Origin of the sequence: Clavibacter michiganensis (genome assembly GCF_016907085.1) — a bacterium.
Classification (GTDB): Bacteria; Actinomycetota; Actinomycetes; order Actinomycetales; family Microbacteriaceae; genus Clavibacter; species Clavibacter michiganensis_O.
The window spans coordinates 625517-682576 of sequence record NZ_JAFBBJ010000001.1 but is presented as its reverse complement, the minus strand read 5'-3'; the positions used below and the strand labels follow the sequence as shown (position 1 = coordinate 682576).

The window sequence follows — 57060 nt, the reverse complement described above, 5'->3', positions numbered from 1 at the left end:
ATCGCGTCATGCAGGGAAACACCGCACGGGATTGTGCCCGCATCCCCCGCTCGCGCGGTTTCACCCGCTAGGGTTGGTCACAAGTCGTCAGGTCCTCACGATCCGCCCGGTCCGCCGGAGGGGTCACGAGGGGCAGACGACCCGCGGTCCCGGGTCCCGGGATCGATGCATCTCTTTTGAAGGAAATTTCGTCATGGCAACAGGCACCGTCAAGTGGTTCAACGCTGAAAAGGGCTTCGGCTTCATCGCTCCCGACAACGGAACCGCGGATGTGTTCGCTCACTACTCCGCGATCGCGACGGGCGGCTACAAGTCGCTCGACGAGAACCAGAAGGTCGAGTTCGAGGTCGCCCAGGGCCCCAAGGGTCCCCAGGCTGAGAACATCCGCCCGCTCTAATGCCACCCGCTCGCCTCTGGTGAGCGCAGCACGCTGAGCTTCCGAGAACGGCTCCGACCATGTGGTCGGGGCCGTTCTCCATTTAACGCTCACCCGGGCGTGCGGGACCATGGACCGTGCCCTCCTATCGCATCACCATGACCGTCGGCGCGCTGCGACCGGGCGCCGACCCCGCCGCCGTCCTGCCCGCCGCTGCCGCCGAGGCCGCCCGCATCGCCACCCTCGAGGCGAACGACATCCAGGTCGTGCGCGGTGAGCCCCGGCTCACGGTGCGCTTCACCGCGGACGACGACGCGGCGGCGGAGCGCATCGCCGGCGCCGTCCGGGCTCGCGCCGGCGAGCTCGTCGAGATCCCCCGAGCGAGCATCACGCGTCGCGACGGAGGGGCGTGGACCCGCATCTGATCCGGCCAGGCCCCTCCTGTCCCCCGACGGCGTCTCCCCGGACTCCATCGGGCACCTGCCGACGGGCATCGACGACAACGCCTGTAGTGTCGATCCCAAGAGCCGACGACGCCTCAGGGGGACGCAGCATCGGCTTGGGGGGACGATGATCGAACAGAAGACCACGCACGACACGGGAGCACGGGAGACCGGCGCCCGTCGACGGATGACGGACAGGTCCGCGAAGGGGTTGCGCGCGGACGCCGGTCCGCTCACGGAGGCGGACGGCTTGCGGGCGCACGACTGGCGCCGCACCTACGCCGTCGGGCTCGTCGTCACCGACCTCCTCGTCCTCATCTGGGTCGTCTTCGGCGTCCAGATCGCGTGGTTCGGCTTCGAGACCTCCGACGTCGCCTTCAACGGCGACTACGAGGGCGTCGCCGTGAGCTACTCGCTCATCTCCCTCGTGATCATCGCGAGCTGGATGGTCGCCCTCGGGCTGTACGGCACGCGCGGCTATCGCGTCCTCGGCACGGGACCGCAGGAGTACCGGCTGATCCTCGACGCCACCGTGCGCCTTTTCGGGCTGGTCGCCATCGTGGCGTTCCTCGGCCGCATCGACTTCGCGCGCGGGTACATCATCATCGCGCTGCCGCTCGGGCTCGTGACCCTCGTGCTCAGCCGCTGGATGTGGCGGCAGTGGCTGAACGTCCAGCGCGCCAAGGGCCGCTACTCGTCCCGCGTGCTGCTGATCGGATCCGAGGCGTCGACGGGGTTCCTCGCCCGCGAGCTCGCGCGCCAGCCCTACGCCGGCTACCACGTGGTCGGGGCGTGCATCCCGTCCGGCGTGATCGCGGCGACGCTGCCCGGCACCGGGATCCCCGTCCTGGGCAAGCTCGCCGACCTGCAGGCCGCCATGCGCGCGGTCGACGCCGACACCATCGTCATCGCCAGCAACGACGAGCTCTCGCCCGAGCGGATCCGCGAGCTCAGCTGGTCGCTGGAGCCCGGACGCCAGCACCTGGTGGTGGCGCCCAGCCTCACCGACATCGGCGGGCCCCGGATCCACACCCGCCCCGTCGCGGGCCTGCCCCTCATCCACGTGGAGACCCCGCGCTACGAGGGCACCAAGCTCTTCGCGAAGCGGGCGTTCGACATCGTCGCGAGCGCGCTGATTCTCATCCTCGCGTCGCCCCTGTTCCTCGCCATCGCGATCACCATCCGGCTCAGCACGCCGGGACCCGTGCTCTTCCGCCAGGAGCGCGTGGGCATCAACGGGCGCCCGTTCCAGATGCTCAAGTTCCGCACGATGGTGACGGACGCGGAGGCCCGTCTGCTCGAGCTCGAGAAGCAGTCGCGGGATGCGGGCAACTCGGTGCTCTTCAAGATGAAGGACGACCCCCGGGTCACGCCGATCGGGCGATTCCTCCGCCGCTACAGCCTCGACGAGCTGATGCAGCTCGTGAACGTCCTCAACGGCAGCATGTCGCTCGTGGGGCCGCGCCCGCCGCTCGCCCGCGAGGTGGAGGCATACGAGACGAAGGTGCACCGGCGCTTCCTCGTGAAGCCGGGCATCACCGGCCTCTGGCAGGTCAGCGGCCGGTCGAACCTCTCGTGGGAGGACAGCGTGCGGCTCGACCTGTACTACGTCGAGAACTGGTCCATCGTGGGCGATCTCGTCATCCTCTGGAAGACCGCGAAGGCCGTGCTGGCGCGCGAGGGGGCGTACTGACGGGAGCCGCCGCGGTCAGGACGCGCGACGCCGTCGTCGCATGAGGACGACGAAGGCCGCGACCGCGATGAGGCCGCCGATGCCGAGGTCGAGGATCGTCTCCACGAGGCTGGACCGCACGTACTCGCCGACGACGATGCAGACGAGCGCCGTGAGGCCGCCCAAGGCGATCGCCATGGGCAGCAGGCGCCGGAGGAACAGCCGGCGGGGCACCGCGCCCAGCATGCACCATGCGGTGATCGTGATGGCTGGCGAGACGATGAAGGAGTTGATCACGAGCACGCCGGCGAGGCCGCCCGTGAGCGCGCCGACCACGACGCCCGCCAGCACGGTGTAGTTGAGGACGGCGTCCACCGTCAGGGCCTGTGAGTGGTGGCCGGCCACGAGAGCCCAGCGGGCGGGGATCGCGACGATCATCGACGCTGCGAGCCCCCAGGACAGCGGCATGAGCGCGCCGGCCGTCCGCCACTCGTCTCCGAGCAGCACCTGCACGAGGTGCGGGCCGCTGAGCGAGATCGCCAGCGCGGCCGGCACGCCGACGGCGATGACCACGGCGGCGAGGCGCCGGAGCTGGTCGTCGGCGCGACCGGCGAGGCGCGCCACCGCCAGGTCGCGGATGGCCATCGGGTTGAGCGCCTGCTGCGCCTGCTGGAGGGGCCCGATGAGGAACGAGTAGGCCCGGGAGTACTGCGCGAGGGCGACGGGCCCGAGCAGGATGCTGACGAGCAGGTTGTCGCCGTTCCGGGCGGCGAACCCGGCGAGCTGGCTCTGGTAGGTGCCGTGCATCGACGTGTAGAGCTGGCGTGCCGCCGGGCGGACGGGGACGCGGGCGGGCAGGTCGGCCCTCCCCCGGCGGATCCATGCGGCTTCGAACGCCAGCCAGCGGACGGCCGCGATGACGAGCTGGCTACTGGCTGCGGCCCAGAGGCTGTCGGTGAGGACGAGCGCGCCGATCGCGACGACGTTGCCGACCAGCACGCTGGAGAGGTCGACGAGCGAGACGTAGCGGAGCTGACGGGCCGCGATGAGGAAGGCGCGGGGCGTCATGGACGCCATCGTGACGGGCAGCGCGGCGCAGAGGATCACCCACATCACGTCGGCGTCGAGCGAGGTGCCGACGACGAGCGCGACCGCCGCGGTGAGCGACGCAGCACCCGCCGCGACGAGGACGGCCAGGCGGCGCCAGGTGCGCGCCGACTCGAGGTAGCCGGGGGTGTGCGTGAGCACGGCCTGCGGCACGCAGATGTCGAAGAGGACGGCGACGCAGGCCGTGACGGTGAGCGCCAGGAAGTAGACGCCGTAGTCGGACGGACCCAGCAGCCGCGCGGCGAGGGTGGCGGCGACGAGGCCGACCGCCGCGATGATCGCCTGCGCCGCGAGCGGCCACACCGAGGAGTCGCGGCTCCGGGCAGCCCGGGCCGCGTGGTCGTCGGCGCTCATCGCGCGCTCGGACGGGTGGCGCCGTGAGGTGCGGTCACAGCACGCGTCCCGGGACGCCGACCACGGTCGCCCCGGCGGGCACGTCGCGGAGCACCAGGGTCATCGCGCCGATGGTGCTGCCGTCGCCCACGTGGATGGGGCCGAGGATCTGCGCGAAGGCGCCCACCTGCACGTCGTCGCCGATGACCGGCACGTCGTCGCCCTTCTTGGCGCCGATCGTGACCCCGTGGCGCATGGTGAACCGGGCGCCGATGCGCGCCTGCGGGTGCACGATGACCGTGCCGAAGTGGTGGATCATGATGCCCGGCCCGATCTGGACCGACCGCGGGATGTCGATCCCCGTCACCAGCCGCACCACGCTGTAGAGCGCGACGTACAGCACGTGGGCGGGCAGCCGCACGGCCCGCGAGCAGGTGCGCGTCCAGCGCCCGTACCGGTAGACGGACACCGCCCAGAACGACGGCTGCAGGAGCCAGGCCCCGCGGCCGTAGCGTGCCCGGTCGGCGGCCCAGCGGCCGCGCTCGTCGACGGCGCTCACGACGTCTGCACCGTGCGGCGGATGCGGCTCGCCGTGTGCAGCGCCCGGCTCGCCCAGCGGATCGGCAGGGGCGTGCGCAGCGTCTCGGCCTGCACCCGCGCCGCCTCCACGGCGATCTCCTTGGCGCGCACCTGCGACATGCCGCCCGCGGCGAAGACGGCGAGCGGGACGTGCACGACGACCGGGCGGACCCCGGATCGCAGCAGCCGGGCCGTGAGCTCGTAGTCGCCGACGACGCGGAAGCGGAGGTCGTAGCGGGCGCCGCGGATGCGGGATCCCGGATACAGGATGGCCTGGTGGGAGGTGGGCAGGCCGTGGTGGATGTAGAAGGGCGGACGGGCCTTCCGCAGGATCTCGCCGTGTCCGGTGTCGAGCAGGTAGTCGCCGAGGAGGAGCTCGTCGTCGCCCGCCGCGCGCAGGATGCCGGACAGCAGCTCCCAGGACTCGACGTGGGATCGGTCGCCGCCGTTGAGGAACCAGACGAACCTCCCGGTCGAACGGGCGATGCCGGCGTTCATGGCGTCGTAGATGCCGGCGTCGGGGCCGCTCGAGAGGTCGACCGGGACGCCGGAGGAGGTCACGACCTCGTCGAGCCCCTCCCCCGTGCCGCCGTCGACGACGATGACCTCGATCGCGTCGCCCGCGTCATGGACGAGCTGGCGCACCGACCGGAGCGTGCTGCTGAGCCCCGGCAGGTCCCGGAAGGTCACCACGACGACGGACAGGAGCGGTGGGGATACCGGCATGGGGAGCGACCAGGCTTTCGTTGCAGGCGACGAGCGTCGCGATGAGGAGGGCGGTCATGACGGCGTACTCGGGCAGCATGATCCCGCCGGAGAAGAATAGGGTCCCGAAGAGCCACAGCGGCGCCACGGCTCCCCAGGTCGAGCGTCTGCTGCGGAGCATCGCCCGGATCGACAGGATGGCGAGGGCAGCGATGAGCACCAGGCCGATCCACCCGAAGTAGAACACGAGGACGTAGAGGCCGTTGTCGAGCGAGGTGCCGAGCTCCGCGCCGTTGTACAAGTCGTAGCCCAGCAGGATGTTCGACACCGATCCGAGGGCATGGCCGATGGGCGTGTGCAGGAGCGTGTCCCCGAGGACCTGCAGCGGCGCCACGAGCCGGTAGTTGGTGCTGGATCCGGACGTGCTGAAGCTCTCCAGCCGGGTCTGCAGGTACGTGCCGCTCGCGACGCCCACGACCGCGAGGCCGCTGAGGACGACGATGCTCGCGCCCGGCCGCGAGCGGAGGGCCACGACGACGCCGATGATGAGCAGCAGCAGGAGACCCGTCGCGGAGCGGGACATGAGGACGCCGAGGATGCCGACCGCGATGGTGCCGCGGAAGTGGCGGCCGGTGAGCAGCGAGATGAGCGTGAGCGTCCCGATGACGAAGGCGTCGTAGGACGGCTCGAGGAAGAAGCCCTGCGCGCGCGGGATGGGATTGAACTGGAGGTAGGGCTGGTACTCGTACAGGTACTGGAAGCGCCCGAACACGTTGAAGAACGCCTCGCTGCCGAGCGTCCCCGCGGCCACCTGGAGGACGGACAGGCCGACGACCAGCAGGAGCGTGACGGAGATAGCCGTGGAGAAGGCCCGCGAGCCGATGAACCCGGGGTCGAGCCCGGCGGATCCGGCGACGATCACGATGACCGCGAGCACGAACAGCGCGAGCGTGCGGAGGAACGACAGCGGATCGCTGCCCTCCATGCCGGTCACGAGCGCCGCCGACGCCGTGAGCGCCACGACCGCGCAGAGCGCGAGGATGAGGCGGCTCGCGTAGCCGCCGCGCGACAGCAGGAGGATCAGGGGCACGCCCACGACCAGCCCGAGCGTGACGGGGTAGCCGGCCGCCTGGACGATCATGAAGTGCTGGCCGATGATCGCGACGCCCATCAGCCACGCCTCGCGCCGGTAGCTGCGGGTCATGCGGACACCAGCTCCTCGTACACGGCGCGGTACTCGTCGGCCATGCGCCGCGGGTCGAATCGGCGGACGTCGCGCGCGTCGCGATCCGCGCGGGCGCCCGCCCGCTCGTCCGCGAGGAGCGCCGCGGCGAGCTCCGTGCCCGTTCCCACCACCGTGACGTCGGGGTGGTCGCCGAACTCGCGGATCGCCGGCGAGTCGACGGCGAACACGCGCATGCCCGCCGTCAGCGCCTCGGAGACGGTGAGCGGGAAGTAGTCCACCCGCGAGGTGAAGACGAGGCGGTCGTGGCGCCGCATCACGCGCGCCAGCTCGACGCGGTCTCCGGTGGCGGGGAGGCGCGCGGCGCCCGGGGCGTCCTCGGGTGCGTCGTCTCCCATGATCGTGAGCCCTTCGGTCGTGTCCGCGGCGATGGCACGGAGCGCGTCCCAGTCGACCTTGGCCGGATCCCGGAGGTCGCGGCAGATGAACAGGGCACCCGAGCGCGGTGCGTCCGATGGTACCCGTGCCGCGGTCGCCTCCGACCAGAACGCGCGGTCGACGGAGTTCGTGATCGTGCGCACGTCGTCGAAGCCCGCCGTCGCGGCCTCGGCCGCGAGCCAGTGCGCGCAGGCCACGACGGCCGAGGGCACGGCCCGGCGGAGGGCGGCGATGTCCTCGCGCCGACGGGTGAAGACGCGCGCGGCGTTGTCGACGCGGGCCGGCGGGTACGCCTGGAGGTCCGGGCAGCGCGGGCAGCCGTCCTCCCAGAGCCGGCACGTGCCGGGCTGGGCGCAGCGGCCCGTCATGATCCACTGGTCGTGCAGCGTCCACACCACGGGCGTGCCGGCCGCGGCGATCTCGCGGAACAGCCACCGCGGAGGCAGCCAGTAGCTGTGCACGATGTGCAGGTGCACGACGTCGGCGGCCGCGATGGCCGCGCGCAGCTCCTCGCGGCGGTCGGACGCCGGACGGACGACCTCGGTGCCGACGACGAGGTGCGCCGCCATGTTGAGGGCGGCGCGGGGCCGGGACGTGACGCGGAGGGCCGATGGCGCGTCCGCTCCGCCGGAGTCGCCGCCGCCGGGTCCGTAGCCGTACGCGAACGAGCCGTCGACGCCCAGCTCGGCCAGCTCGTGCATCAGCGTGCGGGCGACGCCGGCCGCGCCGCCCTCGCCGAGCCGCACGCTGAGGTGGAGGACGCGCAGGGGCGGGGCGGCGGCACCCGGATCCGCGTCGGGCGCGCCGTTCATCCGGCCACCGGGAGCTGCGCCTTCCAGGCGTGGATCTCGTCGTACGGGAGCCGCACGTCGAGGGGCGCCCGACGCTCGACCGTCGCGCGGATCGCCTCCCGCTCGCCGCGCGCGTGCACGGGGAGCCCGGTGTCGCGGCTGATCTCCAGCGCCCGGTTGTCGACGGCGACGATGACGCCCCACGCCCCCGTCTCGAGCGCGCGGACGCCGCCGTGCAGGCGCGTGCCGATGTAGTCGGAGTCGCCCGCGGCGAGGAGCGCGTCGTAGGCGGCGAGCGTCGGCTCCGCGATCGTGAAGTCGCCCTCCAGGGTGCGCGCGTAGGCCGCGTCGCGGATCGACTGCGGCCAGATCACGACGCGCTCGTAGTGCTCGGCGGCGAGGGCGATGAGCCACTCGTCCTCGGCGACGTCGCGGTTGTAGTCGGTGAGCGTCAGGATCGCCTGCGCGGGGCGCGGGCTCTCGACGCCGTTGTGCCGGTCGAGCCCCCACATGGTCGGGCACGCCGTGTTCACGACGCGGAAGCCCATGCGCTCGAGGCGCACCTTGGTGTACTCGTCGCGGACCGAGTGCACGAGGTCCGGGGAGAGGACCTCGCGGAGCATGTGCGTGGTGTAGCGGTTGGGCTCGTCCTGGTACTGCCACCAGCCGACGCCGAGCAGGACGACCTTGTGCTTGAGGCTGCGGGCCACGATCGGGTCGAGCTTCCACTGGCGGTACCAGGGCATGTTCGAGGAGAGGAGGTTGGTGCCGCCCACGATCGCCAGCTCGGCGTCCGCGGCGGTCCGGCGCTGGTCGCGCGTCAGGCGCGTCTGCGTGGGCAGGCTGCCGGTGATCGGCATGACGCCGTCGAGCGCCCGGAGGACGTTCTCGCGGATGATCTGGTCGCCGATGTTGGCGGACGAGATGGAGGGATCGAGCAGGAGTCCGTTCATGATGGAGCCTTCGTTCGGGGCGGCGACGGCTGGTGCGGTCGCCGGCGGGAAAGGGGATGGCCGCGGTGAGCGGGGTGCGCCGGAGGAGCCGGAGGACGCGCGCGTCAGCGTCCGGAGAAGCGCGAGCCGACCACGGTGCAGTCGGGACCCGACACGATCGCGTCGGCGGGCACGTCGCCCGCGACCACGGTCATCGGCCGGGCGAGCGCCGAGCGGCCCACGTGCGCGCCACCGAGGACCAGGCAGCGCGACGTGATCCACGCGCCCGGCTCGATGACGATGGGGCGCGTGAGGAGGGCCATGTCGCGCCGGTGTGCGTGGCTGCCCGTGGTGAGCATCGTCTCCTGGGAGAGCACGACGTCGTGGCCGACGGTGATGAGGTCCTGGTTGTGGAACCAGACGCCCTCGCCGATCCAGGAGCGGTCCCCGATGCGCAGCTTCCACGGGAACTTGACCCGCGTGCGCGGCCGGAAGACCACCCCGTCGCCGATCTCGGCGCCGAACGCCCGGAGCGCGCGGACCCGGAGCGACGAGCTGATCTGCCACGGGTTCGTGACGAGGATCAGCTCGACCACGGCCCACAGGTAGACGGTGCGCTTCGGGCGGTCCCAGGCCTGGTGCTCGCCGGGCGCGCGCGACAGGTCGATCACCGGGACGTCGGTCGTGGGATCGGGCGCCGCCGTCACGCGGGGACCCCGGCGCCCATGGTGGCCAGCGACTGCGCGAAACGCACGTACCTGGCGTGGGCGCTCACGGGCGAGTAGCGGTTCTGGTACATCCGCTGCGCGGCGGTGGTGAGGGCCGCGGCGCCGTCGCTGTCGCATCGGAGGTCCTGCGCCGCCTGGAGCAGCCGCTCCGGGTCGCCCGGCGGGATGATGGCCGCCGCTCCGTGCTCGCGCACGACGCTCTCGGTGATGCCGCCGTCCTCGACCGCGGCGATGATCGGGCGCTTGCTGCTCGTGTACGAGGTGAGCTTCGACGGCATGCTCATCTCGCGCACGCCCGGCTTCTCGTTGAGCAGGAGCGCGTCGGCCGCGGCCAGGGCGTACGGGTAGTCGTCGCCGTCGAGCGGCGGGACGAATCGGAGCGAGCGGATCCCCGCGCCCTGCGCCTCGAGGGCGGCCCGCTGGTTGCCGTCGCCCACGAGCACGAACTCGATGCCGAGGTCGCGCGCGTCCGAGAGGCGGGCGGCCTCGACGACCGACTCCAGCCCCTGCTTCATGCCCATGTTGCCGGTGTGGACGACGGTGAACGCGTCCCGGGTCCAGCCGAGCCGGGTGCGGGCCGCTGCGGTGGAGACGTCCACCGGCGTGATGTGCGTGAAGTTCGGGAGCCCCGAGATGGACGCGTCGGGCAGGCCCTGCTGGATCAGCAGGTCGCCGAAGCGGGGCGTGATCACGCCGATTCGGTCGGCCCGGCGGAGGAGCGCGTACTCCCCCGACGCGATGAGGCGCGAGGCTCGGCCTCCCGTGGTGCCGGACTCCCCCGCGGCGTTGCCCGTGAGGTCCTGCACCAGGACGCCGAACGGACGGCGGCCGCGGCCGAGCGCGCCGGCGGCGAGGCCGGCGAGCGACGGCGTGACCGCGATGACGATCTCGCTCGTGTCGCGTCGCACCTCGCGGAGCGCTCCGCGCAGGAAGCTCGCCTCGAGCTTCGCCCGGCCCGCGAGGTCCGGCGTCTCCGGGATGGTGTGGCGGACGCGGGTGATGCGGACGCCGTCGCGCATCTCCTCCCAGCGCCTGCCCTCGGCGTACCGCTCGTCCTGCAGCTTCCACTGCGGGTAGTGCGGTATCCCGGTGACCACGTGCACCGACGCCCCCGCGTCGGTGAGCGCCTCGGCCATCGCGGTCGTGTACGGCGCGATGCCCGTGGTCTCCGGCCAGTAGTTGATGCCGACCAGGCAGACCGTGAGGCCCCCCAGGTCCGCCGTCTGCGTGCGCGCAGCGTCGGTCGTGCTCAAATCCCCCATGGCCCCATTCTGGTGCCTGGAGGTTTCGATGTCGTTAACGCAGCGCGCGGCGTCGTACCCCGATTGCCCTCGAGCGACGCCCTCACGTTAGATTCGACCGGACGGACGGCCGCGCCGGGCGACTGCCCCGCCGTCGTCGCGTCGCACCGCATGAGAATCTGGGGGGATCCATGGCCAAGAAGGCTTTCATCACAGGCATCACCGGGCAGGACGGCTCGTACCTGGCGGAGCTGCTGCTCGCCAAGGGCTACGAGGTCCACGGCCTCATCCGCCGCTCGTCGACGTTCAACACGTCGCGCATCGACCACCTGTACCAGGACCCGCACGAGGACGGCGCGAAGCTCTTCCTCCACTACGGCGACCTGAGCGACGGCTCGCGCCTCACGACGCTGATGATGCAGATCCAGCCCGACGAGGTCTACAACCTGGCCGCGCAGTCGCACGTGCGCGTCTCCTTCGACGAGCCGGAGCACACCGCGGACACGACGGGCACCGGCACCATCCGCCTGCTCGAGGCCGTGCGCCTCTCGGGCATCGAGACCCGCTTCTACCAGGCCTCCTCGAGCGAGCTGTACGGGGCCACTCCCCCGCCGCAGAGCGAGACCACGCCGTTCTACCCGCGCTCGCCCTACGGCGCCGCGAAGCTCTACAGCTTCTGGATCACGAAGAACTACCGCGAGGCGTACGACATGTTCGCCGTCAACGGGATCCTGTTCAACCACGAGTCGCCCCGCCGCGGCGAGACGTTCGTGACCCGCAAGATCACGCGCGCGGTCGCCGCCATCAAGGCCGGCAAGCAGGACCACGTCTACCTCGGCAACCTCGACAGCATCCGCGACTGGGGCTACGCCGCCGAGTACGTCGAGGGCATGTGGCGGATGCTGCAGGCCGACGAGCCCGACGACTTCGTGCTCGCGACCGGCGGCAACTTCACCGTGCGCGACTTCCTCGAGACCGCGTTCTCGCACGCGGGCCTCGACTGGTCCGAGCACGTGCGGTTCGACCCGCGGTACCTCCGCCCCACCGAGGTCGACGCCCTGGTGGGCGACGCCACGAAGGCCGAGGAGAAGCTCGGCTGGAAGGCCACGGTCGACACCACGATGCTCGCGCGGATCATGGTCGACGCGGACATCGCCGCGCTCGAGGCCGAGGGGCGTCCGTGGATCGACTCCGTGAAGCTCGCGAGCTGGGGCACGGCCGACACGACCGCGGGCGAGGCGTGAGCGCGGCCCCCGCGGCCGGCGCGTCCGCCGCCGACGAGCGCGACGCCGTCGCCTTCACGCCCGCGCCGCTCGACCGCTCGGCCCGCGTCTACGTGGCCGGCCACCGCGGTCTCGTCGGCTCGGCCATCGTCCGCCGTCTCGAGGCGGAGGGCTTCACCGACGTCATCGGCCGCACGTCCGCCGAGCTCGACCTCAAGGACCGCGACGCGGTCTTCGCGTTCTTCGCCGCCGAGAAGCCCGTGCACGTGGTGCTCGCGGCCGCGAAGGTCGGCGGGATCCTCGCCAACAGCACGTACCCGGTCGACTTCCTCAGCGACAACCTGCGGATCCAGGTCAACGTGCTCGACGCGGCGCTCGCCCACGGCGTGGACCGCCTGCTGTTCCTCGGCTCCTCGTGCATCTACCCGAAGCTCGCGGCGCAGCCGATCACCGAGGACAGCCTCCTCACGGGTCACCTCGAGCCCACCAACGACGCCTACGCGATCGCGAAGATCGCGGGCATCATGCAGATCCAGGCCGTGCGCCGCCAGTACGGCCTGCCGTGGATCTCGGCCATGCCGACGAACCTCTACGGACCCGGCGACAACTTCTCGCCGCAGGGCTCGCACGTGCTGCCCGCGCTCATCCGCCGATACGACGAGGCGCGCGAGTCCGGCGCGGAGTCGGTGACGAACTGGGGCACGGGCACCCCGCGCCGCGAGTTCCTGCACGTCGACGACATGGCCGCCGCGTGCCTCCACCTGCTGGAGCACTACGACGGGCCCGAGCAGGTCAACGTGGGCACGGGCAGCGACGTGACCATCCGGGAGATCGCGGAGACCATCGCGCGCGTCGTCGGCTACGAGGGCCGCACCGAGTGGGACACCTCGAAGCCGGACGGCACGCCGCAGAAGCTGCTGGACGTGTCGAAGCTCGCCGACGCCGGGTGGACCTCCTCCATCGGGCTCGACGAGGGCCTGCGCTCCACGGTCGAGTGGTACCGGGAGCACATCACGACGCTGCGGGAGTAGCCCCCGCTCGACGACGGCCGTCGCGCATCCGCGCGGCGGCCGTCGTCGTGCGCCCGGCCGGACGGTCCCCGCGCGTGCCCGCGGATCAGGCCGGCGCGCCCGCCAGCGCCTCGTCGAGCATCTGCCGGAACGCCGGGGTGATCACGGCCGCGTACTGCGGGGTGGTGTGCACGCTGTCGCGCTTCGTGGGCGTGCTGCCGACGAAGGACGGGCAGCGCTCCTCCCAGCAGAACAGCGACGAGGTGTCGACGTAGGCGATGCCGAGCGCCCGGGCCGCGTCCTCCTGGGAGCGGTCGCCCACCTTCCAGGCGCCGGGGATCGTGGCCTGGCAGTCGGCGGGCGTGGAGACCTTCGTCGCGCACGTCTCGAGCGGCTGGCCGGTCGGCGGGGACGAGACGAGGACGACCTTCCCGACGCTGTCGCGCACCTGGCCGACCGTGCTCTGCACGCCCGCGGACCACTCCGCCACCGCGTCGTCGCCCGTGGCCTTCGACGCGAGCTTGAGGACCTGCCCGTAGCTGTTGCTGACGAACAGGATCTCCGGCTTCTCCTCCTGGATCGCGGCGATCGCCTGCGTGCGGAAGTCCAGGCATCCGCCCTTGGTGGACGCGTCGGGGAAGTCCCACTGGACGTCCATGACGGCGCAGCCGGCGAAGGTGAGCCCGCGGATGTGGTGCGTCGCCTCGAACATGGCGCGCACCGTGGGCAGCAGGGTGATGCCGGTCGAGTCGCCGAGGACCATGATCGTGGGCTTCCGGCTGTCGCCGAAGGAGCAGGAGCGCGGGTTCGCCACGTCGGTGCGGCCGCAGCCCTGGCCGTCCTCGACGGGCACGGCGGACTTCTCCAGGCCGTCGATCGCGGGGTCGAGCGCGGGCCAGCTGGTGGCGGCGAGGGCGTCGCGGATCTGGACCTGCAGCGCGCCGAGGTCGCCGGCCGCGAGCACGGCGGGGTCTCCCGGGTCCTCCTCGCCGGACGCGGCCGGGCCCGGCGCGATGCGCGAGGCCTCCTGGATCTCCTGCTGTCGCACGACGGCGAGGCTGATGAAGGTGACCGTCAGCAGCGCGGCCGTGCCGAGGGCCGCGACCTTCGTGCCCGTCGACGCCCCGAAGCCGGGGCGGCGGCGCGAACGCCTCTTCTTCCGGCGCGCGGCGGCACCGGGCTCGAGCCAGTCCGAGCGGCGGATCGGGTCCTCGAGGCCGTGGTACGAGAGCACCGAGAGGCCGAGGGTGAGCACGAGCACGATGACCGGGTAGCCGAGCCCGGCGGTGTCGGAGACGGCCGCGAGGATCACGATGACCGGGAAGTGCCAGAGGTAGAGCGAGTACGAGATGTCCCCGAGGTAGCGCGAGACGGGGTTCGTGAGCGGCCAGAGGAAGCGCTGCGCGCCGCCCGTGCCGCCGGCGATGACGAGCGCGGCGCCGACGACCGGGATGGCGGATCCGGGCGCGGGGATGGGCGACGCGCTGCTGAGGGCGAAGAGGCCGTAGGCGATGACGGCGAGGCCGGCGTATGCCATGACCGGCCGCACGGCGTCCGGGATGCGGCGCAGCAGCGGCGTGGCGACGGCGAGGAGCGCCCCGACGCCGAGCTCCCACGCGCGGGAGAGCGTGGAGAAGTAGGCGACGGCGGCGTTGCCCGCGGTGTCGGCCATGGCCCACGCGAAGGATCCCGCCGTGATGACGACGAGGATCGCGGTGAGGATCCCGCGGTAGCGGCCGGGCCCACGGAAGCGCAGGGAGAGCGCGAGGCCGAGTGTGAGGAGGATCGGCCAGACGACGTAGAACTGCTCCTCCACGCCGAGCGACCAGTAGTGCTGGACGGGCGAGACGGCGCTGTCGGCGGCCCAGTAGTCGGTGTCGGTCGCGGCGAAGCGCCAGTTGGCGACGAAGAAGAACGCGGCGACGCTGTCCCACGCGAACGCGGACGCGCGGCCGGAGAGGAACACCATCCAGCTGGCGAGCACGGTGACGAGGAGCACGGCGGTCGAGGCCGGCAGGATGCGCTTGACGCGCTTGCGGTAGAACTCGGCGAACGAGATCCGGCCGCGCTTGTCGTGCTGCCGCAGCAGGAGCGACGTGATGATGAAGCCCGAGATCACGAAGAAGACGTCGACGCCGAGGAAGCCGCCGGACGGCCAGGCGAGCAAATGGTCGAGGATGACGGCGACCACGGCGAGGGCGCGGAGGCCCTGGATGTCGCCGCGGAACGAGCGCGTGCGGGATCCCTCCGGCGCGACCGTCGTGGATCGGCTCGTGCGGGTGGGTCGCGTGCTCGTCATCGTGTCCTCGCGGGTGGGCGGCTGGCCCGACGCGCGCTCGCGCGTCTCGTCGGCGGGTGCCGGTGGCGGTCGTCGGTCGCCCTCGGGGCCCCCGCGACCGGGGTGATTTCGGTACCCATGGTAATAGAGCGGACATCGCCGTGGCGGTCGAGGCGGCACCGTGCTAGTGCCGCGACGCACCCCAGTCCGAGGGGGTGCGCGATCGGGGGCACGCCCGGAGGGCGTCGAGCGGGCACGCGGGAGCGCGGCGCGGGAGTAGGGCGGATGGGACTTGAACCCATGACCGACGGATTATGAGTCCGCTGCTCTGACCAGCTGAGCTACCGCCCCGAGGCGGCGGAGCTAGGCGGCGCCTGAGCCGTCCGTCACGCCGCGTGCCTCGTCCGTGACCGGCGCGGCCACGGACTCGCCACGATACAGGCTCTCGAACGTCGAGATCGTGCGCTCGATGTCGTGCGTGGCGACCACCGCGAGGCTCTCGCGCTTCATGCGCTGGAGCTCCTCATCGGGCAGCTCGAGCACCCGCTGCAGCTTCGCGGCGAGGTCGTCGACGTCGCCGGGACGGAAGAGGTAGCCGTTCTCGCCGTCGTGCACGAGGTGCGGGAGGGCCATGGCATCGGCGGCCACGACGGGCAGCGCGGAGGCCATGGCCTCCATCGTCACGATGGACTGCAGCTCGGCGATGCTCGGCATCGCGAGGACGGTCGCGCGCGTGTAGGCGCGGCGCAGCTCCTCGTCGGACACGTAGCCGGTGAACGTTGTGCGGTCGGCGATGCCGAGGTCGGCGGCGAGCTTCTCGAGCGCCGTCTTCTGGTCTCCCCCGCCGACGATCTCGAGCTCCGCGTCGAGCGGCGCGGGCAGGATCGCGAAGGCGCGCAGCAGCACGTCGATCTGCTTCTCCCCCGTCACCCGGCCGACGAACACGATGCGGTTGCGGGTGCGCGGCGTGAAGTCGGGCGTGTAGTTCGCCGCGTCGATGCCGCAGGAGATGGCGATGACGCCCTGGAGCCCCGTGTAGCGCTCGAGGAACTGGGCGGCGCGGCGCGTGGGCGTCGTGACGGCCTCGGCGCGCCCGAAGGTGCGGCGAGCGGCCTTCCACGCCATGGAGATGGCCTTGTCCTGCCACGCCACGGGCAGCAGCGTGTGCTGGAGCATGTTCTCCGGCATGAAGTGGTTGGTCCCGACGATGCGGATCCCGCGCTTCTCGGCCTCGATGCTGAGGCCGCGGCCCGTGACGATGTGCGACTGGAAGTGCACGACGTCGGGCTGCACGGCGTCGAGGATCCGGGCGCTGTTCCGGTTGATGTTCCACGGCAGGGCGAACCGCAGCCAGTCGTGCGGGTACCAGCGCCAGCTGCGCAGACGGTGCGCCGTCATCTCCTGGCCGTCGTGCACCTCGGTCCAGGTGCCGTGCTTGCGGCTCGCCGCCGGCGCGACGATGTGCACCTCGTGGCCGCGGCGGACGAGTCCGCCCGCGAGGCGCTCGGCGAAGCGCGCGGCGCCGTTCACGTCCGGCGGGAACGTGTCCGCGCCGATGAGGATGCGCAGCGGTCGACCGGGGGTCGCCGGCTCGCGCGGGGTCTGCCCTGAGGTGTTCGGCAAGAAGTGTCTCTCCAGTGGTGTCGGCGTCCGGCGCGCGTCACGTGGATCGGGGTGGCGCGGGCCGGGTGTCGCTGAGCAACGTATCGCACGGGTCCCGGGGCGGCCCGACGGCGCACCGCGGTCGCGGCAGCCGCCTCCGGGTGTCCGGCGCCGGGCAGGCGATGCGGCCGGTCGCGGCCTCAGGACGCGTGCGGGTGGTGCTTCGCGAGCTGGAACACCCCGACGACCGCCACGGCGCCCGCGACGAGGAAGGCCACGCCCGCGTAGAACGGCGCGTCCGCGGCCTCGCCGAGGACGGTCACGCCGATGCAGACGGCGACGAGCGGGTCGACCACCGTGAGGCCCGCGATGACGAGGTCCGGCGGTCCCGACGAGTAGGCCGTCTGCACGAAGTACGCGCCGAGCAGCGTCGCGGCGACGAGGGCCACGATGCACACGGCCGTGAGGACGTCGAAGTCGCCCGTCGTGAGGCGGTTGATGACGACCTTGGCGAGCGTCGCGACGAAGCCGTAGAGCACGCCCGCGCTGATGATGTAGAAGATCGCGCGCACGTGGCGGCGGAAGTAGAGGAAGAGGCCGCCGAGCAGCGCGAGCACGACGGCGAGGATCACCAGGATCGTGATGAGCTCGGGCGTGCGGATGGGCGTCTCCTTGGCGAAGACGGCCGCGAAGACCACGAAGAGCCCGACGCCGCCGATGCAGAGCGCGACGGCCCGCTTCGCCTTGAGGTCGAGCCGCTTGCCCGTGGCGCGGGAGTTGAGGACGGCCGTGACCACGAGCGCCACCGCGCCGAGCGGCTGCACGACGATGAGCGGCGCGAGGCGCAGGCTCGCGAGCTGGAACACGATGGCGAGGCCGAGCATCACGGTGCCGGCGACCCACGACGGGCGGCCGAGCAGCGCGCCGAGCTGGCGGAGGCTGAGGCCCGCCGTGCTCTTCTTCCCGCGCGCCTCCATCTTCGCCACGCCCTGCGACTGCAGCTGCGCGCCCAGGGACAGGAACACGGCGCCGACGAGCGCGATCGGGATGCCGAGCGCCTGGTACGGGGTCAACGAGGCGGCCTGGAGAACGGGGCTGGCGTCGAAGGGCACGCCCCGACCCTACCCGGCGGTCCGCCTATCATCGGCAGCATGGCCGTCCTCCCCATCCGGATCACCGGAGACCCCGTCCTGCACGCCCCGGCCCGCGAGGTGGAGGCGTTCGACGACGACCTGCGCGCCCTCGTGGCCGACATGTACGACACCATGGACGAGGCGCCGGGCGTGGGTCTCGCGGCGCCCCAGGTGGGTGTGCCGCTGCGCGTGTTCGTCTACTCGTACGAGACCGACGAGGGCGAGCCGCTGCGGGGCGTCGCCGTCAACCCGGACCTCTTCATCACGCCCGTCGCCGTGCGCGAGGCCGACGAGGACACCGAGGAGGAGGGCTGCCTCTCCTTCCCGGGCGAGCGCTTCCCGCTGGTGCGCGCCGACCGGGCGATCCTCCGCGCGGTCGACCTCGACGGCACGCCCTTCGAGATCGAGGCGGCCGGGTGGTTCGCGCGCATCCTGCAGCACGAGTTCGACCACCTCGACGGCCTGCTGTACACCGACCGGCTCGCGCACGAGCACCGGAAGCCGGTGGCGAAGGTCATCCGCAAGAGCGGCTGGGGCGTGCCCGGGCAGTCGTGGCTCCCGGGGCGCGACCACCTCGAGGACTGAGGGACGCGCCCGGGTCGACACCCGGTGACCGGAGGCGACCGATTTCTTTGCTACGCTTTGCAGGTTGCTCCACGTGATCCTCGATAGCTCAATTGGCAGAGCAGCCGGCTGTTAACCGGCAGGTTGTTGGTTCGAGTCCAACTCGGGGAGCGAAGGCCTCGCGGCTCCACCCGCGGGGCCTTTTACTTTGCCCGCTGGCGCTGGCCCGCGCCGGGTAGCGTCGGGACATGGGGATGTTCCAGGTCGTGGTCGCGCGTCCGAACGACGCGGACCGGCTGTGGCCGCTGCTCGACGCGGACGTCCGCTCGCGCGACGCCGCGCCCGACGACCCGGTCGCCGACGCGATCCTCGTCCGACCGGCCGACGGGCCCGCGGACACGCTGCCCGTCCTCGAGGCCCGGCGCGAGCGCATCGTGCGCCTCGTCTCCGACCCCGTGCGCCCCGTGCTCATCGCGTACTCGGGGATCCGCGCGGTCGGCTTCGCCCTGATGGACCGCAACGGGGTCGACGGCCGGGCGTTCACCGCGTCCGGTTGGCGCGGTCTCGGGGTCGAGGAGGAGATCCGGGCGGCCGCTCCCCTCCTGCTGCGCTGAGCCGCACGCGCCCGGACGTGCGCTCCCGCTAGTCGACGGGGAGCAGGTAGGTCGGGCTCGGCACCGCGATCACGGCGGGCCCGGCGGTGGGCAGCCCCGTCGCCGGGTCGAGCCGGAAGGACGCGACCGTGCCGGATCCCTGGTTCGCCACGTGCAGGCCGTCGTCGACGACGACGTGGTGGCGGGGCGTCGCGCCGCCGCAGTCGAACGCGGCGACGGGGGCGAGCGCGCCGTCGGCGGCGATGCCGACCACCGCGATCCGGTCGGAACCGCGGAGGCCGACGTACGCGAGGCGCTCGTCGGAGGACACCCGCACCTCGGCGGCGGAGTCGCGCGCGTCCGGCTCGGCCGCGCATGCGGTGGATGCGGCGAGGTGCCAGGACGCGCCCCGGCCCTCGAGCGCGTGCAGCGTGCCGTCGAGCTCGCCCACGAGGAGCACGCGGCCCGACGACAGGAGGGCCATGTGCCGCGGCCCCGTGCCGGGCGGGAGGGCCACGGCGCCGATGCGGTCGAGGCGTCCGTCGCGGAGCGCGTGCACGTGGACGGCGTCGGTGCCGAGGTCGGCGCTGAGGACGACGCCGCCGCCGACGTGGAGCGTCGCGTGCGCGTGCGGGCCGTCCTGCTGGGGGCGCGGACCGGATCCCTCGGCGGCGAGCAGCTGCATCGCCTCGCCGAGGGTGCCGTCATGCGAGACGGGGTGGACGGCGACGGTGCCGTCGCCGTAGTGCGAGGTGAGGAGCAGGCCGTCGACGACGTGCAGGTGGCAGGGGCCGGATCCGCCGCTCGGCTGTCCGCCCGCCCACTGCAGCGAGCCGCCCGGCCCCCGGCGGAACGCCTCCACGCGGTCGGCCGCCTCTCCCACCGCGTAGACCATGTCGCCGTGCGCGAGGAGGAACGAGGGCGACGGCGTCTCCACCGCCGTGCCGACGACCGCGAGGTCGCCCGTGATGGGATCGACCGCGAGGGCCGTGATGCCGACGCCCGATCCGCCCGCGTCGGCGGTGTAGCCGCCCGCCCACATCGAGACCTCGGGCACGGCGGCTTCCTCGGGCGTCATCACGCCTGTCACCCTACGGGGCCCGACGCGGCGCGGGCGGCCGTGCCGTCGACGGCACGCGCGTCAGTAGCCGGAGCTCGGCTCGACGATGCCGACGAAGTCCCCCGTGCGGAGGAAGGCCTCGGTGTTGAGGCGGATCCGCTCGGCCAGCAGCGGCCGCACCATGTCCGGGGTGTCGGCGGTGTGCGGCGTGACGATGCAGCGCTGCTCGGAGAACAGCGGGTGGCCGTCGGGCAGCGGCTCGGGCGACGTGACGTCGAGGCCCGCGCCGTGGATGGCGCCCGAGCGCAGCGCGTCGAGCAGAGCGTCGGGGTCGATGAGCGCGCCGCGGGCGATGTTGACGAGCACGGCCGTGTCCTTCATCGCGGCGAGCTGCGCGGCGCCGATGAGCCCGGCGGTGTCGTCGGTGCTGGCCGCGGCGAGCATCACGACGTCGGCGCCGGGGAGCACCTCGTCGAGCCGGTCGGCCGTGACGGTGCGGTCGGCGCCCTCGACGGGGTCACCGCTGCGGCGGACGACCGTCACGGAGCAGTCGAACGGGGCGAGCAGCCGGATGTACTCCAGCGCGATGCCGCCCGCGCCGACCACGACGACCTCGGAGCGGTAGAGCGACAGGCCCGCGGAGGATCCCCACGAGGTCGCCCGGGCGCGCTCCGGCAGCTGCCGCAGGGTCGCGAGGGTCAGCGCGAGGGCGTGCTCCGCGACCGGCTCGGAGTAGGCGCCCTTCGCGCTCGTCCAGACGAGGTCCGGCCGATCGCACTCGCGGAGGGTCGCGGCGAAGGCGTCGACGCCCGCGAACGGCAGCTGCACCCACTGGACCTGAGGGTTGGCGGCGAGCGTGTCGGTGAGCTCGGCGGCGCGGGTGATGGAGAGCCAGACGATGCCGCGGGTCTCCTCCGACAGCTCGACCACCTCGCCGCCGGCCTCGCGGACGGCCTCGAGGTAGGCCTCCTCGGTGCGCGGCAGCATCGCGATCGGGCCGGGGATGGGACGCGCGTCGCCCGTGAGGCGGTGCGGGGTGGCGCCGTCGACCGCGCGATGGACGCGGCGGGGGCCGGGAGCGGGTGCGGTGGTGTCGGTCATGTGCGGGGCCTCCTGGGGTGCGGGACGCGGGCGGGCGGTTCAGGGGATCGCAGGGTGACGACCGGTTCGGCGGGGTCCGGATCCCGTTCCGCGGGCTCCCGGCCGGCGTCCGCCGCGGTGCGCGACTCCGCGAGCCCCTGCACGTACGGGTGCGTGGGATCCGCGAGCACGTCGTCGATCGCGCCGTAGCCGACCAGGGTGCCGCGATGCAGCACGGCGAGGCGGTCGGTGAGGCGCTCGACCACGGCGAGGTCGTGGCTGACCACGAGGGCGGAGAAGCCGCCGCGGGACTGGAGGTCGCGCAGGAGGTCGAGCACGGCGACGCGGCTCATGACGTCGACGCCCGAGGTCGGCTCGTCGGCGATGAGGAGGCGCGGGCCGAGGACGAGCGCGCGGGCGAGCGCGACGCGCTGGCGCTGGCCGCTGGAGAGCTCGTGCGGGTAGCGGTCCTGCGTGCCGGGCGGGAGGTCGAGCGCCGTGAGGAGCGTGACGACGCGGCGGGCGGCCACCTGGCTGTCGAAGCGGCGGTCGCGGGAGAAGATCGGCTCGGCGATGGCCTCGCTGGCGGTGAGCTGCGGGTGCAGCGTGGTGCCGGCGTCCTGCGGCACGTAGCCGATGCCGTAGGTGGTGCGCGTGCGGGCGCGGCGGCCCATGCGGCGGAGGCCCTGGCCGAGCACCGAGGCGTCGCCGCCCGTGATCCGCGGCACGGCGGCCCCCTCGTCGCCCGACGGGATGAGGCCCGCCAGCACGCGCGCGAGCGACGACTTGCCGGATCCGCTCGCGCCCACGACGCCGAGGACCTCGCCGGGCTGGATCCGCAGCGTGATCCCGTCGACGGCCGGCGGCGTCTCGGCCCCGCGGCGCGCGGGGTACGCCAGACGCAGGTCGCGGGCGTCGAGCACGGGCTCGGCGGATGCGCCGTCCGCGCCGGTATCTCGGGGGGTGTGCGTCATTCGCTGCTCCGTCCTCGGCGTGATCGTGCGGCCGGCCGGCGTGACCGGCCGCACGACGGATGCGGGTTCCGACCCATCATGCCCGGGGTCGACCGGGCCCCGCTCGGAGCCGCCTAGCCGGCGGCCCGCTCGGCGGCCCGGAGCGCGTGCAGCCGGGCGCGGCGCTCGGCCTGCTCGCCCGGGTCCGGCACGGGCAGCGACGCCAGCAGACGCTGCGTGTACGGGTGCTGCGGGTTCCCGAGCACCTCGGCGCCCGTCCCCTCTTCCACGAGCTCGCCGCGGTACAGCACGGCGATGCGGTCGGCGAGCAGGTCGACGACGGCGAGATCGTGGCTGATGAACAGCGCCGCGAACCCGAATTCGCGCTGCAGCTCGGCGAAGAGCTCCAGCACGCGCGCCTGCACGGACACGTCGAGCGCGCTCGTGGGCTCGTCCGCGACCAGCAGCGACGGCTCGAGCGCGAGCCCGCGGGCGAGGCTCGCGCGCTGGCGCTGCCCGCCCGAGAGCTCGTGCGGGTACCGGTCGCCGAACGCCTTCGGCAGCTGGACCGCCTCGAGCAGCTCGTCGACGCGGCCGCGCGCGGCCTGCGGCGACTTCGCGCGGCCGTGCACGATGAGCGGCTCGGCCACGCACTCGGCGATCGTGAGGCGCGGGTTGAAGCTCGTCGCCGGGTCCTGGAACACGAACCCGATGTCGGCGCGGAGCTTCCGGAAGTCGCGCTCGCGCACGCCGAGCATCTCGGTGCCGAGGACCTGCAGGGATCCGCCGGTCACGTTGGTGAGTCCCGCGATGGCGCGCCCGATGGTGGTCTTGCCGGAGCCCGACTCCCCCACGAGCCCGAGGACCTCACCCGCCTCGATGCGCAGGTCGACGCCCTTCACGGCGCGGAAGGCGGGCGAGCCGAGGCGCCCCGGGTACTCGATCTCGAGCCCCTTCGCGACGACGACGGGCGCCGCCTCGGTGGCCGACTCCGCGCGCGCCCGGGTGCGCACCGCGGCGCGCTCCACGGTCGCGGCGACGCCCTCGCCGAGCTTCGGGACGGAGGCCAGCAGGTTCCGCGTGTACTCCTCCTTCGGCGACGCGAAGAGCGTGGCGACGTCGGCCTGCTCCACGAGCCGCGAGCGGTACATGACGGCCACGCGGTCGGCGAGGTCGGCCACGACGCCCATGTTGTGCGTGATGAGGATCACGGCGGCGCCGAACTCGTCGCGGCATCGGCGCAGCAGGTCGAGGATCTCGGCCTGCACGGTGACGTCGAGCGCGGTGGTCGGCTCGTCGGCGACGATGAGCCCCGGATCCAGCACGAGCGCCATCGCGATGACGACGCGCTGCTTCTGCCCGCCGGAGAACTGGTGCGGGTAGTGGTCGACGCGGGTCTCGGGGTCGGGGATGCCCACGCGGCGGAGGATGTCGATCGCCTTCGCGCGGCCCTCCTTCTTCGAGACGCGGCCGTGGGCGCGGAGGCCCTCGATGATCTGCCAGCCCACCGTGTGCACGGGGTTGAGCGCCGTCGACGGCTCCTGGAACACCATCGCGACGTCGCGGCCGCGCGCGCGGCGCAGCTCGTCGGCGGAGATGGAGAGCACGTCGACCGCGCCCGCCCCCGTCCGGTCGCTGAGGAGCACGGCCCCGGCGGTGACGGCGGTGTCGGGCAGGAGGCCGAGGATCGTGCGGGCGGTGACGGACTTGCCCGAGCCCGACTCCCCCACGATGGCGAGGATCTCGCCGGGTGCGACGGTCAGAGACACCCCGTCGACCGCGCGGACGTCGCCGCCGTCGGTCGCGAAGGTGACGCCGAGGTCGCGGATCGAGACGACGTCGCTCATGTGGACACCTTCTTCTTGTCGGCGCGCTTGCGGGCACGCGGCTGGGGGTCGGAGATGTCCCTCGTCTTCGCGCGCTTGCGGGCACGCAGCTTGGGGTCGGAGATGTCGTTCACGCTCTCGCCCACGAGCGTGAGCCCGAGGACGAGCAGGACGATGGCGACGCCCGGGAAGACGCCCGTCCACCAGACGCCGCTCGCGGTGTCCGCGAGCGCCCGGTTGAGGTCGTAGCCCCACTCCGCGGCCGACGTCGGCGAGATGCCGAAGCCGAGGAAGCCGAGGCCCGCGAGCGTGAGGATCGCCTCGGACGCGTTGAGCGTGAGGATCAGCGGCAGCGTGCGCGTGGAGTTCCGCAGCACGTGCACGAACATGATCCGCGGCGTCGACGTGCCGATGACCTTCGCGCTCTCGACGAACGCCTCCGCCTTCAGCCGCACGACCTCCGCGCGGATGACCCGGAAGTACTGCGGGATGTAGACGACCGTGATGCTCACGGCCGCCGCCAGGATGCCGCCCCAGAGGCTCGACTGCCCGCCGGTCAGCACGATGCTGACGACGATCGCGAGCAGCAGCGTCGGGAAGGGGTAGATGGCGTCGGCGATGACCACGAGGATCCGGTCGAGCCAGCCGCCGAGGTAGCCCGAGACGACGCCGAGCAGCACGCCGGCGAACAGCGACAGGACCACGGCGATCACGACGACCGAGAGCGCGGTCTGGGTGCCCCAGACGACCCGGGAGAACACGTCGTAGCCGCCGACCGTCGTGCCCCAGATGTGCGCGGCGTCGGGGGCGGCCTGGCGCGTGAAGGAGCCCGCGTCGTCCCGGTCCTGGTCGAAGCCGAACGGGGCGATGAGCGGCGCGAACGCCGCGAGGAGGATGAAGATCCCCGTGATGACCATGCCGGCGACGAGCATGCCGCGCTGGAGCCCCACGCTCTGCCGCACGTGCGAGATGAGCGGCAGGCGCTGGAACAGGGTGCGGCGCGCGGGGGCGGGCGCGGGCGCCGTGGTGGTGGTGTCGGTCATGTCAGTACCTCACTCGCGGGTCGATGAGCGCCGCGATGACGTCGACGATGAAGTTGGTGACCGCGACGATCACGGCCAGGAGCGCCACGATGCCCTGCACGGCCACGAAGTCGCGCGCCGCCAGGTACTGCGCGAGCTGGAAGCCGAGGCCCCGCCACTCGAACGTGGTCTCGGTGAGCACCGCGCCGCCGAGCATGACGGCGATCTGCAGGCCCACCACGGTGATGATCGGGATGAGCGCGGGCTTCAGCGCGTGCCGGGTCGTGAGCCGGAACTCGCCGACGCCGCGCGACCGCGCCGCGTCCACGTACTCGGTGCCGAGCGTGGAGATGACGTTGGTGCGCACGAGCCGGAGGAAGATGCCCGCGGTCAGGAGGCCCAGCGCGAGCGCCGGGAGCACCGCGTGCTCGAGCACGTCGCTGACGGCGGTGGGGCTGCCGAGGCGGAGCGCGTCGATCAGGTAGATGCCGGTCGGGTTCTCCAGCCTCCCCAGGGCGACCTCGACGCGGGTGTCGGCGCGGCCCGACAGCGGCAGGATCCCGAGCCAGACGGAGAAGACGAGCTTCAGCAGCAGGCCCGCGAAGAAGACGGGCGTGGCGTAGGCGAGGATCGCGAGGATCCGCAGCACGGCGTCGGGCGTGCGGTCCTTGAAGTAGGCGGCGACGAGGCCGAGCGGGATGCCGATGACGAAGGCGACGATCAGCGAGTAGACGACGAGCTCGAGCGTGGCCGAGCCGTACTGCAGCAGCACCTCGCTGATGAGCCGGTTGTCGGTGAGCGAGCGGCCGAAGTTCCCGGTGGCGATCTGGCCGAGGTACTCGACGTACTGCACGATGAGCGGCCGGTCGAAGCCCGCGGTCGCGAGACGCTCCTGGAGCTGCTCCGGGGTGAGGCGGTCGCCCACGGCGGCGGAGATTGGGTCGCCCACGATGCGCATGAGGAAGAAGACGAGCGTCACGAGGATGAAGACGGTCGGGATGATGAGCACGGCGCGGATGAGGATGTACTGGCCGAGCCCGATCCCCTGCTTCCGGGCCTTGGGCTGCGCCCCGGGGGGCGCGGACGCGGGTACGGCGTCCGGGATGACGGTCACGGCGGATGGGCCTTTCAGGTCGTCGGAGGAGCGGGCGGCGGGGCACCGCGGGAGACACAGGAGTGGGGCGTCCCGCCGCAGCGGGACGCCCCATCCGGGGAGGGCGTCAGCCTATCGAGCGCCCTCCCGTCGGCCTCATCAGCCCTTGGTGATCGGGGCGTAGCGGAACTTGAAGGACGCGTCGAGCGTCACGCCGTCCACGCCCTTGCCGGCCACCGCGACCTGCGAGCCCTGGAGCAGGGGCAGGGTCGGCAGGTCGGCGGCGACGTCGTCCTGGATCTGGCCGATGATCTCGGCGCGCTTCGTGGAGTCGGCCTCCGACAGCTGCTGCGTGATGAGGTCCGTCACCGTGGCGTTGTCGTAGTGGTTCTTCACGAAGGACTGCGGGGAGAAGAACGGCGTGAGGTAGTTGTCCGCGTCCGAGTAGTCGGGGAACCAGCCGAGCTGGTACGCCGGGTACTCGTCGTTGACGCGGGCCTTGCTGTACTGGTCCCAGATCGTGGACTGCAGGTTGACCTGGAACAGGCCGGTCGCCTCGAGCTGCTGCTTGATGAGCGCGTACTCGTCGTCCGAGCCGGCGCCGTAGTGGTCCGGGTTGAACTGGAGCTGCAGCGCGACGGGCGTCTGCACGCCGGCGTCGGCCAGGGCCTTCGCGGCCTTGTCCGCGTCCGGCCCGCCGTTCCCGTCGCCGTAGATGCCCTTGAGCGCCTCGTTGGCGCCGGAGAGGCCGTCGGCCACGTAGGAGTAGAGCGGCGTGTAGGTGCCGTTGTAGACCTGGGTCGACAGCTCCTCGCGGTCGATCAGGTCGGCGGCCGCCTGGCGCACGGCGAGGGCCTTGGCCTCGTCGGCCTCGCCGGTGGTCTTGCCGAAGGGCTGCGTGTTCAGGTTGAAGGTGATGTAGCGGATCTCGCCGCCGGGGCCCTCGATGACCTGGACGGAGTCGTCCTTCTTGAGGTCCGCGATGTCGGTCGCGCCGAGCGAGCGGCCCGCGACGTCGATCTCGCCGTTCTGCACGGCGAGCTTCATCGTGGTCTCGTCCGCGTAGTAGCGCGCGGTCACGCCGCCGTTCGCGGCCTTCGGCAGGACGCCCTGGTAGTCGGCGTTCGGCGCGTAGGCGACGAGCTGGTTGAGCTGGAAGTCGGTGATGACGTACTGGCCCGCGAAGGCGTTCGCCGCGACGATGGCGGCCGGGTCGGCCAGCGCGTCGGCCGGGAAGACCTCCTCGTCGACGATGGGGCCGGCGGGGCTGGAGAGCACCTGCTCGAAGGTCTGGTCGTTCGCGGTCTTCAGCGTGAAGACGACGGTGGTGTCGTCGGGCGCCGCGACGGATTCGACGTTCGCGAGGAGCGACGACGGGCCGTTGCCGTTGTCGGCGCCGTTGGCCGCGATGGTCGCGATGCGGTCGAACGTGAACTTGACGTCGCTCGCGGTGAGCGCATGGCCGTTGGCGAACTTCAGGTCGGGCTTGAGCTCGACCGTGAACTCGTTCGGCGAGGTGTACTCGCCGGAGACGGCGAGGTCGGGCTCGACGTCCGGGCTGCCGTAGGGGCTGTTGAACAGGAACGGGTAGACCTGGTTCTGCACCGCGAACGAGCCGTTGTCGTAGGAGCCGGCCGGGTCGAGCGAGAGGACCTTGTCGGTCGTGCCGACGACGATGGATCCGCCGCCTGACGCGCCGTCCTCGGCGAGCGGGTCGCCGGATCCGCCGGAGCAGCCGGCGAGGACGAGGGCCGCGGCGGAGAATCCGGCCGTGGCGAGCAGGACGCGTGAGCGCCGGGTGAATGCGGACGTCATGTTCCGAGTGCCTCTTTCATGAAGGGGATTCGCGCCCGCGCATCGGGAAGACACGGACGCTGTGCTGTGCATGATTTCTAACACACGGGAAACAGCAGCCCGGACCCGGGGGACGCGCGGGGACGCTTCTTCACACGAATGAAACATGGCAGGCGCGTGTGAATCCGGTGCGGATCGCGGCCCGCGCGAACAGGTGCCGGCTATTCGCGGAGCGCGCGGCGCTCGGCCTCGACCTGCATGAGCTCGCGCTGGATCTCCTGGTACCGCTCGCGCTCGTGCGTCGCGTCCGTGCGCTGCAGCCGCCCGATGAGGTCGGCCTTGCGGCGCAGCAGGTCGCGCCCGACGAGCTCGGCCGTGACGCCCTTCACGTACACGGCGAGCTTGTCGGCGTCGCCGCGGTTCGGCAGCGGTGCGACGCCGAGCTGCTTCACGAGCGTCGCGAACGACTCGGGCACCTCGAGGGCCACGCGCGACAGCCAGTCCGCGCCGCCGAGGGCGTCCATGCTCCCGATGACGCCGTCGCGGACGACCGCGAGGCTCTCGTTGACGAACGTGACCTGCGCGGCGCGCATCACGAGGTCGTTCCCCACGAGCTCGGGGTGCTGCAGCATCGCCATGAGCGCGTCGCGCTCGAGCCGGGTGGCGAGGTCGGTCGGCAGGTCCATGAGCGACATCGAGCGGGAGGCGTCGCCGGCGCCGTCGTCGTCCGGGCCGTGCCCGCCCTGCGCGTGCCGGCCCTGCGGCGCACCGCCGGAGCGGTCGGCGCCGTCGGCGGGCATGCTGCGTCCGGCGGTCTGGACGGCGCGGCCGACCTCGGTGAGGTCCATGCCGAGCCAGCCCGCGAGTTCGCGCGCGTAGCCGGGGCGGAGCGACGGGTCGCGGATGTCGGCGACCACGGGGGCGGCGGCGCGCAGCGCGGCGACCCGCCCCTCGACGGTGTCGAGGTCGTGGTCGGCGAGGATCTGCTTGATCGCGAACTCGAACATGGGCTTCTTGCCCTGGATCATGCGGCGCACGGCGTCGTCGCCGCGCGTGAGGCGGAGGTCGCAGGGATCCAGCCCCTCGGGGCCGACCGCGACGTAGGTCTGCGCGGCGAAGCGGCGCTCCTCGGAGAACGCGCGCATGGCGGCCTTCTGGCCTGCCGCGTCGGGGTCGAAGGTGAAGACGACCTCGCCGAGCCCGCTGTCGTCGCCGAGCACGCGGCGGAGGACCTTGATGTGGTCGACGCCGAACGACGTGCCGCACGTGGCGACGGCCGTCGTGACGCCCGCGAGGTGGCACGCCATGACGTCGGTGTAGCCCTCGACCACGACGACCTGACGGCCCCGGCTCACGTCGCGCTTGGCGAGGTCGAGCCCGTAGAGCACGGAGCTCTTGTGGTAGACGGGCGTCTCGGGGGTGTTGAGGTACTTGGGGCCCTTGTCGTCCTCGCGGAGGCGGCGCGCGCCGAAGCCGACGGTGGCGCCGGTCAAGTCGCGGATGGGCCACACCAGCCGGCCGCGGAACCGGTCGTAGGCGCCGCGGTCGCCCTGGCTGAGGAGGCCCGCGGTCACGAGCTCGGCCTCCGTGTATCCCTTGGCCTTCAGGTGCGAGGACAGCGCGTCCCAGCTCTGCGGGGCGAAGCCGACGCCGAAGCGCTGCGCCGCGCCCTGGTCGAAGCCGCGCTCCCCGAGGAAGGTGCGGCCGATCTCCGCCTCCTCGGATCCGAGCTGCTCGACGAAGAACTCCGCGGCCGCCTCGTTCGCGCCGAGGAGCCGGGAGCGGTTGCCCTGGTCGGTGGCGGCCTGGCCGTCCTCGTAGTGCAGCTGGTAGCCGATCCGCTGCGCCATGCGCTCGACGGCCTCGGCGAACGTGACGTGGTCCATGCGCTGCAGGAACGTGTAGACGTCGCCGCCCTCGCCGCAGCCGAAGCAGTGGTAGAAGCCGACCTGCGGCCGCACGTGGAAGCTCGGGGTGCGCTCGTCGTGGAAGGGGCAGAGGCCCTTCAGGGATCCGACGCCGGCGGACTTGAGGGTGACGTACTCCCCCACCACGTCGCCCAGGTTGACCCGGGAGCGGACCTCGTCGATGTCGCTCTTGCGGATCAGGGCCATCGGCTCATCCTACGTCGGGCGCCCTCGGCCACCCGGGGCCCGCGACCGCGCCCCGCGGGCATCAGAAGACCGGCCTGGCGCACAGGCGCTCGTACCAGGAGATGGCCGACTGGTCGGTGAGGCTGGCGACCTGGTCGACGATGACGCGCTTGCGCGCGCCGTCGTCCGCGGCCTCGCGCCAGTCGCCCGCGAAGCCCGGGTCGAGCTCGTCGGCGCCGCGCGCGTGCAGGGCGTCGGCGAGGCCCGCGAGCACCTCGCGCTGGCGGGCGTAGATGGGCTGTCGCGTGTTCTTCGACATGACGAACGCCGCGACGATGCCCTTGAGCACGGCGATCTCCGCCTGGATGGCGCGCGGCACGACGACGTGCGCGCCGAACCGGATGAGGCTGCGGTCGGTGTGCGTGGCCCGCGTGAGCTGCGTGGCCGCGCCGGCGAACCGGCCGATGAGCTGGCTCGTGAGGTCCTTCAGCGCCGCCTGCGCGCCGCGGCCGCCGTCGTACTCGTCCACCCACACGTCGAGCGAGTCGAGCCGGTCGAACGCCTGGATGAGCTCCTCGTGCGAGTGCGCCCCGCCGATCCACGCGACCATCGAGTCGACGAGCTCCTCGTGGTCGACCCGGGCGCCGAGCGCCCGCACGTCGACGTAGCCGCCGACGATGGCGTCCTCGAAGTCGTGCACGGAGTAGGCGATGTCGTCGCTGAGGTCCATGACCTCGGCCTCGATGCACTTGCGGCCGACCGGCGCCCCCTCGCGCAGCCATTCGAACGCGGCCACGTCGTCGTCGTAGAAGCCGAACTTGCCGCGGCCCGACGGATCCGGCACCGACTGCGAGCTCGGCCACGGGTACTTGCAGCTCGCGTCGAGGCTGGCGCGCGTGAGGTTGAGGCCGTAGGGACGCCCCTCCGGCCCGACGACCTTGGGCTCGAGCCGCGTGAGCAGGCGCAGCGTCTGCGCGTTGCCCTCGAAGCCGCCGATGTCGGACGCCCAGTCGTTGAGGGCCCGCTCGCCGTTGTGGCCGAAGGGCGGGTGGCCGATGTCGTGCGCGAGGCACGCGGTGTCGACCACGTCGGGATCCAGGTCGAGGCTGGAGGCGAGCTCGCGGCCCACCTGCGCCACCTCGAGGGAGTGCGTGAGGCGGTTGCGCGCGAAGTCGAGCCCGGCCATGGGGCTCAGCACCTGCGTCTTGGCCGCCAGGCGGCGCAGCGCGCTGGAGTGCAGGAGCCGGGCGCGGTCGCGCGCGAAGTCGCTCCGCCTCGACGAGTGCTGCTCCGGGTACCAGCGCTCGGCGTCGGTCTCGCTGTACGTGGACCTCGTCGTCGTGCCCTCAGCCGCCACTGTTGTGGATCTCCCCGTCCGCGATCTCCATCGCATCCTGCGCGTCGATGTCGCGGCTCTCCAGCCAGCGGTCGGGCAGCGCCGTGCGCTTCATGCTGCCCTGGCGGCCGCGCGCGCCCTCGGCGCCCGCACCCGGGTACGGCTGGTCGCGGTCGAGCGTGGCCAGCAGGCCGTCGATCTCCTCCAGCGAGGACGCCGAGGCGAGCGCGGCCCGCAGGTCGCCGCCCACGGGATAGCCCTTGAAGTACCAGGCGACGTGCTTGCGCGCGTCGCGGCAGCCCCGCTCCTCGCTCTCGAAGAACTCGGCGAGGAGCTCGACGTGGCGGCGGAAGGTGTCGGCGACCTGGCCCTGCGACGGGTGCGCGCGGGGCGTGTCGGCGGGATCGAGGCCGGCGGCGCGCGCGTGGAATGCGGCGGCGAGGTCGCCGAAGAGCCACGGGCGGCCGAGGCAGCCGCGGCCGACGACGACGCCGTCCGCGCCCGTCTCGTCCATCATGCGGATGGCGTCCTCCGCGGCCCAGATGTCGCCGTTGCCGAGCACGGGGACGCTGTGGATGGCCTGCTTGAGCTTGGCGATGGCGGACCAGTCGGCGTGGCCGCTGTAGTAGTCGGCGGCCGTGCGCGCGTGCAGCGCGATGGAGGCGACGCCGGCGCCCTCGGCGGCGCGCCCGGCCTCGAGGTAGGTGAGGTGGTCGGCGTCGATGCCCTTGCGCATCTTGACCGTGAGGGGGATGTCGCCGGCCGCCTTCACGGCGCCCTCGACGATGTCGGTGAACAGCCCGAGCTTCCACGGGAGCGCCGCTCCCCCGCCCTTGCGCGTGACCTTGGCGACCGGGCAGCCGAAGTTGAGGTCGATGTGGTCGGCCCGGTCCTCCGCGACGAGCATGGTGACGGCCTCGCGCACGGTCTTCGGATCCACCCCGTAGAGCTGGATGGACCGGACCTTCTCCGACGGGTGGTGTGTGATGAGCCGCATGGACTCGGGCGTGCGCTCGACGAGGGCGCGGCTCGTGATCATCTCGCTGACGTAGAGGCCCGCGCCGAACTCGCGGCACAGGCGGCGGAAGGCGGTGTTGGTGATGCCGGCCATGGGGGCGAGCACCACGGGCACGTCGAGCGGGATGCCGCCGATGCGGAGGGCGGGCTCGGCGGCGGGCGCGGGGGCGCCGGGCGCGTCGGCCGCGGAGGGGACGGGGGCGAGGGTCGGAGAGGACATGACGGCTCGATTCTCCCAGACGGGACGGCGGGCGGCGGACGCGGGGCGCGATCCCCGCGGGGGCCAGGCGGCGGGCGCCTGGGGAGGGACGGTCAGATGGCCCGCCCGGCGTCGATCGCGTCGCGCACGCGCGCGAGGTCGGCGGCCGCGGACGCGTCGTTCGCGGCCGGCGAGTCGGCCGTGGAGGCACCGGGCACGAGGCACGCGTCGCCCTCGCAGGCGGCGGCGTCGGAAGCGCCGAGCATCGTGAACGGGCTCGCGGCGACGGGCAGCGCGCCGGTGGCGGGCGCCGCGCTCATCGCGTCGCCTCCTCGCCCGCGACGACGCGGACGGTGTCGCCGTCGCGCGCGGCCAGCGCCTCGCCGAGCGCGGACGCGAAGACGGTCGGGTCCTGCGCGCCGGAGATGCCGAAGCGCTCGTCGATCACGAAGAACGGCACGCCCTGGATCCCGTAGGCCATCGCCTGCGCCTGGTCGGCGCGCACGTCGTCGAGGTGCCGATGCGACTCGAGGGCCTCGCGCGCCTCGTCGGCGTCGAGGCCGACCTCGACCGCGAGCTCGACGAGATCCGGCACGCGGCCCACGTGGCGCCCCTCGGTGAAGTACGCCTTCAGCAGCCGCTCCACCATCTCGAGCTGCACGCCGCGCACGCGCGCCAGGTGCAGCAGCTCGTGGGCCAGCACCGTGTTGGTGTGCTGCAGCGCGTCGTAGTCGTAGGCGAGGCCCTCGGCGGCGGCGAGGCGGGTCATGTCGTCGAGCATCGTCGTGACGCGGTCGGCCGGGATGCCCTTGTGGCCCGCGAGGAAGTCGACCTCGGTGCCCTGGAAGTCGACCGGGGTGTCGGGGGCGAGCTCGAAGGAGCGGTAGGTGACCTCGATCTCCGGCGCACCCGGCGTCCGCTCGGCGAAGGCGCGCGCTCCGGCCTCGAAGCGCCGCTTGCCGACGTAGCACCACGGGCACGCGATGTCCGACCAGACGTCGACGCGGATGGCGGGCAGGGCGGGGGCGGAGGAGTCGGTCACGGGTGGGCAACCGGTCGGGAAGACGGGGCATTCCCGCGGTGTTGCCCGAGCATGGCCGACACCTCCCCCTCCACCGTCCCTCCCGCATCCGACGACGCCGCTCCTCGCGGCCGCGCCCGCGTGCTGGCACACGCCGCCCGCCTCGGGATCGACGTCGAGGTCGTCGACCGCCCGGACGCCGGATCCCTCGAGGAGGCGGCCCGCGGCCTCGGCATCGCGCCGTCGCACCTCGTGAAGTCGCTCGTGGTGAAGCGCCACGACGGCGGCCTGCTCATCGCCCTCGTGCCGGGCGACCGGCAGATCAGCTGGGCGAAGCTGCGCGCGCTCGTGGGCGTCAACAAGCTCTCGATGCCCGCGCCCGAGGTCGCGCTCCAGGCGACCGGGTACGAGCGCGGCACGATCACGCCGCTCGGCGCCCAGGGCGACCTGCCCGTCTACGCGGACGAGCGGATCGCGGGCCGGCGCATCGGCATGGGCGGCGGCGAGCACGGCGTCTCGGCCCTGGTGGACGCGGACGCGCTCGTGGCCGCGCTCGGCGCGTCCGTCGGCGACATCACGGACGAACTGACGATCCGCCGCCCCTGACCCGCGCGAGGCGGGTCGGGGACGGCGGATCGGCCGTGCGGGATCGACGGGTCAGGCGCCGATGAGCTGCCCGGCCAGGTACCCCATCAGGTCGTCGAGCGGGATGCGCTCCTGCGCCATGGTGTCGCGCTCGCGCACCGTGACGGCCTGGTCGTCGAGCGTGTCGAAGTCGATCGTGACGCAGAACGGCGTGCCGATCTCGTCCTGGCGACGGTAGCGGCGGCCGATGGCGCCCGCGTCGTCGAACTCGATGTTCCAGACCTTGCGGAGCTCCGCGGCGAGCTCGCGCGCGACCGGCGACAGCTTCTCGTTGCGCGACAGCGGCAGCACCGCGACCTTGACGGGCGCGAGCCGGCGGTCGAGACGGAGGACCGTGCGCTTGTCGACGCCGCCCTTCGCGTTCGGCGCCTCGTCCTCGTGGTACGCGTCGACGAGGAACGCCATCATCGACCGGGTGAGGCCGGCCGCGGGCTCGATGACGTACGGGATCCAGCGCTCGTTCTTCGTCTGGTCGAAGTACGAGAGGTCCTGGCCGGACGCCTCGGAGTGCGTGCGCAGGTCGTAGTCGGTGCGGTTCGCGATGCCCTCCAGCTCGCCCCACGCGCCGCCGGCGAAGCCGAAGCGGTACTCGATGTCGACCGTGCGGGTCGAGTAGTGCGAGAGCTTCTCGGCCGGGTGCTCGAACAGGCGGAGGTTCTCCGGGTCGATGCCGAGGTCGGTGTACCAGGCGTAGCGCGCGTCGATCCAGTACTGGTGCCACTCGGCGTCGGTGCCGGGCTCGACGAAGAACTCCATCTCCATCTGCTCGAACTCGCGCGTGCGGAAGATCCAGTTCTGCGGCGTGATCTCGTTGCGGAAGCTCTTGCCGATCTGGCCGATGCCGAACGGCGGCTTCTGGCGCGCGGCGCTGAGGACGTTCGCAAAGTTGACGAAGATGCCCTGCGCGGTCTCGGGGCGGAGGTAGTGCAGGCCCTCCTGGTTGTCGACCGGGCCGAGGAAGGTCTTGAGCAGGCCCGAGAAGTTCTGCGGTTCGGTCCAGGATCCGGGCTGGCCGGTGTCGGGGTCGTTGACGTCGGCGAGGCCGTTGACCGGCGGGTGTCCGTGCTTCGCCTCGTACGCCTCGAGGAGGTGATCCGCGCGGTAGCGCTTGTGCGTGTGCAGCGACTCGACGAGCGGGTCGCTGAAGACCTCGACGTGGCCGGAGGCCTCCCACACGCGACGGGGCAGGATCACCGAGGAGTCGAGACCCACGACGTCGTCCCGGCCGTTGACCATGGTCTGCCACCACTGGCGCTTGATGTTCTCCTTCAGCGCCACGCCGAGCGGCCCGTAGTCCCACGCGGAGCGCGAGCCGCCGTAGATCTCACCCGCCTGGAAGACGAACCCGCGCCGTTTGGCGAGGTTGATGACGGGGTCGAGACGCGAGGGGGTTGCCACGTTTGCTCCAAGGTAGGGCCGGACTGGGTGCCCGGTCGGCGGTCGGCGACGGTCCGGCGGGATGCCGGCGTCACCGGGAAAGGCGGCCCCCAGTCTACGGGCGGGGCGCTCAGTCCTCGTCGCCCGCGGTCCGCCGGTGGGCGAGCTCCACGATGCGGACGGTCTCGAGGGAGTCGCGCGGCTCGACCGGCACGGGGCCGCGGCCGCGGACGGCGTCGGCCATGGCGCGGTAGAAGTCGGCGTAGCGTCCGCGCTCGGTGGGGATCCGCTCCCCCGCGGGATCCCCCGCCGCCTCGACGAGCGTCCCCCACTCCGCCTCGGGCGCCTCGCCGAAGCCGGGGTCGGTCGGTGACGCGCCCTGCTTGAGCAGCGGCTCCTGCGGATCGAGCCCGTGCACGGCGTACGCGCCGGCGGTGCCGAGCACGCGGAAGCGCGGGCCCGCCAACGCGGCGACGCGGCTGACGGTGATGTGCGACTGCACGCCCGACTCGTGCAGCAGCGAGTAGAAGGCGTCGTCGTCGCTCGCGGATCCGTCGCGGACGGTGGCCAGCTCGGCCGCGAAGTCGGCGACCGGGCCGAACAGCTGGAGCGCCTGGTCGATGAGGTGGCTGCCGAGGTCGTAGGAGATGCCCGCGGCGTCGGCCGGCGTCTCGCGGTCCTGCCAGCGGTCACGCACGGGTCCGCCCCAGCGCTCGAACGTCGACTCGAAGCGGTGGACCTCCCCGAGACGGCCCGAGTCGATGAGCGCCTTCACGGTGAGGAAGTCGCCGTCCCATCGCCGGTTCTGGAAGACGGAGAACGGGACGCCGAGCGCCTCGGCGCGCTCGATGAGCATGAGCGCCTCGTCCACGGTCGCGACGAACGGCTTGTCCATCACGACGGCCAGGTGCGCGTCGAGGGCCTGGAGGCCCTGGCGGAGGTGCGCGGAGGCGGGCGAGGCGATGACGACCATGTCGAGCTCGGCGGAGCGCGCGAACAGCTCGTCCGCGGAGGCGACCACGTCGGCGCCGGGGTGGCGCTCGCGCACCTGGGCGGCGCGGTCCGGGTCGGAGGTGGAGACGAGGGCGATGCGGTAGTCGGGGCTCGCGGCGAGGAACGGCGCGTGGAAGACGCGGCCGGCGAGGCCGTAGCCGACGAGGCCGACACGGATCGGGGCGTCGCCGCCCTCGGGCGAGGCGACGGAGGCGGAGGGACGGGGCGCGGTCTCGGGTGTGCTCACGTCCCGATGCTACTGAGCGGCCGGCTCGGGGTCGCCCTCGCCCTCGGCGTCCGGATCCTCGGCCGAGCCCTCGTCCTCGCCCGCGGCGTGGGCGTCGACCGCGCCGCCGAACCGCCGGTCGCGGTGCACGTAGCTCTCGACGGCGTCCCACAGGTCCTTCCGGCGGAAGTCGGGCCAGAGCCGGTCGAGGAACACCATCTCCGCGTACGCCGACTGCCACAGCAGGAAGTTGCTCGTGCGCTGCTCGCCGGAGCTGCGGATGAAGAGGTCGACGTCCGGCACGTCCGGCAGGTACAGGTAGCGCTGGATGGTGCGCTCGTCGACGCGCGACGCCTTGAGCCGGCCGGCGTCCACTTCCTCGGCGATGCGGCGCACGGCGTCGCCGATCTCGGTGCGGCCCCCGTAGTTGATGCACATCGTGAGCGTCATCCCGGTGTTGTGCCTGGTCATCTCCTCGGCCACCTGCAGGTCGTCGATGACGCTGCGCCAGAGCCGGGGGCGGCGGCCGGCCCAGCGGATCCGCACGTTCCAGGCGTTCAGCTGGTCGCGGCGGCGGTGGATCACGTCGCGGTTGAAGCCCATGAGGAAGCGCACCTCGGCGGGCGAGCGCTTCCAGTTCTCGGTCGAGAAGGCGTAGACGGACAGGTGCGTGGCGCCCAGCTGCACGGCGCCCGCGACGGTGTCGAACCACGCCTCCTCGCCCGCCTGGTGGCCGGCCGTGCGCGGGAGCCCGCGCTGGTTCGCCCAGCGGCCGTTGCCGTCCATGACGACCGCGATGTGCTTCGGCACGAGGTCGGCGGGGATCGCGGGCGGCTGCTCACCGGTCCAGTCGAGCGGGAGGTCGGTGCGTCCGGGGACCTCGGGGCGTCGGCTCATGGGGTCGTCTCCTGTGCTCGGGGGCGGTCGGCGGGCGGGGCGGGCTCGGCGGCGGGCGGCGTGGACCGGACCGCGGACGCGGTCGCGGCGGCGAGGGCCGCGGCGGGATCGGGTTCTGCGCCGTCGAGGTCGGGCGCGTCGAGCGGCACGGGCCGCTCGGTGGGCGGCAGCAGCTGGCGCGCGTCGCTGCGGTCGACGAGGCCGAGCGAGCGGATCCCCCGGTCGAGGTGCCACTGCGCGTACGCCGCCACCACGCCGCTCGCGCGCGCCTGCGACCGGAGCGTGGCGGCCTCGGCGTGGGGCCAGTCGCCCGTGAGGAGGGCGGAGAGGAGCGCGAGGGTGTCGGGGTCGAGCCGCGGGGATCCGGGCGGGGCGGCCGCGTCGGCCACCACGCCGCCGAGCTGCACGACGAAGGCGGAGTGCGGGCCGGGCGCGCCCGTCACCGCGCAGTCCTGGAAGCTCGGCGCCCATCCGGCCATCGACAGGCTGCGCAGCAGGTACGAGTCGAGCGTGAGGCTCGCGCCGTGCTCGCGGCGGCTGAGGGACCGGAGCGCGCCCACGAGGAGCAGGTACTGCTGGAGCGAGCCCTCGTCCTCGGTCACGCGGTCGGCCGTCTCGACCATCGCGCTGGCGGCCGTGTAGCTGCCGTAGTCGGCCGCGATGAGGGCGCCGTAGGAGGCGATGGACTCGGCCTGCGTGATGATGTCGAGCGTGCGGCCCTCGAAGAACTGCGCGTCGGCGACCATGAACGGCTCGAGCCGGGCGCCGAACTTCGACTGCGTGCGGCGCACGCCCTTCGCCACCGCGCGGATCTTGCCGTGCTGGCGCGAGAGCATCGTGACGATCCGGTCCGCCTCGCCCAGCTTGTGGGTGCGCAGGACGACGATCTCGTCACGGTAGAGGGGCACCCCTCGATTATCCGCCCCGCACCTGCGCTCCCCCGCCGCCGCGCGGGCCGGGCCGCCCGGCGTCACGCGGCCGGGCGCGGCACCCGCGCTGTGCTATCAAGGGGAGGCCATGGATCCCGTCCCCCTCACCATCCCGCTCTGGGCGGACCTCCTGGCGGTCAGCATCGGCAGCCTCCAGGGCGCCATGTTCGCGGCGGGCTTCCGCGACCGCCGCCTCGACCTGCTCGGCGTCGCCATCATCGGCACGGCCACGGGCCTCGGCGGCGGGCTCCTCCGCGACGTGTTCCTCGACGTCACGCCCGCGGCGCTCTCCAGCAACTGGCTCATGCTCGTCGCGGTCGCGGCGGCCTTGGGCGGCATGCTGCTCGAGCGGATCTTCACCCGCCTCGACGTGGTCATCACCGCCCTCGACGCGCTCACCATCGGCCTCTTCTGCGCCATCGGCACGTCGAAGGCGCTGGCGGCCGGGGTGCCGGGGGTGCCGGCCGTCTTCATCGGCGTGGTGTCGGCGGTCGGCGGGTCGTTCGTCCGCGACCTCCTGCTCAACCTGCCCATCGCGATGATGCACGTGGGCTCGCTCTACGCGGTCGCCGCGGGCGTGGGCGCCGTCATCGTCGTCGTGCTCGCGGGGTTCGGCGTGCCCATGTGGATCGCGGCCATCGTCTGCGTCGCCGTCACGGCCACCACGCGGCTCCTGGCCGTGCGCTTCGGCTGGAGCCTGCCGGAGCAGCGCGCGCTCAGCCGCCTGCGCTTCACGGCGCTGCGCCGGCCGCGCCCGCGCCGCTGACGCGCGACGACGGCCGGGCGTCGCCGCCCGGCCGTCGTCGTGGGAGCGCCTGCCGCCCCGAGGGGATCAGACCGCGGCCAGCTCCGGCTCGCGCACGGTGCGGCGGATCGCCCGGTTGACGCCGGAGACGATCGCCTCGAGCGACGCCGTCGAGCTGTCCTCGTCGATGCCGACGCCCCAGAGGCGCACGCCCTCGACCTCGAGCTCCACGTAGGACGCGGCCAGCGCGTCGCCGCTCGCGCTGAGCGCGTGCTCCACGTAGTCGAGGAGGCGCACGTCGACGCCCTGGTCGGCAAGCACCTTGAGGAACGCGGCGATCGGCCCGTTCCCGGACGCGGAGGCCTCGCGCACCGCGTCGCCGTCGCGGAGCTCGACCTCAAGGGACACGGATCCGCCCATGTCGCTCGACGTGCGCGTGGACGTGAGCTCGAACCGGCCCCACTTCTCCTCGACGCGGTCGAGCGGCGCGGGCAGGTACTCGTCCTGGAAGATCGACCAGATCTGCGCGCTCGTGACCTCGCCGCCCTCCGCGTCGGTCTTCGCCTGCACCACGCCGGAGAACTCGATCTGCAGGCGGCGCGGCAGGTCGAGCGAGTGGTCGGCCTTGAGCAGGTACGCGACGCCGCCCTTGCCGGACTGCGAGTTGACGCGGATCACGGCCTCGTAGGAGCGGCCGAGGTCCTGCGGGTCGACCGGCAGGTACGGGACGGCCCACGGGATCTCGTCCACCGTGACGCCCTGCGCCGCGGCGTCCGCGGCCATCGCCTCGAAGCCCTTCTTGATGGCGTCCTGGTGGGATCCGCTGAACGCCGTGTAGACGAGGTCGCCCGCCCAGGGGCTGCGCTCGGGCACGGCCAGCTGGTTGCAGTGCTCTGCCGTGCGCTTGATCCCGTCCAGGTCGCTGAAGTCGATCTGCGGATCGATGCCCTGCGTGAACAGGTTGATGCCGAGCGCGACGAGGTCGACGTTGCCGGTGCGCTCCCCGTTGCCGAAGAGGCAGCCCTCGATGCGGTCGGCCCCGGCCAGGTACCCGAGCTCGGCGGCGGCCACGGCCGTGCCGCGGTCGTTGTGCGGGTGCAGCGAGACGAGGACCTCGTCGCGGCGGTCGAGGTGGCGGCACATCCACTCGATGGAGTCGGCGTAGACGTTCGGGGTCGCCATCTCGACGGTCGCGGGCAGGTTGAGGATCACCTTGCGCTCGGGAGTCGGGTCGAAGACCTCGACGACGCGGTTGCAGATCTCCGCCGCGAACTCGAGCTCGGTGCCCGTGTAGCTCTCGGGCGAGTACTCGTAGTGGACGTCGACCTCGGGGATCGTCTCCTCGTACCGCTTGCAGAGGCGGGCGCCCTCGAGCGCGATGTCGATGATGCCCTGCCTGTCGGTGCGGAACACGACCTCGCGCTGCAGGACGCTCGTGGAGTTGTAGAGGTGCACGATGGCCTGCTTCGCGCCGCGCAGCGACTCGTAGGTGCGGGCGATGAGGTGCTCGCGGGCCTGCGTGAGGACCTGGATCCTGACGTCGTCCGGGATCGCGCCCTCCTCGATGAGGCTGCGCACGAAGTCGAAGTCGGTCTGGCTGGCCGACGGGAAGCCGACCTCGATCTCCTTGTAGCCCATGCGCACCAGCAGGTCGAACATGATCCGCTTGCGCTCGGGGCTCATCGGGTCGATGAGCGCCTGGTTGCCGTCGCGGAGGTCCACCGCGCACCAGCGCGGGGCCTCGGTGATCCGGCGGCCGGGCCAGGTGCGGTCGGGGAGCTCCACGGCGATCTGCTCGTGGAACGGGCGGTACTTGTGGATGGGCATCCCGCTGGGGGTCTGCGTGTTCTTCATGGTCGTCTCCTCGTCTCGATCGGGTCAGCCGTGACGGGACTCCGCGACGAGGAGGGCCGGATCAGGCCTCGCCGCGGCGACTAAGGAGGAGGCGGCCAGACTGCATGCGACCACGCTACACCGGCGCCGCGGGGGTCCGCACCCGCCGGGGCGCGCGGCCGGCGCTCATCGGGCGGAGCGGAGCACGCGGGTCAGGTCGCGCACCGACGTCGACGGCAGGTACGCGCGGGTGAGCGCGAGGCCGACGGTCGGCAGGGCGGTCGCGTCCGGGTAGGCCATGATCAGCGGCACGAGCTCCGGCTGGAACTTGCGCTTGAACTCCAGGAGCGAGCGGAAGCCGTAGACCGGCTCCAGCGAGTCGGCGAGGAACTCGAGGATCCGCTCGACCGCGCTCTCCTGCGGCTCCTGGCCGGCGCCCGCGTCCTCGTGCTCGCCCTTCGGGGAGGCCGCGCGGGTCTGCGCGAGCGGTGCGGCGGACAGGCTCATGAACTCGATGCCGTCCTCCTTCATCCGCATGGCCGAGCGGGCGATGAGGAACTCCATCACGCCGTTGATGCCGTCCGGGCGGCGGCGCATGAAGTCGAGCGTCCAGCCGACGACCTCGCCGTCGCGCCAGGTGGGCAGCCAGCTCGTGGCGGCCTGCACGTGGTCGTCGGCGTCGATCGCGAGCATGAGCCGCACCGCCGGATCGCGCAGCTCCTCCACGCCGCCGAGCGTGAAGCCCATCTCGGGCAGCTCCTTCTCCGCGACCCACTCCTCGGACATCTGCTCGATCTGGCTGGCCCAGGCGAGCGGCAGCTCGGCCCAGGTGGTCCACTCGGCGCGGATGCCGGCGCGGTCGGCCCGGTTGATGGACGTGCGCACGTCCTGCCACTTCTTGCCCGTGGTCTGCCAGGTGCCCGGGCGCACGACGGTCTCCTCGGCGACGACGAGCGTCTCCCAGCCCATGTCGCGGAACAGCGGCGTCATCGACGCGGGCACGCTGTAGAAGACGGGGGTCCATCCGTTGTCGTCGGCGAAGCGCGCGAACTGGCCGAGGACATCGCGGAGCGCCCGGTCGTCGGCGGGCGGCCCGAGGGGCGCGGCCGTGGTGATGGCGACGCTGCCCACCACGCGGTAGGCCACGACCGTCTGCCCGTCCGCGGCGATCCAGTACGAGTTGCCCGGCCAGGTCGCCATGTGGGACAGCGAGCCGATCGCCCCGCGGCGGAGGGCCGGCGTGACGCGCGCCTGCGCCCGGGGAACGGCGGCGATGCGGACGTCGGCGATGGCGCGCAGGCTCGCGATGACCAGGATGATCCAGAACACCGGGCCGACCCCGCGGTAGACGACGTCGGTGATGGGGTCGGTCGGCAGGAAGTCGAGCGACTCGCCCCGCAGGAACGACGCCGGGATGAAGCGGTCGGGGGCCTCGGCCAGCAGGTCGTTCAGGTCCACCGGGCGCGTGAACGCGTCGGAGAGCGCGAGCCCCGTGGCCACGAAGAGCGCCATGAGACCGGCGAGGGCGACGCCCGTGGTCACGAGGAAGCGCCGGATCGCGGGGGCGGTCGAGAGGATGGTGAAGTGCCGGCGCAGGAGCACGAGGATGATCGCGCTGCCGAGCGGCAGCGCCACCGAGGCGATGAGGGCCGCGACCGCCTCCGGGTGCGCGGACGGCGACGCGGACAGCCGCGGGGAGACCATGTCGCGGTGCACGAGCATCCCGAACGCGTAGGCCGACAGCACGGCGAGCAGCACGTTGACGCTGACCGCCAGCCACACGGCGAAGCGCCGCCCGCGTGCCAGGCCGTACGCGGCGACCAGCAGGGCGAGCAGCGGCGCCACCGAGAGCAGGATCGGACCGACCCCGCCGCCGATCCGCGCGAGCATGATCTCCTGCAGGCAGTCGTGCGTGAAGTCGCTCGACAGGCAGCGGGTCGAGATCGCGTCGCCCGGCACCCGGTCGTCGACGAACAGCAGCGCGATGGGCGCGAGCGGGCCGTAGCGGCTGCGGGACAGCAGCGCGATCACGGGGCCCGTGCCGAGGATCGCGACGACCGCCGCGAGCATCACGCGCACCTCGTGATGGGAGCTCCGCTGCCAGCGCGCTCCCCCGGCCGGCCGATGCAGCAGCGCGCCGACGACGCCGCCGACCAGGATCGCGAGGAGCCGGTACAGATCGCTCGGCTGGCCCGAGTAGAGCAGGAACACGAGCACCACCACGACGAGCACCACGCGGATGCGGCGCCGCCACAGGACGCCCGCCCACGCGCTCGAGAGCGCGAGCACGCCCGCGACCGCCGTGAGCGGATCCGCCGTCGCGATGCCCCGGACGCCGTGCGACCACAGCTCGCCGTCCACGAGCCCCTGAGCCTGCACCGCGATGCCGAGGAGCGAGCCGACGGTCCCGGTGAGCACGAAGCCGAGGAGCGTGCGCCACCAGCCCATGAGGTGCTCCGCGACGCCCACGAGCACCAGCACCGCGAGGATCGAGACGACGAGCTCCACGGGGCCGTCGGTGAGGAAGGCGGCCGTGGCGGTGGTCCACCAGTGTCCGCGCTCCACGACTGCCTCGTAGCCCGTCGCCAGCTCGTGGTGCACGACGCGGCGCCACGTTCCGGAGACGGCGGGCAGCACGGCGAGCAGCAGGATCACCCCGGCGATCCCGAGGGTCACCGGCTGCGCGACCAGTCGCGAGAGCAGCGCTCGGACGGCGCCCTGGAGCGTGAGGATGCGGGGCCGCGCCGTCACGGCGTGAGCCCCAGGCGCTGGCCGAGCGCCGGCATGATGTCGTGGACGCACGTGTTGACGGCTCCCCAGTCGTGGGCGCGTCCGGGCGCCGTGCTCATGTGCGTGTCCATCCCCGCCGCCTTCGCCGCCGCCGCCACCTGCTCCACCTCGGGACGGTACTGCTGGTCGACCTCGCCCACGCAGAAGAACGCCGTGGTGTCGGGATACGGCGCGCGCGACTCCATGATCGCCGCCGGGAACGCCGCGGCGTACGTCGCCTGCGATCCGCCGAACGCGGCGGCCACCGTGTCGCCACCGCGCGTGGGGGCGACCTCGCCCGAGATGTCGACGATGGTCGCGAAGAGGTCGGGGCGCGCCGCACCGATCTGGGCGGCGCAGGTGCCGCCCTGCGAGAAGCCGAGGATGGCCCAGTGGGCGGGCCCCGGCAGGACGCGCAGGTTCGCCGTGATCCAGGCGGGCACGTCGACCGTGAGGTACGTCGACGTGTTCCCGAGCGGGGAGTCGACGCACATCGGGTTCGCGTCCTGGGCGCCGAGCTGGTCCGGGATGACGACGATGGGCGTGAGGCCGCCGTGCACGGCGGCGTACTCGTCGAGGACCCTGTCCATGCGACCGGAGGCGATCAGGTCGAGCGGGGATCCGGGCTGTCCCGACATCGCCACCACGACGGGGAGGTCGGGAGCGTCGGACACGAGCGCGGCCGGGGGCAGGTAGACGAGGGCGTCGCGTGCGGCGAAGCCCGACTGCGTCCCCGGGATCGTGACGCTGCCGACGCGGCCGCGGGCGGGCAGGTTCTCCGACGCCCGCCAGGTCCCCTCGACCGGTGCCGTGGAGTCCGTGCCGTCCGGTCCGCCCGTGGCGTCCGGGGCGGGCAGCGCCGAGACGTCGAGCGGGCTGATCCGCGAGATGCCGAACGCGGCCGCGATGTTGGGGTACTCCTGGAGGTCGGCGTTGATCCCGATCGCGGCGGCGAACACCACGAGCGGGGCGATCAGGATCGCGATGGCGGTGTGCAGGATGCGCAGACCACGTGGCGGAGCCGCACGGCCGCCCACGCCCGTGACCGCGCGCCGGCTCCGCGCGACCACCACGACCGCCACCCCGAGCCCCAGCCCGCCGAGCGCCGTCCAGACGCGCGTCGGCACGGACAGGATCACCCCGAAGAGGTCGAGGAGGTCCCCGAGGACCCATGCCAGGGCGAGACCGGCGAGCCCACCGACGATCGCGCCGATCAGGAGGGCCCGCGCGGTCCTGACGGGATGCGCCGTGCGCGCTCCCGTGAGGATCCGCGCCCGGCGCGCGACCACGAAGAGGAGCACGAGGCCGACGATCGGCACGACGGTCGCGGCGGTCACGAAGGACGCCGAGATGATCGGGAGGTCGGCGAGATCGTGGAGCACGGTGGTCCTCTGGGGCGGGAACGAAGGCGATCGAATCTAGCCCACGCGATCCTGAGCGAGCAGGGTGGCGCGGGGATCGGCTAGCCCTGGGTCGGCGATCCGTTCAGCCGGTGCTCGAAGGCGAACACCACGAGCTGCACGCGGTCGCGGAGGCTGAGCTTCGCGAGGATGCGGCTCACGTGCGTCTTCACCGTCGCCTCGCTGAGGAACTCCGCCTGCGCGATCTCCGCGTTGCTGAGCCCGCGCGCCGCGAGGACGAAGATCTCCCGCTCGCGCGAGGTGAGCGAGGCGAACGCGGGCGGGGCGACCCGCGGCCGGGATCCCGGGTCGAAGTGCTCGAGGAGCTGCCTCGTCGCGGACGCCGCGATGACCGAGTTGCCCGCGTGGACGGTGCGGATGGCGGCGAGCAGGAACTCGGGGTCCGCGTCCTTCAGCACGAAGCCGCTCGCGCCGGCCCGGATGGCGCGCGCGGCGCTCTCGTCGAGGTCGAAGGTCGTGAGCACGAGGACGCGCGGCGGGCGGTCGCCCCGCGCGTCCGCCGCGCGCAGGACCTCGGCCGTGGCCTGGATCCCGTCCATGACCGGCATGCGGATGTCCATGAGGATCACGTCGGGGTGCTCGGTGCGCGCGAGCTCCACGGCCTCCTGGCCGTTGGCGGCCTCGCCGGCGAACTCCAGGTCGGGCTGGGAGGAGATGAGCATGCGGACGCCCGTGCGGAACAGGGCCTGGTCGTCGACCAGGGCGACGCGGATGGGTGGGGTGGGCACGGAGGGTCCTTCGATCGGGGTCGGCGGGGGGAGCGTACCGCTGAGGCGCGGCGGGTCAGGATCCGGCTGGCCGGTCGTCGCGCGCGCGCCGCGCGGCGGAGGCGGCAGCCCCGCGGGCGGCGGCCGTGCGGTGCGGGCTGACGTGCGCGGCGGGCGCTCCGGGTGTCGCGGTGCCCGCGGCAGCGGCCTCCGGCGGGAACAGCTCGTCGAGGGTGAGGGGGCGGCTGGGAGCGTCGGCTCCCGTGCCGACGGACGCGCCGGCGACGGGGACGCGGGGCACGGGGCGCGTGGCGGGCGCGAACGGGATCCAGGCGGACACGGTCCACACGCCCTCGCGCACGCCCGCGGAGAAGCGGCCGCCGGAGAGCGTGGCGCGCTCGCGCATGCCGGCGAGGCCGTGGCCGACCGGCTGCGCGGGGGTGGCGGGCGCGGGCGGGAGCACGGGGAGGGCGATGATGCCGGTCGTGGTGCGCGCGGGTCGCACCGGATCCGGGAGCGTCCGGCTCCGCACGGACACCGAGACGCCGTCCGGCTCCCACGCGAGCTCCACCTCGACGGGGTGCGCGACGTCGCCGTGCCGCAGCACGTTGGTCAGCGCCTCCTGCACGATCCGGTACACCGCGAGCTGCTGCCCGGTGCCGAACTCGCCGGGCTGGCCCGTCTCGAGGAACCGGATGGTGAGGCCCGTGGAGCGCATCTGGTCGATGAGGTCGCTCAGCTCCTTGAGCTCGGGCTGGGGGGCGTCGTCCTCGCTGTGCCGGAGCTGCGCCAGGAGGATCCGCACGTCGCCGAGCGCCTGCCGGGCGGTGGCGGAGATGGTGCGCAGCGCCTCGTCCGCGGCCTCGGGATCCACCAGCCGGGCGTAGCGCGCGCCGTCGGCCTGGGCGATCACGACGGCGAGCGAGTGGGCGACCACGTCGTGCATGTCCCGCGCGATCCGGTTGCGCTCCTGCTCGACGACGACGTCCTGGAGCGCGCGGGCCTGGTCGCGCTCGGCGGCCTCCTGGGCGTCCCGGCTCGCGTGCGACGCGCGGGACGCGACCACGAGGCGGCCGGCCGTCCACGACGCGAGCAGCACGCTCCACGCGCACAGGAGCAGGAACAGGAACAGGGTCGCGAACGCGGTCCACTCCCCCGTGCTGAACGCCTGGCTGCCGATGGGGACGCGGCCCGAGGCGTACGACAGGTAGGAGGCCGCGACCACGCCGCCGACGATGGCGGAGGCGAGGCCCAGCGCCCGGACGATGCGGCCGCCGTACGCCGCGGTGCAGTAGACGACGCCCGCGATGGCGATGTCGCCGGGCTCGACCGCGGCTCCGGCTCCCATCTGGATGATCGCGCCCGCCCACGCGACGGCGAGCGAGAGCCCCGGCGCGAGCCGGCGGACGGCGAGGGCCGCGCCCATGAGGAGCACGAGGACCAGGGAGACCTCGGAGGTCGCGAACGAGAAGACCCCGAACGCGCTCGCGGCCGCCACGCCGATCGACCCGGGAGAGAGGACGGCGACGAACGCCGCCGCGAGGACGACGTCGAGGACGAGCTGGTACCTCGGGATCCGTCGGAGCATGCGACCACCGTACGTGCCGCGCCCGGCCGGGGCGCCCCCGGCGGACGATGATCCCCGCCGCGGCGCCCCGATCTCATCCGCGGGATGTACGCGGACGCCGCCCCTCGCGGATCAGAAGCCGAGGCGGCCGAGCAGCTTCGGGTCGCGCTGCCAGTCCTTCGCGATCTTCACGCGCAGCGACAGGAACACGCGCGTGCCCACGAGCGGCTCGATCTGCGCGCGCGCCACCTGCCCGACGTGCTTCAGCCGCGAGCCCTGCGCGCCGATGACGATGCCCTTCTGGCTGTCGCGCTCGACGAAGAGGTTCGCGTAGATCTCGAGCAGCTCCTTGTCCTCGCGCTGGATCATGTCGTCGATCGTCACGGCGAGGGAGTGCGGCAGCTCGTCCTGGACGCCCTCGAGCGCGGCCTCGCGGATCAGCTCCGAGATGCGGGCCTCGAGGCCCTCCTCGGTGACGGCGTCGGACGGGTAGAGCTGCTCCGAGACGGGCAGCGCCTTCAGCAGCTCGCCCACGAGCGCGTCGAGCTGGATCGCCTCGACGGCCGAGACGGGCACGATGGCGTCCCAGTCGCGCAGCTCCTGCACGGCAAGGAGCTGCTCGGCGACCGCGTGGCGCGAGGCGGAGTCGGTCTTGGTGACGATCGCGATCTTGCGGGCGCGCGGGTACTCGTCGAGCTGCTCGTTGATGAAGCGGTCGCCTGGGCCGATCCGCTCGTCCGCGGGGATGCAGAGCCCGATGACGTCGACGTCGCCGAGCGTGGTCTGCACCAGTGCGTTCAGCCGTTCGCCGAGGAGCGTGCGCGGTCGGTGGATCCCGGGGGTGTCGACGAGGATGAGCTGCCCGTCCGGCCGGTGCACGATGCCGCGGATGGCCTTGCGCGTCGTCTGCGGCTTGGAGCTGGTGATGGCGACCTTCTCCCCCACGAGCGCGTTCGTCAGCGTCGACTTGCCCACGTTCGGTCGGCCGACGAACGAGACGAAGCCGGCGCGGTAGGCGGGCGCCCCGCCGCGCGGCTTGCGCTTCGCGCGCGACGGCTCGGCGGCGCGGTCGATGCCCCACGCCTCGTCGGAGAGCGGGGCCGGCTCGGCGGTCGCGTCGGCAGACGCGTCGTCGAGCGGTGCAGCCTCGTCGGGCATCCCGTCGTCCCGGGGATCAGTCATGGTCGTGTCCTCTGCTGGCGGCGGCGCCCGCGGGGGCCGCCTCGTGGTCGTCGTCGTCGCCCGCGCTGTCGCGCTCGACGAGGATCGTGCTGATGCGCGTGCGGCGCCCCTCGACGCGGTCGGCCGTGAGGACGAGCCCGCCGACGCGCACGACGGATCCGCGCTCGGGCAGGCGCCCCAGGGTCTTCGCGAGGAGTCCGCCGGCGCTGTCCACGTCGTCGTCGTCGAGCTCGAGCCCGAACAGGTCGCCCAGCTCGTCGATCGGCAGCCGGGCGCTCACACGGTACACGCCGTCACCGAGGTCCTCGAACTCCGGCACGTCGCGGTCGTACTCGTCGCTGATGTCGCCCACGAGCTCCTCGATGAGGTCCTCGAGCGTCACGAGCCCGGCGATCCCGCCGTACTCGTCCACGACCATCGCGAGGTGGTTCGACTCGAGCTGCATCTGCCGCAGCAGCGCATCGGCCTTCTGCGACTCGGGCACGAAGACGGCGGGGCGCGCGAGCTGGTCCACGGTCGTCCGCTCCGCCTCCTCGGGCCGCTCGTAGACCATGCGCGCGAGGTCGCGGAGGTAGAGCACGCCCTCGATCTCGTCGGAGTCGCGGCCCGTGACGGGCGCGCGCGAGATGCCGCGGGACAGGAAGAGCCCGAGCGCGGATCCGACGTGCACGGTCTGCTCGACGACCACCATGTCCGTGCGGGGGATCATGACCTCGCGCACCACCGTGTCGTTGAACTCGAAGATCGAGTGGATGAGCTCCCGGTCGTCCTCCTCGAGGACCTCCAGCTCCGTCGCCTCGTCGACCATGCTGAGCAGCTGCTCCTCGCTGGTGAACGTCGCGACGGTCTTGGGGCGCCCGGGCGTCACCCGGTTGCCGAGGGCCACGAGCGCGTCGGCGACGGGCCCGATGGCCACGCGGATGACGCGCACGAGCAGCGCCGTCCACGCGAGCAGCGGACGGGCGTGGACGCGGCCGACGGAGCGCGGGCTCGCGCCGACGAGCACGAAGGACACGGCCGTCATGATCGCGGCGGCGACCAGCAGCGTGATCCACCATTCGGCGATCGTCGAGGCCAGCGCGAGCGTCACGAGGACCGCGGCACCCGTCTCCGCGATGATGCGCACGAAGCCGAGCGCGTTGATGTACGCCCCGGTGTCGGCGGAGATGGCGAGCATCGAGCGCCGGGCGCGCGAGGTGAGGGCGAGCTCCTGGATGTCCGCGCGGGACAGCGAGGAGATGGCCGACTCCGCCGCGGCGAACAGGCCGCCGAGCACGACGAGGAGGAACGCGGGGAGGAGGAGGGTGAGCATCGAGGGGGTCAGCGCCCGCGCTCGCTCATGGCGAACCCGATCAGGATGTCGCGCTGGAGACCGAACATCTCGCGCTCCTCGTCGGGCTCGGCGTGGTCGAAGCCGAGCAGGTGCAGGATCCCGTGCGCCGTGAGCAGCAGGATCTCCTCCATCGTGGAGTGCCCGGCCGTCACCGCCTGCTCGGCCGCGACCTGCGGGCACACGACGATGTCGCCGAGGAGCCCGGCGGGCGTCGGCCGGTCCTCGGTGCCCGGGCGCAGCTCGTCCATCGGGAAGCTGAGGACGTCGGTGGGCCCCGGCTCGTCCATCCACTGCACGTGCAGCTGTTCCATGGCGCCCTCGTCCACCATCACGATGGCGAGCTCCGCGTCGGGGTGCACGTGCAGGGTGTCGAGCGCGTACGTGGCGAGCCGCTGGATGAGCGGCTCGTCGACCTCGATCGCCGACTCGTTGTTGATCTCGATGCTCATCGGGTGCTCCCAGGGGCGGTGCGGCGCTCGGCGCGGAGGTGGTCGGCGGCCTGGCGCTCCGCGTCGTAGCGCGTGTACGCGTCGACGATGCGGCCGACCAGGGTGTGCCGCACGACGTCGTCGCTCGTGAGGCGGGAGAAGTGGATGTCGTCCATGCCGTCGAGCACGCGCGTGACCAGCTGCAGGCCGCTGGACCCGGTGGGCAGGTCGACCTGAGTGATGTCGCCCGTGACCACCATCTTCGAGCCGAAGCCGAGGCGCGTGAGGAACATCTTCATCTGCTCGGGCGTCGTGTTCTGCGCCTCGTCGAGCACCACGAACGCGTTGTTGAGCGTGCGGCCGCGCATGTAGGCGAGCGGGGCGACCTCGATGGTGTTGGAGGCCATGAGCTTCGGGACGAGCTCCGGATCCATCATCTCGTTGAGCGCGTCGAACAGCGGCCGGAGGTACGGGTCGATCTTGTCGGTGAGCGATCCCGGCAGGTAGCCGAGCCGCTCGCCCGCCTCGACGGCCGGGCGCGTGAGGATGATGCGCTCGACCTCCTTGCGCTGCAGCGCCTGGACGGCCTTCGCCATCGCGAGGTACGTCTTGCCGGTGCCCGCGGGGCCGATGCCGAACACGATGGTGTTCTCGTCGATCGCCTGCACGTACTGCTTCTGCCCCTGCGTCTTCGGCCGGACGGTGCGGCCGCGAGACTGCACAATGGCCTCGCTCAGCACGTCGGACAGGGTCCGCGCGTCGTCCTCGCCGAGCCGGCGTGCGCTCGTCTCGATCTCCTGGGGTTCCACGTGCTGTCCGTCCTCCACCATCGCCACGACCTCGTCGATGAGCCGACGGGCCGCTGCCACGTCCGCCCGGGTGCCGACGAGCGTGATCTCGTTGCCGCGGACCCGGACGTCGACGTCCGGGTGCTCGCGCTCGATCTGCCGGAGCAGCCGGTCCTGCGGCCCGAGGAGGCGCACCATGAGCACGCCGTCCATGGTCGCCGTCTGCTCGACGCGGTCATCCTGCGTGGATGCGCCGCCCCGCGGGTCAGAGCCCGACATGGTCCCCCTGGTCGAAGCCGGCGAGCACGTGCGCGTGCACGTGGAAGACGGTCTGGCCGGCGTCGGCCCCCGTGTTGAAGAGGAGCCGGAACTGCCCGCCCGCGCGCTCGGCGGCGATGCGCGACGCGACCTCGACGACCTCCGCGAGGAGCCCGGGGTCGCCTGCGGCGAGCTCGACGACGTCGCGGTACGCGGCCGTCTTGGGCACCACGAGCACGTGCACGGGGGCCTTGGGCGCGATGTCCTCGAAGGCGATGACGCGGTCGGTCTCCGCGACGATCTCGGCCGGGATCTCGCGGGCGACGATGCGCTCGAAGACGGTGGGCTCTGCGCTGCTGGTCATGCGCCCAGCCTACGCGGGACCCGCGACGTCACCAGCGTCCGAGCCCGGCGTTGACGAGCGCCAGCGCGGCCGGTCCCGCGGTCGACGTGCGGAGGATCCCCGGGCCGAGCGCGACCGGGATCGCCCCCGCCTCGCGGAGCGCGTCGACCTCGGCGGGGCTGATGCCGCCCTCCGGACCGACGACGAGCAGCACGTCGGTCGCGGCGTCGGAGTCGGAGTCGGCCGCCGCGAGGTCGAGGCGCGACAGCCGCGCCTCGGCGGTCGGGTCGAGGACCAGGACGCGCGCGGTCGCGGCCATCCGCACGAGGTCCTTGGTCGTCGCGAGCTGCTCCACCTCGGGTACGCGCGGGCGGATGGACTGCTTCACGGCCTCGCGGACGATCGCGCGCCAGCGCTCTCGGCCCTTGGCGACCTTGGCGCCCTCCCACCGGGAGACCGAGCGCTGCGCCTGCCACGGGATCACGGCGTCGACGCCCAGCTCGGTGGCCGCCTGCACGGCGAGCTCGTCGCGGTCGCCCTTCGCGAGCGCCTGCACGAGGACGACGCGCGGCGACGGCTCGGGGTGCGCCTCGACCGACTCCACGCGGAGCTCCAGTCGCTGCGGCTCGGCCGACGTGACGGTGCCGGAGGCGATGGTGCCGCGCCCGTCGCCCACGAGGATCCCCTCGCCGGAGCGCACCCGGCTCACGGTCACGGCGTGCCTGGCCTCCTGCCCGGCGAGCACGAGCAGGCGGCCGACCGCGAGGTCGGAGGCGCCGATGTCGTCGGCCAGGTAGAAGTGGGCCACGGTCAGACGTTGAGGAAGCGGTCGCGGAGCTTCTGGAACAGGCCCTGCTGGAAGTGCGCGAGGTGCGGCGCGGGCGCCTTGTTCCGGCGCGCGAACTGCTGGATGAGGTCGCGCTCCTTGTGGTCGAGCTTCTGCGGCGTCACCACCTGGATCCCGATCTTGAGGTCGCCGCGCCCGGAGCCGCGGAGCTTCGTGACGCCGCGTCCGCGCACCGTGATGATCTCTGCGCTCTGGATCCCGGGACGCAGCTCCAGGTCGACGTCGCCGTCGAGCGCCTCGATGTGCGCGTCGCTGCCGAGGATCGCGTCCACCATGCTCACCTCGACGGTCGCGAGGAGGTCGTCGCCGTTGCGGCTGAAGACCTCGTGGTGCTTGACCTTGATCTCGAGGTACAGGTCGCCGTTCGGGCCGCCCGCGGGGCCGACCTCGCCGGAGCCCGGCATCTGCAGGCGGAGGCCCGTGTCGACGCCGGCCGGGATGTCCACCGGCACGGTGCGGCGCGCGCGGACGCGACCCTGGCCCTGGCACGTGGGGCACGGGTGCGGGATGACGGTGCCGTAGCCGCGGCACGTGCCGCACGGGCTCGAGGTCATGACGTTGCCGAGCAGCGAGCGCACCTGGCGCTGGATGCTGCCGGAGCCGCGGCAGATGTCGCACGTGACGGCGCTCGTGCCGGGCTGCGCGCAGGATCCGTGGCACGTGTCGCACACGACGGCCGTGTCGACCTCGAGGTCGCGGTGCACGCCGAAGATGACCTCCTCGAGCTCGACCTCGACGCGCAGGAGCGCGTCCTGGCCCCGCTCCTGGCGCGAGCGCGGCCCGCGTCCGCCGCCGCCCTGCTGGCCGCCGAAGAACGTCTCGAAGATGTCGCCGAAGCCGCCGAAGCCCTGGCCGCCCTGTCCGCCGAAGCCGGCCTGCGGGCCGAGGTCGTACTGCTGGCGCTGATGGGGATCCGACAGCACGTCGTACGCGTGCGTGACGAGCTTGAACCGCTCGGCGGCGTCGGGGGCGTCGTTGACGTCCGGGTGGAGCTGGCGCGCCTGCTTGCGGTACGCCTTCTTGATCTCCTCTGGCGTCGCCTCGCGGCTCACGCCGAGTACTTCGTAGTGGTCAGCCACGTCGGGCCCTTCGGTGGTGATGGTCGTGGGGATCAGGGGCGGTGCGCCGGCGCGGGGCCGTCACCGCTCCTCGAGCAGGCGCGAGAGGTAGCGCGCGACCGCGCGCACCGACGCCATGTTGGTGGAGTAGTCCATCCGGGTCGGCCCCAGCACGCCGAGGCGCGCGAGGACCCCTCCGGACGAGCTGTAGCCGCTGGTGAGCACGCTGGTCTCGCCGAGGCCGAACGGGGCGTTCTCCCGGCCGATGCTCACCGAGACGCCGTGCTGGTCGGCCTCCATCTCGCCGAGGAGGCGCAGGAGCACCACCTGCTCCTCGATGGCCTCGAGGACGGGCGAGATGCTGCCGGGGAAGTCGCGCTCCGTGCGGGCGAGGTTCGCGGATCCGGCGAGCAGCAATCGCTCCTGCCGGTTCGCGAGCACCTGCTCGACGAGCGTGCCCGCCAGCACGGACGCGGCCGCGCGCTGCGCGGGCTCGACCTCGTCGGACAGGGTCTCGAGCCGGGCCGCCGCCTCGGCGAGGCCGAGCCCGCCGACCGCCTGGTTGATGCGCGTGCGCATGACCGCGAGGAACGCGTCGTCCGGGTCGCCCGCCAGCTCGACGACGCGCTGCTCGACGCGACCCGTGTCGGTGATGAGCACGGTGAGCACGCGCGTGGTGGAGAGCGCCACGAGCTCGACGTGCTTCACGTGGCTCGTGGCGAGCGACGGGTACTGCACGAGCGCGACCTGGTTGGTGAGCTGCGCGAGGAGGCGGACGGTGCGCGCGAGCACGTCGTCGAGGTCGACCGACTCGCCGAGGAACACGTGGATCGCCTGGCGCTGCGCGGGCGTGAGCGGACGCACGTCGGCGAGCTGGTCGACGAAGAGGCGGTACCCCTTGTCCGTCGGCACGCGGCCGGACGACGTGTGCGGGGCGGCGATCAGCTCCTCCTCCTCGAGGAGGGCCATGTCGTTGCGGATGGTGGCGGCCGAGACGCCGAAGGCGTGGCGCTCGACGATGGACTTGGAGCCCACGGGCTCCCGCGAGGACACGTAGTCCTGCACGATCACCCGGAGGACGTCGAGTCCGCGTTCCGAGACCATGGCGGCTCCCTCCTGGCACTCGTCGGTTCTGACTGCCAATCGTACCGCGGCTCCGCGGGTGCTCGGCGTTGCCGGGCGCGCGTCGTCGGCGGTACCGTGGACCAGCCCGGTGCTGCCAGGCTCCACCCACGATCCGCCTGCGTCCGCCGTTCCCCGGTCGGCACCCGGCACCGAGAGGCTCCCGCGATGTCCGCACCCGATCCCCACCCGTACGGCGCGCCCGCCCCGCTCACGCCGAGCGAGGACCGCCTCTGGGCGTCGCTCACGCACTTCCTCGCGATCCTCATCGTGCCGTCGTTCATCGTCTGGCTCGTGTTCCGCGAGCGCGGCCGCTTCACCGACCAGGAGGGCAAGGAGGCGACCAACTGGACCATCAACGTCGCGGGCGCGCTCGTCATCCTCAACGTGCTGCAGGCGATCTTCATCGTCATCCCCATCCTCGGGATCATCCTCAACCTCCTCCTCGGCCTCGTGATCTTCGCGGTCGTGGTGGTCAACATCGTGTTCGCGATCATCGGCGGCACGCGCGTCCAGGCCGGCCGGCCATACCGCTACCCGCTCAACATCCGGTGGATCAAGTAGGCGGACGACCGTGAGCGCGAGGATCCGGCACGTCGCGATCGACTGCCGCGACCCGCACGCGCTCTCGCTCTTCTGGGCGGGCGTGACGGGCTTCGCGGAGGACCCGGACGAGCCGAACCTGCCCGGCCAGGACGCCGCATGGCTCGGTGATCCCGTCTCCGGCCTCGGCATCATCCTGCAGCGGGCGGACAGCCCCAAGACCACCAAGAACCGGCTCCACCTCGACCTCGCACCCGACGACCGCACCCGCGACGAGGAGGTCGACCGGGTGCTGGCGCTCGGATCGTCGCTCGTCGCCGACCGCAGGAACGCGGACGGGAGCGGCTGGGTGGTGCTCGCGGATCCCGAGGGCAACGAGTTCTGCGTGGAGCGCAGCGACGCGGAGCGCGAGGGCGTCGACGTGGTGGGCGCGGTCGTCCTCTGACGCCCGGCCTGGCCGACGCCTAGTCCTCGAGGAGGCGCCTCACGACGGCGTCGGCGAGCAGGCGCCCCTGCAGCGTGAGAACGAGGGTGCCGGAGAGCGCGGCACGCGGATCGACCAGGCCGTCCGCGATGAGCCCCGCGACCTGCCTGCGGCCCTCCGCGGCGAGCGTCGGGATGGCGAGGCCGTCGCGGATGCGGGCGCCGAGGAGCACGCGCTCGACCTCGCGCGTCGCGTCGTCGAGCGACTCGCGGCCCGCGCCGGGCGAGGCCCCCGCGAGCACGCGGTCGGCGTAGGCGGCGGGGTGCTTGACGTTCCACCAGCGGACGCCGCCCACGTGGCTGTGCGCGCCGGGGCCGACGCCCCACCAGTCGTGGCCCTGCCAGTAGGCGAGGTTGTGCCGGCTCCGGCGGCCGCCACGCGCCCAGTTGCTCACCTCGTACCACTCGTAGCCGGCCTCGCCGAGGAGGCGGTCGGCGAGCTCGTACATGTCGGCCTGGAGGTCCTCGTCGGGCTCGGGGACCTCGCCGCGGCGGATCTGCCGCGCGAGCTTCGTGCCGGGCTCCACGATGAGCGCGTACGCGGACAGGTGGTCGGGCTCCTGCGCGATCGCCTGCTCGAGCGAGGCGCGCCAGTCGTCGATGGTCTCCCCCGGCGTCCCGTAGATGAGGTCGAGGCTGACCTCGAGTCCGGCGGCGCGGGCGCCGCGGACGACGGGCGCGATCCGGGCGGGATCGTGCGTGCGCTCGAGCGTCGCGAGCACGCGCGGCACGGCGGACTGCATGCCGAAGGACACGCGCGTGAAGCCGCCCGCCGCGAGGGCGGCCAGGTACGCGTCGTCCACGCTGTCGGGGTTCGCCTCGGTCGTGACCTCGGCGCCCGCGGCGATGCCCCACGTGTCGCGCACGGCGTCGAGCATCCGGACGAGGTCCTCGACCGGCAGGAGCGTCGGGGTGCCGCCGCCGAGGAAGACGGTGGACGCGGGACGCGCGGGCACGCCGGAGGCCCGCAGCGCGGATCCCGCGAAGCGCACCTCCTGCACGGCCTGCGACGCGTAGTCGGACTGCTTCACGCCGCGCAGCTCCGGTGCCGTGTAGGTGTTGAAGTCGCAGTAGCCGCAGCGGACGCGGCAGAAAGGGACGTGCAGGTACACGCCGAACGCGCGGGCGTCGGCGCCGACCG

The 57060-nt window shown here is 72.8% G+C and carries 51 protein-coding genes, 2 tRNA genes and 1 pseudogene (1 of these 54 running past the window's edge); 12 read left to right on the top strand and 42 right to left on the bottom strand.

Going from position 1 to position 57060, the window contains the following annotated elements; translation table 11 throughout:
* Nucleotides 1-193 precede the first annotated feature (193 nt).
* The 3 genes from JOE38_RS03110 (at nt 194) to JOE38_RS03100 (ending at nt 2512) form a co-directional block, all read left to right on the top strand.
* Nucleotides 194-397, top strand: coding sequence for a cold-shock protein (locus JOE38_RS03110; RefSeq protein WP_012038298.1), 204 nt, complete (start codon nt 194-196; stop codon nt 395-397).
* Nucleotides 398-513: 116 nt separating this feature from the next.
* Complete coding sequence (locus tag JOE38_RS03105) at nt 514-801, top strand: hypothetical protein (RefSeq protein ID WP_204574815.1); 288 nt, start codon at nt 514-516, stop codon at nt 799-801.
* A 145-nt stretch (nt 802-946) separates the two neighbouring features.
* Nucleotides 947-2512 carry a sugar transferase gene (locus JOE38_RS03100; RefSeq protein WP_204574814.1) on the top strand — a complete coding sequence of 522 codons (1566 nt, stop codon included), beginning with the start codon at nt 947-949 and terminating at the stop codon, nt 2510-2512.
* A gap of 15 nt (nt 2513-2527) precedes the next feature.
* Here JOE38_RS03100 and JOE38_RS03095 read toward each other — a convergent pair whose 3' ends face one another.
* The 8 genes from JOE38_RS03095 to JOE38_RS03060 all read right to left on the bottom strand — a co-directional run bounded on the left by JOE38_RS03095 (nt 2528) and on the right by JOE38_RS03060 (nt 10549).
* Nucleotides 2528-3952 (bottom strand): oligosaccharide flippase family protein, encoded by a 1425-nt coding sequence (locus JOE38_RS03095; protein WP_204574813.1) that lies wholly within the window; start codon nt 3950-3952, stop codon nt 2528-2530.
* A gap of 34 nt (nt 3953-3986) precedes the next feature.
* On the bottom strand, nt 3987-4490 hold the full coding sequence (locus JOE38_RS03090; protein WP_204574812.1) for a serine O-acetyltransferase: 504 nt from the start codon (nt 4488-4490) through the stop codon (nt 3987-3989).
* Nucleotides 4487-5155, bottom strand: a complete 669-nt coding sequence (locus tag JOE38_RS03085) for a colanic acid biosynthesis glycosyltransferase WcaE (RefSeq protein ID WP_307838829.1) — start codon at nt 5153-5155, stop codon at nt 4487-4489. The genes JOE38_RS03090 and JOE38_RS03085 overlap by 4 nt, the downstream gene beginning before the upstream one ends.
* The gene (locus JOE38_RS03080) at nt 5136-6419 is read right to left on the bottom strand and encodes a putative colanic acid polymerase WcaD (RefSeq protein ID WP_204574810.1); all 1284 of its coding nucleotides are present in this window, start codon (nt 6417-6419) and stop codon (nt 5136-5138) included. The genes JOE38_RS03085 and JOE38_RS03080 overlap by 20 nt, the downstream gene beginning before the upstream one ends.
* Nucleotides 6416-7648 (bottom strand): glycosyltransferase, encoded by a 1233-nt coding sequence (locus tag JOE38_RS03075; RefSeq protein ID WP_204574809.1) that lies wholly within the window; start codon nt 7646-7648, stop codon nt 6416-6418. The genes JOE38_RS03080 and JOE38_RS03075 overlap by 4 nt, the downstream gene beginning before the upstream one ends.
* Complete coding sequence (locus JOE38_RS03070; protein WP_204574808.1) at nt 7645-8580, bottom strand: polysaccharide pyruvyl transferase family protein; 936 nt, start codon at nt 8578-8580, stop codon at nt 7645-7647. Before JOE38_RS03070 ends, JOE38_RS03075 begins: the two co-directional genes overlap by 4 nt.
* 104 nt (nt 8581-8684) lie before the next feature.
* Complete coding sequence (locus JOE38_RS03065) at nt 8685-9266, bottom strand: acetyltransferase (RefSeq protein WP_204574807.1); 582 nt, start codon at nt 9264-9266, stop codon at nt 8685-8687.
* On the bottom strand, nt 9263-10549 hold the full coding sequence (locus tag JOE38_RS03060; RefSeq protein WP_204574806.1) for a glycosyltransferase family 4 protein: 1287 nt from the start codon (nt 10547-10549) through the stop codon (nt 9263-9265). Before JOE38_RS03060 ends, JOE38_RS03065 begins: the two co-directional genes overlap by 4 nt.
* A 170-nt stretch (nt 10550-10719) precedes the next feature.
* On the opposite strand from JOE38_RS03060, the gene gmd reads away from it, so the two are divergent.
* Both gmd and JOE38_RS03050 read left to right on the top strand, forming a co-directional pair.
* Nucleotides 10720-11772 carry a GDP-mannose 4,6-dehydratase gene (gmd, locus tag JOE38_RS03055; protein WP_204574805.1) on the top strand — a complete coding sequence of 351 codons (1053 nt, stop codon included), beginning with the start codon at nt 10720-10722 and terminating at the stop codon, nt 11770-11772.
* On the top strand, nt 11769-12782 hold the full coding sequence (locus JOE38_RS03050) for a GDP-L-fucose synthase family protein (RefSeq protein WP_307838828.1): 1014 nt from the start codon (nt 11769-11771) through the stop codon (nt 12780-12782). The genes gmd and JOE38_RS03050 overlap by 4 nt, the downstream gene beginning before the upstream one ends.
* Before the next feature lie 85 nt (nt 12783-12867).
* Here the strand turns inward: JOE38_RS03050 and JOE38_RS03045 are convergent, their stop codons facing one another.
* From JOE38_RS03045 to JOE38_RS03030, 4 genes are all read right to left on the bottom strand, one after another.
* Nucleotides 12868-15060 (bottom strand): acyltransferase family protein, encoded by a 2193-nt coding sequence (locus JOE38_RS03045; protein ID WP_204574804.1) that lies wholly within the window; start codon nt 15058-15060, stop codon nt 12868-12870.
* Between the two features lie 256 nt (nt 15061-15316).
* Nucleotides 15317-15390, bottom strand: a tRNA-Ile gene (locus tag JOE38_RS03040).
* A 12-nt stretch (nt 15391-15402) separates the two neighbouring features.
* The gene (locus JOE38_RS03035) at nt 15403-16662 is read right to left on the bottom strand and encodes a glycosyltransferase (protein WP_204574803.1); all 1260 of its coding nucleotides are present in this window, start codon (nt 16660-16662) and stop codon (nt 15403-15405) included.
* Nucleotides 16663-16841: 179 nt separating this feature from the next.
* Entirely contained in the window at nt 16842-17753 is a 912-nt protein-coding gene (locus tag JOE38_RS03030) for a DMT family transporter (RefSeq protein WP_204574802.1), read from the bottom strand.
* A 39-nt stretch (nt 17754-17792) separates the two neighbouring features.
* Here JOE38_RS03030 and def point away from each other — a divergent pair, with 39 nt between their 5' ends.
* The 3 genes from def (at nt 17793) to JOE38_RS03015 (ending at nt 18952) form a co-directional block, all read left to right on the top strand.
* Nucleotides 17793-18359, top strand: coding sequence for a peptide deformylase (gene def, locus JOE38_RS03025; RefSeq protein ID WP_204574801.1), 567 nt, complete (start codon nt 17793-17795; stop codon nt 18357-18359).
* Nucleotides 18360-18436: 77 nt separating this feature from the next.
* Nucleotides 18437-18509, top strand: a tRNA-Asn gene (locus JOE38_RS03020).
* A 77-nt stretch (nt 18510-18586) separates the two neighbouring features.
* Entirely contained in the window at nt 18587-18952 is a 366-nt protein-coding gene (locus JOE38_RS03015) for a hypothetical protein (RefSeq protein ID WP_204574800.1), read from the top strand.
* A gap of 28 nt (nt 18953-18980) precedes the next feature.
* On the opposite strand, the gene JOE38_RS03010 is transcribed toward JOE38_RS03015, so the two are convergent.
* The 12 genes from JOE38_RS03010 to JOE38_RS02955 all read right to left on the bottom strand — a co-directional run bounded on the left by JOE38_RS03010 (nt 18981) and on the right by JOE38_RS02955 (nt 33446).
* Nucleotides 18981-20009, bottom strand: a complete 1029-nt coding sequence (locus tag JOE38_RS03010) for a lactonase family protein (protein ID WP_204574799.1) — start codon at nt 20007-20009, stop codon at nt 18981-18983.
* A gap of 63 nt (nt 20010-20072) precedes the next feature.
* Nucleotides 20073-20978 (bottom strand): D-isomer specific 2-hydroxyacid dehydrogenase family protein, encoded by a 906-nt coding sequence (locus JOE38_RS03005; RefSeq protein ID WP_204577116.1) that lies wholly within the window; start codon nt 20976-20978, stop codon nt 20073-20075.
* A 110-nt stretch (nt 20979-21088) separates the two neighbouring features.
* A complete protein-coding gene (locus tag JOE38_RS03000; RefSeq protein WP_204574798.1) occupies nt 21089-22045 on the bottom strand; it encodes an ABC transporter ATP-binding protein in 957 nt (318 codons plus the stop codon).
* Between the two features lie 113 nt (nt 22046-22158).
* Complete coding sequence (locus tag JOE38_RS02995; protein WP_204574797.1) at nt 22159-23871, bottom strand: dipeptide ABC transporter ATP-binding protein; 1713 nt, start codon at nt 23869-23871, stop codon at nt 22159-22161.
* Complete coding sequence (locus JOE38_RS02990) at nt 23868-24893, bottom strand: ABC transporter permease (RefSeq protein WP_204574796.1); 1026 nt, start codon at nt 24891-24893, stop codon at nt 23868-23870. Before JOE38_RS02990 ends, JOE38_RS02995 begins: the two co-directional genes overlap by 4 nt.
* A 1-nt stretch (nt 24894) precedes the next feature.
* On the bottom strand, nt 24895-25977 hold the full coding sequence (locus JOE38_RS02985) for an ABC transporter permease (RefSeq protein ID WP_307838903.1): 1083 nt from the start codon (nt 25975-25977) through the stop codon (nt 24895-24897).
* 147 nt (nt 25978-26124) lie between these two features.
* Nucleotides 26125-27780, bottom strand: coding sequence for an ABC transporter substrate-binding protein (locus tag JOE38_RS02980; protein ID WP_204574794.1), 1656 nt, complete (start codon nt 27778-27780; stop codon nt 26125-26127).
* Between the two features lie 200 nt (nt 27781-27980).
* Nucleotides 27981-29873 carry a DNA primase gene (dnaG, locus tag JOE38_RS02975; RefSeq protein ID WP_194674023.1) on the bottom strand — a complete coding sequence of 631 codons (1893 nt, stop codon included), beginning with the start codon at nt 29871-29873 and terminating at the stop codon, nt 27981-27983.
* Between the two features lie 61 nt (nt 29874-29934).
* Nucleotides 29935-31209, bottom strand: coding sequence for a deoxyguanosinetriphosphate triphosphohydrolase (locus JOE38_RS02970; RefSeq protein ID WP_204574793.1), 1275 nt, complete (start codon nt 31207-31209; stop codon nt 29935-29937).
* Nucleotides 31199-32425, bottom strand: a complete 1227-nt coding sequence (gene dusB, locus JOE38_RS02965) for a tRNA dihydrouridine synthase DusB (protein ID WP_204574792.1) — start codon at nt 32423-32425, stop codon at nt 31199-31201. Before dusB ends, JOE38_RS02970 begins: the two co-directional genes overlap by 11 nt.
* Before the next feature lie 92 nt (nt 32426-32517).
* Nucleotides 32518-32724, bottom strand: a complete 207-nt coding sequence (locus tag JOE38_RS02960) for a hypothetical protein (protein WP_204574791.1) — start codon at nt 32722-32724, stop codon at nt 32518-32520.
* On the bottom strand, nt 32721-33446 hold the full coding sequence (locus JOE38_RS02955; RefSeq protein WP_204574790.1) for a DsbA family oxidoreductase: 726 nt from the start codon (nt 33444-33446) through the stop codon (nt 32721-32723). The genes JOE38_RS02960 and JOE38_RS02955 overlap by 4 nt, the downstream gene beginning before the upstream one ends.
* 51 nt (nt 33447-33497) lie before the next feature.
* Here JOE38_RS02955 and JOE38_RS02950 point away from each other — a divergent pair, with 51 nt between their 5' ends.
* On the top strand, nt 33498-34031 hold the full coding sequence (locus JOE38_RS02950) for an aminoacyl-tRNA deacylase (protein WP_204574789.1): 534 nt from the start codon (nt 33498-33500) through the stop codon (nt 34029-34031).
* 51 nt (nt 34032-34082) lie between these two features.
* Here JOE38_RS02950 and JOE38_RS02945 read toward each other — a convergent pair whose 3' ends face one another.
* The 4 genes and pseudogenes from JOE38_RS02945 to recO all read right to left on the bottom strand — a co-directional run.
* The gene (locus tag JOE38_RS02945; protein WP_204574788.1) at nt 34083-35468 is read right to left on the bottom strand and encodes a glycine--tRNA ligase; all 1386 of its coding nucleotides are present in this window, start codon (nt 35466-35468) and stop codon (nt 34083-34085) included.
* Between the two features lie 109 nt (nt 35469-35577).
* Nucleotides 35578-36687, bottom strand: a complete 1110-nt coding sequence (locus JOE38_RS02940; protein ID WP_204574787.1) for a Gfo/Idh/MocA family protein — start codon at nt 36685-36687, stop codon at nt 35578-35580.
* A 9-nt stretch (nt 36688-36696) separates the two neighbouring features.
* Nucleotides 36697-37563 carry an isoprenyl transferase gene (locus JOE38_RS02935; RefSeq protein ID WP_204574786.1) on the bottom strand — a complete coding sequence of 289 codons (867 nt, stop codon included), beginning with the start codon at nt 37561-37563 and terminating at the stop codon, nt 36697-36699.
* A gap of 194 nt (nt 37564-37757) precedes the next feature.
* Nucleotides 37758-38471: pseudogene (recO, locus tag JOE38_RS02930) on the bottom strand (DNA repair protein RecO); the annotation flags it as partial.
* Between the two features lie 109 nt (nt 38472-38580).
* Here recO and JOE38_RS02925 point away from each other — a divergent pair.
* A complete protein-coding gene (locus JOE38_RS02925) occupies nt 38581-39258 on the top strand; it encodes a trimeric intracellular cation channel family protein (protein WP_204574784.1) in 678 nt (225 codons plus the stop codon).
* A 66-nt stretch (nt 39259-39324) separates the two neighbouring features.
* Here JOE38_RS02925 and leuA read toward each other — a convergent pair whose 3' ends face one another.
* The 13 genes from leuA to hrcA all read right to left on the bottom strand — a co-directional run bounded on the left by leuA (nt 39325) and on the right by hrcA (nt 54875).
* Nucleotides 39325-41091 carry a 2-isopropylmalate synthase gene (gene leuA, locus JOE38_RS02920; RefSeq protein WP_204574783.1) on the bottom strand — a complete coding sequence of 589 codons (1767 nt, stop codon included), beginning with the start codon at nt 41089-41091 and terminating at the stop codon, nt 39325-39327.
* 165 nt (nt 41092-41256) lie between these two features.
* Entirely contained in the window at nt 41257-43821 is a 2565-nt protein-coding gene (locus JOE38_RS02915; protein ID WP_204574782.1) for a phosphatidylglycerol lysyltransferase domain-containing protein, read from the bottom strand.
* Nucleotides 43818-45221 carry an alpha/beta hydrolase gene (locus JOE38_RS15995; protein ID WP_204574781.1) on the bottom strand — a complete coding sequence of 468 codons (1404 nt, stop codon included), beginning with the start codon at nt 45219-45221 and terminating at the stop codon, nt 43818-43820. Before JOE38_RS15995 ends, JOE38_RS02915 begins: the two co-directional genes overlap by 4 nt.
* Before the next feature lie 80 nt (nt 45222-45301).
* Nucleotides 45302-45988 carry a response regulator gene (locus tag JOE38_RS02905; protein WP_045527861.1) on the bottom strand — a complete coding sequence of 229 codons (687 nt, stop codon included), beginning with the start codon at nt 45986-45988 and terminating at the stop codon, nt 45302-45304.
* Between the two features lie 55 nt (nt 45989-46043).
* A complete protein-coding gene (locus JOE38_RS02900; protein ID WP_204574780.1) occupies nt 46044-47555 on the bottom strand; it encodes a sensor histidine kinase in 1512 nt (503 codons plus the stop codon).
* Nucleotides 47556-47666: 111 nt separating this feature from the next.
* Entirely contained in the window at nt 47667-48716 is a 1050-nt protein-coding gene (gene era / locus JOE38_RS02895) for a GTPase Era (protein ID WP_204574779.1), read from the bottom strand.
* A complete protein-coding gene (locus JOE38_RS02890; protein ID WP_204574778.1) occupies nt 48709-50028 on the bottom strand; it encodes a hemolysin family protein in 1320 nt (439 codons plus the stop codon). Before JOE38_RS02890 ends, era begins: the two co-directional genes overlap by 8 nt.
* Before the next feature lie 8 nt (nt 50029-50036).
* Nucleotides 50037-50498: an rRNA maturation RNase YbeY gene (gene ybeY, locus JOE38_RS02885; protein ID WP_043669058.1), complete on the bottom strand. Its 462-nt coding sequence runs from the start codon at nt 50496-50498 to the stop codon at nt 50037-50039.
* The gene (locus tag JOE38_RS02880) at nt 50495-51544 is read right to left on the bottom strand and encodes a PhoH family protein (RefSeq protein ID WP_204574777.1); all 1050 of its coding nucleotides are present in this window, start codon (nt 51542-51544) and stop codon (nt 50495-50497) included. The genes ybeY and JOE38_RS02880 overlap by 4 nt, the downstream gene beginning before the upstream one ends.
* A complete protein-coding gene (locus tag JOE38_RS02875; protein WP_204574776.1) occupies nt 51531-51887 on the bottom strand; it encodes a histidine triad nucleotide-binding protein in 357 nt (118 codons plus the stop codon). Before JOE38_RS02875 ends, JOE38_RS02880 begins: the two co-directional genes overlap by 14 nt.
* A 28-nt stretch (nt 51888-51915) precedes the next feature.
* Nucleotides 51916-52674 (bottom strand): 16S rRNA (uracil(1498)-N(3))-methyltransferase, encoded by a 759-nt coding sequence (locus tag JOE38_RS02870; RefSeq protein WP_204574775.1) that lies wholly within the window; start codon nt 52672-52674, stop codon nt 51916-51918.
* A gap of 2 nt (nt 52675-52676) precedes the next feature.
* Nucleotides 52677-53792 carry a molecular chaperone DnaJ gene (gene dnaJ / locus JOE38_RS02865; RefSeq protein WP_104294079.1) on the bottom strand — a complete coding sequence of 372 codons (1116 nt, stop codon included), beginning with the start codon at nt 53790-53792 and terminating at the stop codon, nt 52677-52679.
* A 60-nt stretch (nt 53793-53852) separates the two neighbouring features.
* On the bottom strand, nt 53853-54875 hold the full coding sequence (gene hrcA, locus JOE38_RS02860; RefSeq protein ID WP_204574774.1) for a heat-inducible transcriptional repressor HrcA: 1023 nt from the start codon (nt 54873-54875) through the stop codon (nt 53853-53855).
* Nucleotides 54876-55061: 186 nt separating this feature from the next.
* Between hrcA and JOE38_RS02855 the strand changes: the two genes are divergently transcribed.
* Together JOE38_RS02855 and JOE38_RS02850 are read left to right on the top strand one after the other, a co-directional pair.
* A complete protein-coding gene (locus JOE38_RS02855; RefSeq protein WP_194682609.1) occupies nt 55062-55457 on the top strand; it encodes a DUF4870 domain-containing protein in 396 nt (131 codons plus the stop codon).
* 10 nt (nt 55458-55467) lie between these two features.
* Nucleotides 55468-55881: a VOC family protein gene (locus tag JOE38_RS02850; RefSeq protein ID WP_204574773.1), complete on the top strand. Its 414-nt coding sequence runs from the start codon at nt 55468-55470 to the stop codon at nt 55879-55881.
* Nucleotides 55882-55900: 19 nt separating this feature from the next.
* On the opposite strand, the gene hemW is transcribed toward JOE38_RS02850, so the two are convergent.
* A protein-coding gene (hemW, locus tag JOE38_RS02845) for a radical SAM family heme chaperone HemW (RefSeq protein WP_204574772.1) crosses the window boundary here: on the bottom strand, nt 55901-57060 show its 3' portion. The gene runs 64 nt beyond the window's last position; only the last 1160 of its 1224 coding nucleotides appear in the window; its start codon lies beyond the right edge, outside the window; the stop codon is at nt 55901-55903.

Coding starts and splice junctions, on each gene's coding strand:
- JOE38_RS03110 (WP_012038298.1), top strand. CDS start 194: ATGGCAACAGGCACCGTCAAGTGGTTCAACGCTGAAAAGGGCTTCGGC.
- JOE38_RS03100 (WP_204574814.1), top strand. CDS start 947: ATGATCGAACAGAAGACCACGCACGACACGGGAGCACGGGAGACCGGC.
- JOE38_RS03095 (WP_204574813.1), bottom strand. CDS start 3,952: ATGAGCGCCGACGACCACGCGGCCCGGGCTGCCCGGAGCCGCGACTCC.
- JOE38_RS03080 (WP_204574810.1), bottom strand. CDS start 6,419: ATGACCCGCAGCTACCGGCGCGAGGCGTGGCTGATGGGCGTCGCGATC.
- JOE38_RS03075 (WP_204574809.1), bottom strand. CDS start 7,648: ATGAACGGCGCGCCCGACGCGGATCCGGGTGCCGCCGCCCCGCCCCTG.
- JOE38_RS03070 (WP_204574808.1), bottom strand. CDS start 8,580: ATGAACGGACTCCTGCTCGATCCCTCCATCTCGTCCGCCAACATCGGC.
- JOE38_RS03060 (WP_204574806.1), bottom strand. CDS start 10,549: ATGGGGGATTTGAGCACGACCGACGCTGCGCGCACGCAGACGGCGGAC.
- gmd (WP_204574805.1), top strand. CDS start 10,720: ATGGCCAAGAAGGCTTTCATCACAGGCATCACCGGGCAGGACGGCTCG.
- JOE38_RS03045 (WP_204574804.1), bottom strand. CDS start 15,060: ATGACGAGCACGCGACCCACCCGCACGAGCCGATCCACGACGGTCGCG.
- def (WP_204574801.1), top strand. CDS start 17,793: ATGGCCGTCCTCCCCATCCGGATCACCGGAGACCCCGTCCTGCACGCC.
- JOE38_RS03015 (WP_204574800.1), top strand. CDS start 18,587: ATGGGGATGTTCCAGGTCGTGGTCGCGCGTCCGAACGACGCGGACCGG.
- JOE38_RS03010 (WP_204574799.1), bottom strand. CDS start 20,009: ATGACGCCCGAGGAAGCCGCCGTGCCCGAGGTCTCGATGTGGGCGGGC.
- JOE38_RS03005 (WP_204577116.1), bottom strand. CDS start 20,978: ATGCTGCCGCGCACCGAGGAGGCCTACCTCGAGGCCGTCCGCGAGGCC.
- JOE38_RS03000 (WP_204574798.1), bottom strand. CDS start 22,045: ATGACGCACACCCCCCGAGATACCGGCGCGGACGGCGCATCCGCCGAG.
- JOE38_RS02995 (WP_204574797.1), bottom strand. CDS start 23,871: ATGAGCGACGTCGTCTCGATCCGCGACCTCGGCGTCACCTTCGCGACC.
- JOE38_RS02990 (WP_204574796.1), bottom strand. CDS start 24,893: ATGACCGACACCACCACCACGGCGCCCGCGCCCGCCCCCGCGCGCCGC.
- JOE38_RS02980 (WP_204574794.1), bottom strand. CDS start 27,780: ATGACGTCCGCATTCACCCGGCGCTCACGCGTCCTGCTCGCCACGGCC.
- dnaG (WP_194674023.1), bottom strand. CDS start 29,873: ATGGCCCTGATCCGCAAGAGCGACATCGACGAGGTCCGCTCCCGGGTC.
- dusB (WP_204574792.1), bottom strand. CDS start 32,425: ATGTCCTCTCCGACCCTCGCCCCCGTCCCCTCCGCGGCCGACGCGCCC.
- JOE38_RS02960 (WP_204574791.1), bottom strand. CDS start 32,724: ATGAGCGCGGCGCCCGCCACCGGCGCGCTGCCCGTCGCCGCGAGCCCG.
- JOE38_RS02950 (WP_204574789.1), top strand. CDS start 33,498: ATGGCCGACACCTCCCCCTCCACCGTCCCTCCCGCATCCGACGACGCC.
- JOE38_RS02935 (WP_204574786.1), bottom strand. CDS start 37,563: ATGAGCCGACGCCCCGAGGTCCCCGGACGCACCGACCTCCCGCTCGAC.
- JOE38_RS02925 (WP_204574784.1), top strand. CDS start 38,581: ATGGATCCCGTCCCCCTCACCATCCCGCTCTGGGCGGACCTCCTGGCG.
- leuA (WP_204574783.1), bottom strand. CDS start 41,091: ATGAAGAACACGCAGACCCCCAGCGGGATGCCCATCCACAAGTACCGC.
- JOE38_RS02900 (WP_204574780.1), bottom strand. CDS start 47,555: ATGCTCCGACGGATCCCGAGGTACCAGCTCGTCCTCGACGTCGTCCTC.
- era (WP_204574779.1), bottom strand. CDS start 48,716: ATGACTGATCCCCGGGACGACGGGATGCCCGACGAGGCTGCACCGCTC.
- JOE38_RS02890 (WP_204574778.1), bottom strand. CDS start 50,028: ATGCTCACCCTCCTCCTCCCCGCGTTCCTCCTCGTCGTGCTCGGCGGC.
- ybeY (WP_043669058.1), bottom strand. CDS start 50,498: ATGAGCATCGAGATCAACAACGAGTCGGCGATCGAGGTCGACGAGCCG.
- JOE38_RS02880 (WP_204574777.1), bottom strand. CDS start 51,544: ATGTCGGGCTCTGACCCGCGGGGCGGCGCATCCACGCAGGATGACCGC.
- JOE38_RS02875 (WP_204574776.1), bottom strand. CDS start 51,887: ATGACCAGCAGCGCAGAGCCCACCGTCTTCGAGCGCATCGTCGCCCGC.
- hrcA (WP_204574774.1), bottom strand. CDS start 54,875: ATGGTCTCGGAACGCGGACTCGACGTCCTCCGGGTGATCGTGCAGGAC.
- JOE38_RS02855 (WP_194682609.1), top strand. CDS start 55,062: ATGTCCGCACCCGATCCCCACCCGTACGGCGCGCCCGCCCCGCTCACG.